Below are 57,671 nucleotides of genomic sequence, written 5' to 3'. Positions count from 1 at the left end.
CGAACGTGCTAAATTAATCAACGCATGTTAGCTGTTGATCTGCCATTGCGCAAGCAGCCGATTAGATGAAGACATCCATTGCGGAACGCGGATACTGAGTGTTGGCGAAAGATAATTATCGCAGAGCAGTGTTTAGCCTGCATCAATTAAAGCGATGAATCTCTCAGAACTATCAATCAAAAGACAGCGCGTGCTAAATTCTGGGCCACACAAAAAGACACTGTATGTCATGATAGTGTATTAAACGGAAGTACTGAGTTTATCCAAATTTTTGCAGGAGATACTGATGGGAATAGAAATTAATTTTGAGGGAAAAGTCGCACTGATTACCGGTGCATCCAGCGGTTTAGGTGCTCGCTTTGCGAAAGTGCTGGCAAAAGCTGGCGCACAGGTCGTGCTTGCCTCCCGCCGCGTTGACAGACTGAAAGAATTACGCGCAGAAATTGAAGCTGATGGCGGTGCAGCCCACGTCGTCGCGCTGGATGTGACAGACTATGCGAGCATCAAATCAGCGATCGCCCATGCTGAAACGGAAGCCGGCCCTATCGATATTCTGATCAACAACTCAGGTGTATCAACGACGCAACGTCTGGTCGACGTTACCCCTGATGATTACAATTATGTGATGGATACCAATCAACGGGGTTCATTTTTTGTGGCGCAGGAAACTGCAAAACGGATGATCACCAGATACAAAGGCGACCAACGAAAACAACACCGCATTATCAACATCGCCTCAGTCGCGGGTCTGCGCGTGTTGCCACAAATTGGCATCTACTGCATGAGTAAAGCTGCAGTCGTACACATGACGAAGGCAATGGCAGTTGAATGGGGCAAATACGGCATCAACGTGAATGCAATTTGCCCCGGATATATTTCGACAGAAATCAATCAGGAATATTTCGACACTGAACAAGGACAGAAACTGATAGAAATGCTGCCACGCAAGCGCGTCGGCACACCTGAAGATCTTGATGGCCTGTTGTTATTGTTGGCAGCAGAAGAGTCCCGCTTCCTGAATGGTGCAATCGTAACGGCAGATGACGGAATGAGTGTGCAGTAACTGATTTCATTGATCTCGTGTGAGTAAGGTTAACAACCCTAACTCATACGAGTCAGAAAATTAGCCACCAATTCCGCAATAGTAAAAATTTTTTTCCTATACTACTTAAGCCTCAAGTACCTAAACGGATCAACAGATTTTCTGTCAGCAAAACCGCGGGATATCCCTTTATTATCATCTGTATTCTGACATGGCCGAACACGCCGCGTCGCCCTACGCAGATATTGCCCCATCGAGCGAAAAACGGGTTAACGCATAATTCTCAGCAACTTATGCACGAGCTCGCTTGATGTTGCGGCAGAAAATTTCTTCATCAGCTTCGCTCTATGCATTTCAACTGTTCTTGGGCTGAGTGATATCTGCCTGGCGATCAATTTACTGGTCTTTCCCTCAACAAGCAAGGCAGCGATCTCCCTTTCTCTCGGCGTGAGTTCAGCACTCACTGGGCGCTTTGCACTCAGGTCTTCAAATGTCCAGATACCGGCCGCATGCGGCTCATTTTTCCGCAACCCGCGTCCGGTTACGTGACACCAGAATAATTCCTGATTCGCTCTCTTCATAATGCGCTCATCAGAATAGGAACCCTTTGCATTCATGATAGGCGTGATGCGAGCACCAGTACGCTCGAATTCATCAGGGCTTGGATAGAGTATCTGGAAAGATTGCCCGATCAGATCGCTTTTTTTATAGTGAAACATCTGTGCAAGATCATCATTGCAGGCATAAATAATACGGTTTTGAGAGACACACATTCCTATCGGTGCTTGTTGGAAAATAACTTCAAAATCAATAGTGTGCATCTCTATCATATGGTTGTTCTTGTGCAGATGGATAAGGTAAATTTATTCAGGTAGTTTTACGGTATTGCGGAGTATAGCTCAGCATCTTATCCTGAGCCCTATTCTGAAAAAAGTAATACGCCAGCAACCGATATTCGTGTTGTTGCGAGAAAAACAGGCAAGTATTTCCCGAAATATCTATGAGGAGACAACGATGAATAAGGAATATCCGGACGCAAAGGCCGCCTTGGCCAATGTAGTCAAAAATGGGCAGACAATCGCGGTTGGTGGTTTTGGTTTATGTGGAATACCGGAAGCTTTGATTGCCGCGTTGCGTGATTCTGGTGTCAAAGAATTGACGGCCATTTCTAATAATGCCGGCGTCGATGGTTTTGGGCTCGGCCAATTATTGACAACACGTCAGATTAAAAAAATGGTTTCTTCCTATGTTGGTGAAAATAAAGAATTCGAACGTCAGTATCTGGCTGGCGAATTAGAATTGGAATTCACTCCACAAGGAACACTGGCAGAAAAACTTCGCGCCGGCGGTGCTGGCATTCCGGCATTTTTTACGAAAACAGGTGTCGGTACTATCGTTGCAGAAGGTAAGGAAATTCGTGAATTTGATGGTCAGAAATATGTTATGGAAAGAGCCTTGGTTGCCGATGTCTCGCTGGTAAAAGCGTGGAAAGCAGATAAGGCGGGAAATTTGGTCTATCGGAAAACGGCACGTAATTTCAATCCCAATGTGGCGATGGCAGGGAAAGTCACTATTGCAGAAGTGGAAGTGCTGGTAGAAACAGGTGATCTCGATCCGGATGAAATTCATACTCCGGGTATTTTCGTGCATCGCATCGTCGTCAATACGCAACCCGAAAAACGTATTGAGCAACGCACTGTGCGCCCCACTAAATAAGATACCAGGAGAATTAATATGGCATGGAATCGCGATGAAATGGCTGCACGCGCAGCATTAGAATTGCAAGACGGATTTTACGTTAATCTCGGAATTGGTCTGCCAACGCTAGTGGCAAACCATGTGCCTGCTGGCATGGAAGTCTGGTTACAATCTGAAAATGGGCTGCTGGGGATTGGTCCCTTTCCGACCGAAGATGAAGTTGACCCTGATTTAATTAATGCAGGAAAACAGACAGTAACTACCCTGCCCGGCTCTTCCATTTTCAGCTCGGCCGATTCTTTCGCAATGATACGTGGTGGAAAAATCAATCTTGCCATTTTAGGGGCAATGCAAGTCAGCGAAAATGGTGATCTCGCGAATTGGATGATACCAGGCAAGATGGTTAAGGGCATGGGTGGCGCAATGGATCTGGTCGCAGGCGTAGGACGTGTGGTGGTTCTGATGGAGCATGTTGCGAAAGACAATGCGCACAAGCTTCTTAAATCCTGCAACCTGCCGTTAACCGGGGTTGGTGTCGTCAACCGTATTATTACCGATCTGGGTGTGATTGATGTTACTCAGGAAGGCTTTAAGTTAATTGAGCTCGCTCATGACGTCAGCGTGGAAGAAGTTGTCGCGAAAACTGAAGCAAAAATTGATATCAGCGCATTTCAATAGATCATTCACGCTTTGAATTAAAAAGGCCGACGTAATTTACGCCGGCCTTTTTATATTGATCCAACGACGATCAACTTACCATTGATCTGACAGTATCTTTTCCAGCCAAAATGAACCTATCACGGTTTTTACATCCGTAATCTTGCCAGCTCTTACCCAATCTGACATCTCTGTTGCAGTGGCTGTAAATGTTTCTAAAAATTCTTCTTCATCTAAAGAAGCCGGACCGGCTGTTAAACCACGGGCAACGTAAATCTCCAGCCTTTCGTCGGAATAGGCGATGGCATTATGAATCGTGCAGAGATGGCGCCAATCGGTTGCCGTATAACCAGTCTCTTCGCGCAACTCTCTTTGAGCGCAAATCAAAGGGTCTTCACCGGCATCAATTTTCCCTGCAGGGAATTCAATAAAAACTCGATTCAGCGGATAACGAAATTGGCGTTCAAGCAGAATTTTGTTATCGTCAAATATCGGAATAATGACGACAGCCCCCGGATGGCGTATAAACTCTCTGGTTGCGACATGGCCATTTGGCAAAGATACATTATCCTTTTGAACCTGCAGAAAATCACCCTCGTAGACCAGGCTGCCGCTGATCTTTTCCTCAAGTAAGTGCGCGTCGCCAGAAAAACGATCAGTCACGACGCCGCCTTAGGTAACGAAAGACAAATCCGGGAAAAGCTAAAACCAGAAATAAAAAAGCGGTGATAGCAAAAAATTCCCATCCTTGCGGAAAGCGATTGCCGCTTGAACTCTCAAAGAATGCGCCAGTAGCACCAATCACAAAATACAAGACGATCAGTTCAAGCAAACGCAACCAAAATGGTTTGATAAAAGAAAAACGCCGTAACGCAAAAACTGCGAAACAGCGTTCATTAAAAAAAGGCAGGTTGGCAGCGATAACTGCCAACACGACGATCAACCAGACGGAAGTCAAACTAGTCAAAAGAGATGAACCTTATGACGCTAAGGTTTTTACAACCGCGTTCAAACATGCCGTCATCAAACCACCAGGGACGATACCGAGAATTAAAACGGCTAATCCATTCATGCTCAAGACCACGCGAACGTCAACACTAGGAGTAATCAAAGCGTTGTCTGAGGCTTCATCAAAGTACATCAGTTTAACAACGCGAAGATAATAAAACGCGCCAATCAAAGAGAACAACACAGCCACTAAGGACAACCATACCTGTCCGGTTGCGATCACCGACTGTAACACTGACAACTTGGCATAAAAGCCCATCAACGGAGGAATGCCTGCCAGAGAAAACATCAACAGCAACATGACCAATGCAAACCAAGGCGAGCGTTTGTTCAGACCTTTCAGATCGTCAAGATTTTCAGCTTCAAAACCAGAACGAGCCAGCAACATAATGACGCCGAAAGTACCTAACGTGGTTAACACATACGTGATGCTATAAAACATCGCGGCACTGTACGCATCGGCGGCAAGAGCAGTGTTACCGTGAGCAACGCCAGACAACAGACCCAACAACAAAAAGCCCATATGAGAAATAGTCGAGTATGCAAGCATACGCTTCAGATTAGTCTGAGCAATAGCAGTAAGATTACCGATTGCCATCGACAGTACCGCCAACACAACCAGCATTTGTTGCCAGTCTACCGCCTGAGAGAACAAGCCTTCAACTAATAACCTGAATGTCATCGCAAAGGCGGCTAATTTCGGAGCGCCACCCAATAACAATGTCACTGCTGTAGGAGCCCCCTGATATACATCGGGTACCCACATGTGGAAAGGAACAACGCCTAACTTGAATGCCAAGCCCGCCACCAGAAATACAATACCAAACACCAGAATAGTTTTATTTGCAGTTGGAGAGCTCGCTACCTTGGCAACTTCCGCTAATTCCAAAGAGCCGGTGGCACCGTACAACATAGAAATACCGTAGAGCATGAACCCGGATGCCAGCGCACCAAGAATAAAGTATTTCATTGATGCTTCGGTTGACGGTGTATGTTCACGGCGCAAGGCAACCAGTGCATACAAAGACAAAGACATCAATTCCAGACCAAGATAGATAATCAGGAAATTATTCCCTGAAATCATGATCATCTGCCCTAACAGAGAAAACAATGCCAAGACATAAAATTCACCACCCGACTTGCCATTGGTCATCCCGCGATCTGTCACGTATTGACGTGAATAGATGAAAGTCATGCCCACCGCAACATAAGAGCAAAGCTTGAGCAGGGTCGACATCGGATCTGAGACAAACATGTTGTTGCTGACATAAGTTGACCCGTCAGTATTCGAAGTCGCGATCGTCAGCGCACCACAAACAAACAAAGCAAGTATGCTCATGACGTAAGTCAGGTTACGTTTGCTATCAGGCAAAAACATGTCAACCAGCAAAATAGTACAGATTGCCAGCAGCAAAAATATTTCAGGATAAAGTGGTGTGAAGTTCATATTATTCAGTTCTACTAGCATTAATCTGCTGTCACACAATTAGCGCAACGAAAATTGTCGACGGGCTTACTTGTCTATATCTTCAATCAGAGCGGTAACTTTGACGTCGCCACATGCTTTAAAAGATCAGTCACGGAAACTTGCATCGCGTCGGTAAAAGGTGCTGGATACAATCCCATTACAATCACAGCGATTGCTAAAACGCCCAACATAAAAAATTCACGTGCATTGATATCACTCAGATGAGCAACATGCTCATTCGTGATTTTGCCGAAAACAACCCGCTTGACCATCCACAAAGAATACGCTGCACCGAAAATCAATGCTGTTGCGGCGAGCATGCCAATCCAGAAATTAAACTGTACTGCGCCGAGAATCACCATGAACTCACCGACAAAGCCTGACGTTGCTGGCAAACCGCAGTTGGCCATTGAAAACAACACAAACAATGCTGCAAATTTAGGCATCTTATTCACTACACCACCGTAGTCTACGATCTGACGTGAATGCACACGGTCGTACAAAACGCCGATACACAGGAACATCGCGCCAGAGATAAAGCCATGAGAAATCATTTGTACAATCGCACCCTGTACAGACATGTCGTTAAACATGAAAAACCCGAGTGTAACAAAACCCATATGCGCAATAGATGAATACGCGACCAGCTTTTTCATATCAGCCTGCACCAGTGCGACCAGACCAATATAAATCACCGCAACCAGAGACAAAGTAATCATGAAACCAGCCATATAGTGGCTTGCGTCCGGTGCAATAGGTAAAGAGAAACGCAGGAAACCGTAAGCACCCAGCTTCAACATGATCGCGGCCAGAACAACTGAACCACCGGTAGGCGCTTCAACGTGAGCATCGGGCAACCACGTATGCACTGGCCACATCGGTACCTTAACAGCAAATGCCATCAAGAATGCGCAGAAAATAGCGATCTGTGTTGACATCGGAAGCGGCAGTTTGTGCCAGACCAGGATATCAAACGAGTGACCCGCCTGAATGTACAGATAAATGATGGCAAGCAAAGTCAGTAAAGAGCCAAGCAAGGTGTACAGGAAAAATTTGAATGCCGCGTAAACCCTGTTTGGACCACCCCAGATACCGACGATGATATACATCGGTATCAAAGTCGCTTCAAAGAAAACATAAAACAACATGCCGTCCAAAGCGCAGAAAACACCAATCATCAGGCCGGACAGAATCAGGAAAGCACCCATGTACTGAGCCACCTGTTTCTCAACAACTTCCCAGGCTGCAATAACGACAATCACGGTAATAAACGCTGTCAGTGGCACCAGCCATAGAGAAATACCATCAATACCAAGTGAGTAAAAAATGTTGAATTTTTCTATCCAGGAAAATTTCTCAACAAATTGCATCCCATGCGCTGAATTATCAAAATTGGTGATCAGCGGCAAGGTTACGAGAAAACTCGTTAAAGAACCAAGCAGAGACACACCGCGAACTAAACCACGGTTATGATCACGGCCAAAAGCCAGAACAAAAATACCAAATGCGATTGGACACCAGATCGCCAGGCTGAGTAAGGAGGAAGTTGACTGCATCATGATTATATTTTTTTAGCCGAGGTCACTTATTTAGCAAAAGGGAATGGCATGAAATACACGAGGAATGCCAACACGCCCAAAATCATTACAAAAGCATAGTGATAGATGTAGCCGCTCTGGAATAAGCGAACAAGCTTTGAGAACCATCCCACCAGCTTCGCACTACCATTCACGACCAATCCATCAATTAAGCCTTTATCGCCAACATTCCACAGTCCCTGACCGAGCAAACGTGCGCCACCGGCAAAAACGATTTCATTAAACCTGTCCATGTAGTATTTGTTGTCGAGCAAAGTGTAGACGGCACTTGCATTTTTCTTGATTGCCGCAGGTATCGACGGCTTGACCATATAGAAGAAATAGGAAACAGCCACACCCGCAAATGCTAACCAGAACGGAGCTGACGTCAGTGCATGTCTTGCCATCGCAATGGGGCCGTGAAACTCGTGTTTTAACTCTTCCATCGCATGGTGAGCTTCATTGACGAAAATAACGTCCTTAAAGAAACTACCGAACAGCATAGGTTCAATCGCGATGAAACCGACTAATACAGACGGAATCGCTAACATCACCAGCGGAAACCAGACAACGAATGGAGACTCATGTGGTTTTTGGCCTGGTGCCAACCCGTGATGATGTTCATCCGCTGCATGGTGCGCATCATGGTGATCATGCGCATGTCCAAAATTTTCTTTTCCGTGGAACACCAGAAAGTACATACGGAAAGAATAAAACGCTGTGACAAATACACCTGCTAAGACAGCAAACTGAGCAAAGCCAGAGCCAGCAATATGAGAGGCCTGAACCGCTTCGATAATACTGTCTTTGGAGTAAAAACCTGAGAAGAATGGAGTACCAATCAACGCTAAAGAACCTAACAATGAAGTGATCCAGGTGATAGGCATGTATTTACGAAGTCCGCCCATGTTCCGGATATCCTGATCATGGTGCATACCAATGATGACCGAGCCTGCCGCAAGGAACAGCAGTGCTTTAAAGAACGCATGGGTCATCAGGTGAAACACAGCAACCGAGTATGCTGAAGCGCCCAGTGCAACCGTCATATAGCCGAGCTGAGACAGTGTGGAATAAGCAACCACACGTTTAATGTCATTCTGGATAATACCAAGGAAACCCATGAACAACGCCGTTATCGAGCCGATCACCAAGATGAACGACAAAGCAGTATCAGACAATTCGAATAACGGAGACATGCGCGATACCATAAAGATACCGGCAGTAACCATGGTCGCCGCATGAATCAGCGCAGAAATCGGGGTTGGGCCTTCCATCGAATCTGGTAACCAGACGTGCAGCGGAAATTGTGCAGATTTACCCATAGCACCGATAAACAGGCAGATACAGGCAACCGTAATCAACATCCAGTCAGTTCCTGGGAAAATCAGTTTAGCCAGTTCCTCTTTCTTCGCGAACACTTCTGTGTAGTTCATGGAACCCGCATAAGCGAGCAACAGACCGATACCGAGGATAAACCCGAAGTCACCTACACGATTAACCAAAAAAGCCTTCATATTGGCGTAAATTGCAGTCGGTTTGGTGTACCAGAAACCGATCAGCAAATAAGACACCAGACCCACAGCTTCCCAACCGAAAAACAATTGCAGGAAGTTGTTGCTCATCACCAGCATCAGCATGGAGAACGTGAACAGCGAGATATATGAGAAAAAGCGGTTGTAACCTTCATCTTCAGCCATGTAGCCGACCGTGTAAATATGCACCATCAGTGATACAAAGGTCACTACACACATCATCATCGCGGTCAGATTATCGACCAGAAAACCAACCTCCAGTTTTAAACCGGCAACCTGCATCCATTGATACAAAGTAGCATTGTAAACTGGCGCGCCATTCATCAAAGCATTAAGCGTCATGCATGAAATAATGAATGCAACTAGCACACCGAGTATGGTCGCGGTGTGTGAAACTTTACGCCCTACGACGTTACCAAAAAATTTGGTGCCCAGTAAACCGGCAATGGCAGATCCTGCCAATGGAGCCAGAGGTACTGCCAATAGTAGTTGTGGGTTAAGTTGCCCCGCCATGATGACCCTTTTTTAGCTTATTACTTTTTTAAATCGCCAGCGAATGATGGGGAGCAGCGCGCAGCATTTCCCCACGAAACATTATCCTTTGAGTGCGTCCAAATCTTCGACGTTTATCGTGTCCAGATTACGGAACAAGACAACGAGAATAGCAAGCCCAATCGCAGATTCTGCAGCAGCAACTGTCAGAATGAAAAATACAAAAATTTGCCCGGCCGCATCACCCAGATAGTGAGAGAACGCGATGAAATTCATATTCACCGCCAGCAAATTCAATTCAATTGCCATGAGCAAAACGATAATATTTTTTCGATTCAGAAAAATGCCGACAATAGAAATTGCAAACAGAATCGCGCCAAGTATCAGATAGTGTGTCAGTGTCAAAGCCATATCAGCCCTCTTGCTTTTCTGTCGATGAAGTTAAAGTACGTTCAGATTCCGCTTTCATTTTCACGATGCGAACGCGATCAGCACTTTTCACTTTGACAGCTTTTGCCGGATCAAAATATTTACTGTCTTTGCGACGACGTAAAGTCAATGCAACAGCTGCAACAATCGCGAGTAACAAAATTGCAGCGGCAATTTCAAACGCCAATGTGTAGCGAGTAAAAATTTCCATACCGAGATTTTTCGTATTACCTATCGTATCCGCAGCAGCTGGAACATGATTATCCGGACGTAAAAAACCACGCCATAACACTGCAGACATCTCAAGAACAATCACGACACCAACAGTCGCAGCCAATGGTAAATGTCCCCAGAATCCTGCTCGTAATTTATCGATATCGATATCCAGCATCATCACAACGAACAAAAACAACACCATGACTGCACCGACGTACACCAACACCAAAACGATGGCAAGAAACTCCGCCTTCAACAATAACCATATTGCGGCTGCGGAGAAAAACGACAGCACTAAGAACAACGCGGCATGCACAGGATTACGTGCGGTAATCACCTGTGTCGCAGCGAGCACAAGGATCGCTGCGAAAACATAAAATAATGCGGTAGTAAATTCCATATTGAAACCGTTCTAATTAGCGATATGCAGCGTCAGCAGCACGAGCAGCTGCAATTTGTGGTTCATAGCGATCACCGACTGCCAATAACATCTCTTTAGTGAAATAAAGATCGCCGCGCTTCTCACCGTGATATTCAAATACATGCGTTTCAACGATGGAATCAACCGGGCAGGATTCTTCACAGAAACCGCAGAAAATGCATTTGGTCAGATCGATGTCATATCGTGTCGTGCGACGACTACCGTCTTCACGCTGATCCGATTCAATCGTAATCGCCATCGCTGGGCAAACCGCTTCACATAATTTACAAGCAATGCAACGCTCTTCACCATTGGGATAGCGACGCAGCGCATGCAAACCGCGGAAACGTGGCGATTGCGGCGTTTTTTCTTCTGGGAATTGGACAGTAATCTTGCGGGCGAACATATAGCGACCAGTCAATGCCAGTCCCTTTATCAGTTCGCGCAGCATCAGGCTGCCAAAAAAATCTTTGATTGCTTCCATCTTTTCAGCCTCTTACTTCCAAATATTCCATGACGTTTGTATCCATGCTGCGACAAACACCAGATACACCAGAGTTAAAGGGATAAATACTTTCCAACCCAAGCGCATGATCTGATCGTAACGATATCTAGGGAAAGATGCACGAGCCCAGATAAACATGGAAACCACTACAAATGTTTTCAGACCCAGCCAAATCCAACCTGGTACCCAGTTGAATACGATGGAATTCAGAGGAGCATCCCAGCCACCCAGGAACATCAGGGAAGCCATTGTCGAAATCAGGATCATATTGGCGTATTCCGCCAGATAGAACATAGCGAAAGACATACCCGAGTATTCGACCATATGACCAGCGACGATCTCAGATTCACCTTCAACCACGTCGAATGGATGACGATTTGTTTCTGCAATCCCGGAAATAACATAAACAACAAACATAGGAAGCAAAGGCAACCAGTTCCATGACAGGAAATTCAAGCCCATCGATGCAAAATGACCTTTTGTCTGTGCATTAACGATATCCGATAAATTCAGACTTCCGGAAACCATCAGTACGATGACTAACACGAAACCCATTGCAATTTCGTAGGAGATCATCTGCGCTGACGCACGCATGGCACCCAAAAATGCATATTTAGAATTAGATGCCCAGCCCGCGATGATAATGCCGTACACCTCAACAGAAGTGATTGCCATGATCAGCAACAAGCCAGCATTAACATTGGCCAGTACAACGTCGGGACCAAATGGAATAACAGACCATGCCGCCAACGCCGGCATAATCGTCATAATCGGTGCAAGTATAAAAAGAACTTTATTTGCTTTTGCAGGAACAACAATTTCCTTCAGCAACAACTTCACAGCATCAGCGATAGGCTGCAACAGACCTGCGGGGCCGACTCGGTTAGGGCCCAGACGAATGTGCATCCAGCCTATCATTTTACGCTCCCACAAAGTGAGATAGGCCACCAAGCCCATGATAGGAGCAACAACGCAAACGATCTTAATCAGATTCCAGATCAGAGGCCAGAAATAGCCAAACACGCCCTGACCAAAAGTTTGAACAGTGAGCAGCCAATTCATTATGCACGCTCCACATTAATAGCACCGAACATGCCGTCCAGCTTACTGGTCAATACCGAACCTGCAGCAATCCGAACCACATTTTCAGGTAAAGATCCGTCGATACCCACATTCAACAGAATTGATCCACCTTTAGTGACTTTGACCATGTCACCTGCGGAGACACCGATTTTTTCTGCGTATCCAGTACTGATCCAAGCCTGAGGTGCACGTGCGTCTGCCGTTTTTTGTAACGATTCAGCTCTTCTAACGATCGCATCTGTGCTGTAAATAGCAACATCGGCAACGCGCTCCAAGCCAGCCTCGGAAACAGATTCGAGAGCAGGTTTTAAAGCAGCGATGTTATTCAGTTGCGCGATAACATCATTGCCGCTTAAAACTTCATCGCGAATGGATTCGGATGTTTCGTAATTGAAATTATCCAGACCTAACAAATTTCCCAGAACACGCAATACTTTCCATGCTGGACGGGTATCGCCAAGCGGCTTAACAACGCCATGAAAACTCTGAACACGTCCTTCGCAACTGACGAATGTACCGGCAGTTTCTGTAAATGGCGAGACAGGTAATAAAACATCTGCATATTCAGCGCCGTGCTTAAACGGAGACATGACAACAACCATATCAGCTGCAGCTAAGGCTTTTTCCGCCTGAGCTGGGTTTGCAGTATCTAATGCAGGCTCGGCATGAAGCACGACATACGCTTTCTTACCTTCAGCAAACACAGGCTTAGCATTATTCGCAGGAATTGCATTCGCGAGATAACCACCAACCGTATTCGCAGCCTCAGTCAGATAACCGAAATCGGAACCCGTCTGTTCCGCAATCCATTGAGCAAGAGCGTGCAGACGAGACGCGTCCGGATGATAGGACGCGGTGTTACCTAAAAATACGCCTGCGTTACCAGACAGCAGAGTCGCCGCGATATTCTGAGCCAGTACACCAGCTTCGACAGATTCCAGACCCGCTGGTTTTGCAATTTCTTTTTTAACTGCAATAGCAACTGCTACTTCGGCCAGGAACTGCGTCCATAAAGATGGCGCAAGAACGGCTTTATTCGCAAGCTTAATCAGCAAGTCATCATCAGTCGCATTCAGTACGCTAAGCTTTGTGCCAGATTTGACTGACTGGCGCAGGCGCGCTGCCAACAAAGGATGGTCTTTCCGCAAGAATGAACCGATAACAAAGACATTCTTCAACTGCGCGAACTTGGTAATGGACGTACCCAGCCAAGGTTTAATACTTCCATTCAGAGAAAAATCAGACTGGCGCAAGCGGAAATCAACATTGTCAGAACCAATGCCACGGATTATCCGCTGAAGCAAAAACAATTCTTCCAGAGTCGAATTAGGAGCAGCAACAGCAGCAACAGAATCAGCGCCGTGTTCATGACGAATATTACGCATCGCATGCGCTACGTATTCTAACGCTGTCTGCCAATCAGTCTCTTGCCATTGACCACCTTGCTTGATCATAGGTTTAGTCAGACGTTCAGCACTGTTCACGCCTTCGTAAGAGAAGCGGTCTTTATCAGAAATCCAGCATTCATTGATCTCTTCGTTTTCGAAAGGAACAACGCGCATTACTTTGTTATTTTTTACCTGAACAATCAGATTTGAACCCAAACCATCATGTGCGCTCACAGATTTACGACGAGACAATTCCCAGGTACGCGCGGAGTAACGGAATGGCTTGGAGGTCAATGCGCCCACAGGGCACAGATCAATCATGTTGCCGGACAATTCGGAGTCGACAGTTTTACCAACGAAAGAAGTAATTTCGGAATGCTCACCACGATTGAGCATGCCCAATTCCATCACACCAGCAATTTCCTGACCAAAGCGAACACAGCGTGTGCAGTGAATACAGCGACTCATTTCTTCCATCGACACCAGCGGACCGACATCTTTGTGGAAAACAACGCGTTTTTCTTCTTCATAGCGAGAGGTTGTAGCGCCATAACCAACCGCCAGATCCTGTAACTGACATTCACCACCCTGATCGCAAATCGGGCAATCCAGAGGATGGTTAATCAACAGAAATTCCATCACTGCTTTTTGTGCCTTCACCGCCTTGTCGCTATGGGAGCGCACGATCATGCCAGGCGTGACCGGAGTCGCACAGGCAGGCAGTGGCTTCGGCGCTTTTTCAACCTCAACCAGACACATGCGGCAATTTGCCGCAATAGATAATTTTTTGTGATAACAAAAATGGGGGATATACGTGCCAAGTTTATTGGCAGCGTCCATCACCATACTGCCTTCTTGGACTTCGACTTTTTTGCCGTCTATTTCGATTTCAACCATGGTCTACTCTAAGTGTGCTAACCGAAGCTGGCTTACAGGTAAGTGGGAACCAAGCAATGCTTATGCTCGATATGATATTCAAACTCTGTGCGGAAATTTTTTACGAATGCGCGAACCGGCATCGCTGCTGCATCACCTAACGCACAAATCGTTTTACCCTGAATATTGTCTGCGATGGAATTCAGCATATCCAGATCTTCAGGGCGACCTAATCCATTTTCAATCCGGTGAACAAGGCGATACAACCAGCCAGTGCCTTCGCGGCAAGGCGTACACTGTCCACACGACTCTTCAAAATAAAAATACGACAGACGTTCCAGCGATTTGACCATGCAACGGGTTTCATCCATGACGATGACAGCTCCAGATCCAAGCATAGAACCTGCCTTGGAAATCGAATCATAATCAAGATCCGTATTCATCATCACATCACCAACAATCACAGGAGCGGAAGAACCACCAGGAATGACTGCTTTGATTTTTTTTCCGCCACGCATGCCACCAGCCAACTCAAGCAAAGTAGCAAATGGAGTACCTAATGGAATTTCGTAATTACCAGGTCGTTCAACGTCACCTGAAATAGAGAATATCTTTGTACCACCGTTATTTGGTTTACCAAGAGCGGCATAATTTTCGCCACCCATTGCAAAAATGAACGGTACGGCTGCAAATGTTTCAGTGTTGTTGATGGTTGTCGGTTTTCCGTACAGACCAAAGCTCGCCGGGAACGGAGGTTTGAAGCGCGGCTGGCCTTTTTTGCCTTCCAACGACTCCAACAATGCCGTTTCTTCACCGCAAATATAGGCACCGTAACCGTGGAACGCATGCAATTGAAAACTGAATTCAGAGCCTGCAATATTATTACCAAGCATCCCCGCTGCACGCGCTTCTTCAATCGCTTCTTCGAAACGATCATAGTCCGCAAAAATTTCGCCGTGGATGTAGTTATAACCGACAGTAATACCCATGGCATACGCGCCAATTGCCATACCTTCGATCAGCGCGTGCGGGTTATAACGAATGATATCGCGATCTTTAAATGTGCCAGGTTCACCTTCATCTGTATTACAGACCAGGTACTTCTGACCGGGAAACTGACGTGGCATGAAACTCCATTTCAGACCAGTCGGGAAACCCGCTCCGCCACGACCACGCAAAGACGATGCCTTGAGCTCAGCAATAACCTGCTCAGGTGGAATTTTTTCTGAAAGAATACGCTTCAAGGATGCATAGCCACCACGAGCCACGTAATCTTGTAAGTGCCAGTTTTTACCATCCAGACCCGCGAGAATGAGGGGCTTAATATGGCGATTGTGCAGACTCGTCATTATTTACCTGCCTCTTTCAGTTCATTCACAAGTCCGTCGATTTTTTCGTTCGACATAAAACTGCACATGCGTTTATTGTTGACCAACATGACAGGCGCATCACCACATGCCCCCATGCATTCACCTTCAACTAAGGTAAATTGCCCATCAGCAGTGGTCTCTTTGTAATCAATACCCAGCTTCTGCTTCAGATGGTGCGCTGCGCGCTCCCCACCCGATAAAGCGCAAGGCAAGTTAGTACAAACGGTAATTTTGAATTTACCGACCGGCTTCGTATTGTACATATTGTAGAAAGTAGCCACTTCCTGTACAGCAACGGCAGGCATACCAATATAGTCAGCCAAAGTCTGCATTACATCAGGAGAGATCCAACCAGTTTCGTCCTGCGCAATAGCCAAAGCGGCCATCACAGCGGACTGGCGCTGGTCAGCCGGGAACTTTGCCAGTTCACGATCAATTTTTTTAAATGCCTGCTCTGATAACACCATAGCTAATGCCTCAAATAAACGTCAGATGACGTTTTTATCTGTCAATCTCACCAAAAACAATGTCCTGAGTACCAATAATAGTTACAGCATCGGCAATCATATGTCCCTTCGCCATTTCATCCAGACCTTGCAGGTGCGGGAAGCCTGGAGCGCGAATCTTCAAGCGGTACGGTTTATTAGCACCATCGGACATCAAGTAAATACCAAACTCACCCTTTGGATGCTCAACTGCAGCATAAGCCTCGCCAGCAGGAACATGGAAGCCTTCTGTGAACAGCTTGAAGTGATGAATCAAGTCTTCCATATTTGACTTCATGTCGACGCGATGTGGCGGCGTAACCTTGTGATTAGCTGAAATCACAGGCCCTTGATTATTTCTGAGCCACTCTACGCATTGCTTGATAATGCGGTTAGATTGACGCATCTCTTCTACACGAACGAGATAACGATCATAGCAATCACCATTGACGCCAACAGCAATATCAAAGTCGAGCAAATCATAAACTTCGTATGGTTGTTTCTTACGCAGATCCCATTCGACACCGGAACCACGCAACATCGCACCGGTAAAGCCCATCGCTTTCGCACGCTCGGGCGATACAACACCGACACCGACCAAACGCTGCTTCCAGATACGATTATCCGTCAACAAAGTTTCGTACTCGTCGACGTATTTCGGGAAGCGATTTGTAAAATCTTCGATAAAATCAAGCAAAGAGCCTTGACGGTTTTCGTTAAGAAAACGCATCGATTTTTCGTTTTTCAGCAAAGACGCTTTATGCTTAGGCATTTCGTCAGGCAAATCACGGTAGACACCGCCCGGACGATAGTAAGCTGCATGCATACGCGCACCGGAAACCGCCTCATAGCAATCCATCAGATCTTCGCGTTCGCGGAATGCGTACAACATCACAGCCATTGCACCGACGTCAAGCGCATGCGCGCCTATCCACAGCAAGTGATTCAACAATCGTGTGATTTCATCGAACATCACGCGGATGTATTGCGCACGCAGGGGCACTTCCAAGCCCAGCATTTTCTCAATCGCCATCACATAAGCATGCTCATTCGCCATCATCGAGACGTAATCGAGCCGGTCCATGTACGGAACAGATTGTAAAAATGTTTTTTGTTCTGCCAATTTTTCAGTTGCACGATGCAACAAGCCAATATGAGGATCGGCACGCTGAATAACTTCGCCATCCAACTCCAGCACCAAGCGCAATACACCGTGCGCAGCAGGATGCTGAGGACCAAAGTTGAGTGTGTAATTCTTAATCTCAGCCATTATTTCATCCCGTAATTTTCTTCGCGAATAATACGCGGGGTATTTTCGCGCGGCTCAATAGTCACAGGTTGATAGACAACGCGTTTTTGATCCGCATCGTAACGCATCTCCACATAACCAGACACTGGGAAATCTTTGCGGAATGGGTGACCAATAAAACCATAGTCAGTCAGAATACGACGCAAGTCGTTATGACCGTCAAACAATATGCCATACAAATCAAAGGCTTCACGCTCGTACCAGTTCGCAGCATTCCAGACATCAGTCAAAGAAGATACAAGCGGCATTTCATCATCCGTCGCAAAAACGCGAACCCGAAGACGCCAGTTATTTTTGATCGACAACAAGTGCGTTACGACTGCATACCGGGAACCATCCCAAGCACCATCAGCGTAGGTCGAATAATCAACACCACAAAGGTCAATCAATTCTTCAAAACACGTATCTGAGTGATCGCGCAAATCACGCATCACCTGCAAATATTCAGCTGCCGACACAACAATCGTCAACTCACCGAGAGCATTTTTCAGCTCAAGAATACGCTCACCCAAGACTGTTTTTAATGCCTGCTCGAGTTTTTCTAATTTGATCGTCATAGTTAAAGGCTGCCTCAGCAATCGCGCGATCAGCGCGCGATAGTGTTTGTACGTTTAATTTTGTTTTGCAGCTGAATGACGCCATACAGCAACGCTTCTGCAGTCGGCGGACAACCAGGCACATAAATATCAACTGGAACAATGCGATCACAGCCACGCACAACGGAGTACGAGTAATGATAATAACCGCCACCATTAGCGCAAGAACCCATGGAAATAACCCAGCGAGGCTCCGCCATCTGATCGTAGACTTTCCGCAACGCAGGCGCCATCTTGTTACACAAGGTACCCGCGACGATCATCACATCCGAATGACGTGGAGATGGGCGAAACACAACACCAAAACGATCCAGATCATAACGGGACGCACCAGCATGCATCATTTCAACTGCGCAACAGGCCAAACCAAACGTCATCGGCCACATAGAACCAGTACGCGTCCAGTTAATCAGCTTATCGGCTGTTGTCGTAACAAAGCCTTCGTTCAACACACCTTCAATAGCCATTTTCCATCACTCCCAATCCAGAGCGCCTTTTTTCCAGATGTACCAAAACCCGACAGCAAATTCGAGCACAAAGCCAAGCATAATCAAGAAACCAGTCCATCCCAGATCGCGCATAGCAACGCCCCACGGGAAGAAAAATGCAGTTTCAAGATCAAAGAGAATGAAGAGAATCGCGATCAAATAATATCGCACATCAAATTTCATGCGAGCATCTTCAAATGCCTCGAAGCCACACTCGTATGCTGATGTTTTTTGAGAATCCGGCTTATACGGACCGAGAACCCGCCCCAAAACCTGAGGCAATACACCGACTCCGATACCAACCAGAATAAAGAGAAGAACTGGGAAATAATTTTCGAGGTTCACGTTAGGCTACCTGTATTTGAACGCCATATTGAAGCAAACCATTCTTGAAGAACCTCATCAAAAATAGCCACTTCCTCGACAAAATCAGAAAAGAAAACTGATTTGTTTTTTTGGTGCCGACGACGAGACTCGAACTCGTACAGCTTTCGCCACTACCCCCTCAAGATAGCGTGTCTACCAATTTCACCACGTCGGCATAAGCCCAGCATTCTACCCTGAATGACCTCATTGTTCAACGCACAATCGAGGAAATTCAAGTTTTTTTGCCGGGAAATATCAATTTATTTTGGAATCTGATTCGGCTGCGCAGATGAAGCAGTAGCGGCAGAAGCTGGCGCAGGTGTTTGCACAACTGCAGGCGCTACTTTTGTCACAGGCAGATTATCCATCACACCGCCAGCTGGCTTACGCTCACCACCAAAAACACCCAAAGCCAATGTTGCAGCGAAAAATATTGCGGCTGCTATGCCAGTGGAGCGCGACAAGAAATTAGATGAACCTGTTGCACCAAACAGACTACCGGAAGCACCCGAGCCAAAAGAGGCCCCCATATCCGCGCCTTTACCATGCTGCAGCAAAACGAGCGCAATAATTGCCAATGCAGAGATAACCTGAACGACCACGACCAATGTAAAAAAAGTTTGCATTCAAAACACCTAAAAAAATTAATCTTCAATCTTCAGCAAATACCATCAAGCTGCAGCAGCAATAGCAAGGAAATCAGCAGATTTCAACGCAGCGCCACCGATCAAGCCGCCATCAATATCTGCCATTGCCAGTAAGTCCTTTGCATTTTCGGGCTTCATACTACCACCATAAAGTATTTGCACCGAAGCAGCCGCAGCAACATCTTTCAAAGCAATTTGTTGGCGCAAAAAGGCATGCACATCCTGCGCCATTTGTGGCGTCGCCGTTTTACCGGTACCAATTGCCCACACTGGTTCATAAGCGACAACAAGCTGAGTAATTTGCGCAACATCAACGACATCCAGCACCGCCTGCAATTGCGCAGCAACCACTTCCTCAGTCTGACCGCTCTCACGCTGCTCCAAGGTTTCACCCACACATACAATAGGGATCAAGCTCTCGGACAGCGCACGCGAAGTTTTTCTTGCAACGTCCGCATTCGATTCAGCATGGTATGCGCGCCGCTCAGAATGCCCGACAATCACATATTGACAACCACAATCAACCAACATCGATGCAGCAACCTCGCCGGTAAATGCGCCTTGTGCATGCTCAGAAACATCTTGCGCCCCCCATTTTACAGGGCTCGCCGTCAGCAACTCAGCGCATTGAGTCAGATACGGCGCTGGCGCACATACCAAAACATCACAATCCGAAGATACGGGCAATCCGGCTACGATTTCAGATAACAACGAACGATTGGCCGCAAAGCTGCCGTTCATTTTCCAGTTACCTGCAATTAGTGTACGTCGCATAAGAGATCAGAATATAAATAACCGTCTATTGTATCCCGCTGACAATACCCGGTCAAACAAAGCCAGCGCAAAACAAACACGGACAACATCCCAATCCGACACATATCTGCCCAGCGCGTCTGAGACATGCATTTTTCAATACACTTTCATCGACGTCTACGATATCTCAGAAAAAGAACCCCGACAGACTCACACCAACTGCAGCATAATTTTACCTATGTGGCGACCATCTTCCATCATAGCGTGCGCTTGATCCGCCTGAATCAAAGGAAAGACCTGATGAATAACCGGCCTGATTTTTCCGGACTCAAGTAACGGCCAGACATGTTGCTGCAATTGCGCAGAAATCTGTCTCTTAAACTCAACCGAACGTGGACGCAAGGTTGATCCGGTGATCGTCAGTCGCCGGCGCAAGACCTGCCCAAAATCAACATCTCCACGGTTACCGCCTAACAAAGCAATAATCGCAATCCGACCATCATCTGCGAGACTATCGATCTCCATTGGAATGTAACTTCCGGCAACCATATCAAGAATCACATCCACCCCCTTGCCAGCAGTCAGGGATTTCACAAGCTCCGGGAATTTTTCAGTTTTATAGTTAATAGCCCGCTCTGCCCCTAATCCCTCAGCAGCACGGCATTTTTCATCGGTTCCCGCCGTAGCAAAAACCCGGTGCCCAAGAGCGCTTGCAATCTGAATCGCAGCAACTCCGATTCCTGATGTACCACCCTGCACCAGCAAAGTCTCACCATCACTAAATCTGGCGCGATCAAAGACATTACTCCAGACGGTGAAATAAGTTTCGGGTAATGAGGCTGCCTCTACCATACTCAAACCCTTGGGTACGGGGAGACACTGCGCAGCAGGTGCAACACAATATTCAGCGTACCCACCGCCCTGCACCAGTGCGCAGACGAAATCACCTATCTGAAAATTGGTCGCAGATAAGTCGCCACCAACAATTTCTCCGGCAACCTCCAGCCCAGGCAAATCTGAAGCCCCCTGAGGAACAGGATAGTAGCCAAGCCGCTGCAACACGTCCGGGCGATTCACACCGGCGGCATGCACCTTGATCAAAACCTCGCCAGCCTGCGCTTGCGGAATCTCGCGCTCACACAATTGCAAAACCTCGGGCGCTCCATATTTTGTAATTTCAATTGCACGCATAAAACTCACCGAATAAATAAAGAAATCATTGTAAGCCAATAAAAAAACGCCCGTTTAAACGGGCGTTTTTTTCAACAACTCATTACAATCAGCGCAATTACTGGGCTGCCTGCGGCTCTTGTGACTGAGCCTGCGCATCACCTTCAACAGCAGCTGCTTTCATGGACAACTTGAAGCGACCACGATCATCGGTTTCCAACACTTTAACGCGTACTTGCTGACCTTCTTTGAGATAGTCAGCAACGGCATTGACACGTTCATTAGCGATCTGACTGATGTGCAGCAGGCCATCTTTACCCGGCATGATTTGCACAATCGCACCGAAGTCCAGCAATTTCAACACAGTACCTTCGTAGATTTTGCCCACTTCAACTTCCGCAGTCAGCTCTTCGATACGACGTTTGGCTTCCTGTCCAGCAGCTGCATCAACAGAAGCGATAGTAACGACGCCTTCGTCGCTGATGTCGATCTGCGTACCTGTTTCTTCAGTCAGCGCACGAATCACCGCACCACCTTTACCGATCACGTCACGGATTTTTTCAGGATTGATCTTGATGGTGATCAGGCGTGGAGCAAAATCAGACAACTCGGTATTGCCAACCGGAACGGCCTCTTGCATTTTACCCAGAATATGGACACGGCCTTCTTTCGCTTGCGCCAAAGCGACTTGCATAATTTCTTTAGTAATGCCCTGGATTTTGATATCCATTTGCAATGCAGTGATACCTTCTGCAGTACCGGCAACTTTAAAGTCCATATCGCCGAGGTGATCTTCATCACCCAGAATATCGGTCAGAACAGCGAACTTATTACCTTCTTTGATCAGACCCATGGCGATACCGGCAACATGCGCTTTCATCGGCACACCAGCATCCATCAACGCCAGGCAGCCACCGCAAACAGACGCCATCGACGATGAACCATTGGATTCAGTAATTTCAGAAACCAGACGTACGGAGTAGCTAAAATCTTCCGGATCAGGCAATGCAGCCTGCAACGCACGCTTAGCCAAACGGCCATGACCGATTTCACGGCGCTTAGGCGTGCCAACGCGACCAGTTTCACCAGTAGCAAACGGAGGCATGTTGTAATGCAACATGAAGCGGTCAGAGTATTCGCCCATCAACGCATCGATTTTTTGCTCGTCGCGCGCAGTACCCAAAGTCGCAATCACCAAAGCCTGTGTTTCACCACGGGTGAACAAAGCAGTGCCATGCGTACGTGGCAAAATACCAGTGCGGATAGTGATAGGACGTACGGTGCGCGTGTCGCGACCGTCAATACGTGGCTCACCTTCGAGGATTTGGGAACGAACGATTTTCGCTTCCAGATCAAACAAGATATTGCCAACGTCTGCAGAATCAGGAGCAGCCTCACCTTTAGCGGCAGCTTGTTCAGCGAGCGCGGCAGCAACTGTAGACGTTGCGGCCTTCAATTGTTCAGTACGAGCCTGCTTTTCTTTGGTTTGATATGCAGCACGTAACAGCGGCTCTGCAACAGCAGTTACCGCAGCGATCAGCGGCTCATTTTTTGCTGCAGGCGCCCATTGCACTTCAGGCTTGCCACCGTCGCGTACTAATTCATGGATCGCATCGATAACGGCTTTCATTTGCTCGTGACCGAACACAACCGCACCCAGCATGACTTCTTCAGACAATTGCTGTGCTTCAGACTCCACCATCAATACAGCTTGCTCAGTACCTGCAACAACCAGATCCAGCTTGGAAGATTTCAACTGCGTCGCAGTTGGATTCAATACGTACTGGCCATCGATATAACCAACGCGCGCGGCACCAACAGGGCCACTGAAAGGAATACCTGCAACAGAAATAGCAGCAGAAGCACCGATCATCGCAGCGATATCCGGATCTATCTCAGGATTCACAGACAATACATGCACGATCACCTGAACTTCATTCAGATAACCCTCAGGAAACAAAGGGCGAATCGGGCGATCGATCAAACGTGAAGTTAATGTTTCTTTTTCTGATGGACGACCTTCACGCTTGAAGAAACCGCCAGGAATGCGGCCAGCAGCGTAAGTTTTTTCCATGTAATCCACGGTCAGAGGGAAAAAATCCTGACCAGGTTTTGCATCTTTTTTTGCAACGACAGTTGCCAGCACGACAGTGTCTTCGATCGAGACCATCACTGCGCCAGAGGCCTGACGTGCGATTTCACCGGTCTCCAATGTCACCTGATGTTGACCGTATTGGAAAGTTTTCGTAATTTTGTTAAACACAATGTGTCCTTTCTATTTTGCCGACAGATTTTCAGGCGCTGTCGTTCACCTCACCACGTGCAATCCGTCAGGATTGCCTTTTGCCAGTTTTTTGCTTATTTCTAACAAATTTTGCTAAAAATTTCGCGCAAAACCAAAACACCAGATAAACAAAAAGCCTGCGACAGTCAACTGACGCAGGCTTTTTGCTATAAATTTTTTGCTAAATTCAGCAAGAATTACTTACGCAAGCCGAGTTTTTCGATCAGAGCGCGATAGCGATTCAGGTCTTTACCTTTCAGGTAAGACAACAGGCTTTTACGACGGTTAACCATCATAATCAGACCGCGACGGGAATGGTGATCTTTACCGTGCGCTTTGAAGTGACCGTTCAAATCATTGATACGGGCTGTCAGCAAAGCAACCTGAACTTCTGGAGAACCTGTGTCGTTTTGACCACGGGCGTTGTCCGCTACGATAGCGGCTTTTGCACTTTTTTCGATAGACATAATTTTTCCTTTACATGCGATAACAAGAGTCGTTTGATGACAAAACCATCGTTATCGTGAAATAAACTCCCACCAAAATGACGGGAGCCGAGACTATAGCACACAAATAATCAATGAATCAAACTTGTGGATTCAGCTTTTCTGACTTGGATTCGAGTTTATTCAGCGCTGACAAGTAAGCCTTCGCAGACGCCACGACGATATCAGGATCAGCACCGACGCCATTGACGATACGTCCGGCTTTTTGCAACCGCATCGTCACTTCTCCCTGCGACTGTGTGCCGGTCGTAATTGCGTTGACTGAAAACAGCAGTAATTCAGCACCACTACTCACTTCAGACTCAATCGCATTCACAATCGCGTCCACAGGGCCATTTCCTTTTGCTTCGCAAGTCACTTCTTTTCCAGCGAAAGCAAACACCACTTTTGCTTTTGGTGATTCGCCAGTTTCAGAATGCTGAGCCAGCGAAACAAAATGGTAAGCCTCTTTGTCATTCGCTTGTTCTTCATCCGAAACCAACGCCAAAATATCTTCGTCGAAAATCTCTGATTTGCGATCGGCCAGTTCTTTGAAACGGGTAAAAGCTGCATTGATTTCTGCTTCAGATTCCAGTGTAATGCCCAACTCTTCGAGGCGCTGCTTAAATGCATTCCGGCCAGAGAGCTTACCGAGAACAATTTTATTCGCACTCCAACCCACGTCTTCGGCACGCATGATCTCATAGGTATCGCGCGCTTTCAAAATGCCGTCCTGATGTATGCCGGACGCATGTGCAAACGCGTTCGCGCCAACGACTGCTTTATTCGGCTGCACAGCGAAACCGGTAATTTGCGATACCAGTTTCGACGCCGGAACGATCTGCGTCGTATCGATTCCCAGATCGAGATTAAAGTAATCTTTACGCGTACGCACCGCCATCACGATCTCTTCAAGTGCGGTATTACCTGCGCGCTCGCCAAGTCCGTTAATCGTACATTCTACCTGGCGCGCGCCACCGATCATGACACCTGCCAGTGAATTCGCCACTGCCATCCCCAGATCGTTATGACAATGTACGGACCAGATTGCTTTGTCGGAATTTGGAATGCGCTCACGCAAAGTCTTCAACATATTGCCGTACAACTCAGGTACACCATAACCGACAGTGTCGGCAAAATTAATTGTGGTGGCGCCTTCTTTAATCACAGCTTCAATTACGCGGCACAAGAAATCCATTTCGGAGCGGCTGCCATCTTCAGGGCTGAATTCGACGTCGTCCGTAAAATTACGCGCAAAACGCACAGCCTGAATCGCTTGTTCCAACACCTGATCCGGACTCATGCGCAATTTTTTCTCCATGTGCAAAGGAGACGTCGCAATAAAGGTATGAATACGCTTGCGCTGAGCAGCAGCCAGGGCTTCCGCAGCACGGGAAATATCGCGGTCATTGGCGCGCGACAAAGAACAGATAATAGAATCTTTGATCGTCGCGGAAATCGCCTTGATCGACTCAAAATCGCCGGGCGACGCGGCCGCAAAACCAGCTTCAATCACATCGACTTTCAAACGTTCCAGTTGTTTTGCAATCCGCAGTTTTTCATCTTTGGTCATCGATGCGCCCGGTGATTGCTCGCCATCGCGCAAAGTAGTGTCAAATATGATGAGTTTGTCTGCCATGATTTTCTCCTGAAAAGAATGTTTGAGATTGAAAATGAATCGATAAAAATGCTGAATATTCTCCGCCCCACCCTTGCAACGCACACAGGGGTAAGAGATTACTCAAATTGTGGGTATGGGGGATTTAGCGCGTTACCGCACTAGCAGAAATGCAAATAGCGATAGCAGACGGGAGGCGTCTGCTAAAGTTTTTAATGTGAGGGATGTGACTGAAAAGTTCATGCATTCGACTATAAGCGCGAACACAGAAAAGTGCAAGAATTTATAGCAGCATCTGTCTAATTTAATTAATCCGAAAAGAAAAAAAGCCACAATGCATTTTGTACATTGCGGCGATTCTGCGTTAAAACAAAATTTTATTTATCGTCGTGCGTTTCGACGCTGGTCTGGATGATGCTGATCGGACGGCCCTTGCGCCAGCGCCACAGCAACACAACGTAACCAGATAAGCCATACAACACAAACAAACCAAATAACACTTTAGGCGGATCACTGACCACCACCACATACACTAATAAAACCAGTAAGGGTGCGATAAAAGGAACGCTCTTTTTAAGGTTCACATCTTTGAAACTGTAAAACGGAACATTCGTCACCATCGTCAAGCCAGCGAATAAGGTGATGCTCCATGCAATCCAACGCAGATCAGCGCCAACAAAATGCAAATCATCCATCAGCAACACAAACCCGGCAACTAAGGCCGCCGCAGCCGGGCTTGGCAAGCCCTGAAAATAACGTTTATCAACGATGCTGATATTCGTATTAAAGCGTGCCAGTCGCAACGCGGCGCCGGCGCAATAAACGAATGCCGCCAGCCAGCCGAGTTTATCCATGCCGCGCAGCGACCATTCATACACGACCAGTGCCGGTGCAGCACCAAAAGAAATCATGTCTGACAGACTGTCGTACTGCGCACCGAATTCACTTTGGGTATTCGTCATCCGCGCAACCCGGCCATCCAGACTATCAAGTACCATCGCAACAAAAATCGCGAGTGCCGCCTGATAAAAACGCTGATCCATCGCCATGACGATGGCGTAAAAACCGCAGAACAGCGCAGCCGTCGTAAATGCATTCGGCAACAGATAAATGCCGCGTCCGCGCGCCGCCGTTTTCACCGGTAAGGCAATACCGTCAGCATCGACTCTTTGCTGCGTTTTACGCACGCCTTTAGGGAAAAGTTTGAAATTACCTTTGGGTTTGCGTCGATTAAAAGATGGCATGTGAATCTAAAGAAATAAAATAGCCCGAACATGTCGGGCGGAACCTGGCACTTTGCGCTGGAAGTATAACCCTGTTTATCAGTCAGGCAAACCCGCAAGCCTGAGTGTATGGTCTATTTCAGGCGCAGTTTTCCGGTGATTTTTATATTCAGAGAAGTAAATCCCGGCTCAAAGCTGGGTTCCGTTGCCGCCGCATCAGCTCTGGCTGCCTTGAGCATCATCGGCGCAGCTTCAAACGGACGCAACTCGCTACCGGCGTTATCGAAATCAAGAGACTCAATCACAATATCATCAAGCTTCTTCCCCATCGTCGCTGCAATCATTTTGACTTTCTCAGAAAACTGACGATAACCAGCGTCAACCCGCGCGGCTTCGAATTTTTTGATCGCAGCATCAGACAAACCGAAATTCACACCGTTCAGCGCCAACACTTTCTGCCCCGCGGCTGCCGTCGACGACAACTGCGCAATATTGGTCGTCTTCACTTCCAGATACTGACCAGATCGCCAACCTGTAATCTGGCGCTTGACTGGCTGCCCTGCGGCATTCACAGGGGTTTCTGCATAGATGGGATACGAATAATAAGACCGCGTACGCAACTCTGCCTGCGGGTCTTCTTTCCTGATCAGCTCAGTACCGGATTTCATTTTCTGATTGACTCTGGACGCGGCCACGGTTTTGTCTTTGTCCTGCTCTTCGATATAAAAATTGAGCACCGCCTGATCATTATCCGCCTTCACATCTGCCGATCCTGAAACCGTAATAACGGTGCCGGTGAGCGTCTGCGCGGCAACCGGCAATGCCAGCACACAAGCCGCAGTAAAACCAAGTAGTTTTTTCATGATCATTCTCCAGAAATGTTGATATTGTTGATTCAGACAAGTCTTCTTGATTCAAGTTGCAAAGATACCTTGTTTTCAGTGTTCTCACCCATCCAATATTCCTGCAATGACTCCAACAGGATTGTGTTTCAAAGCTAAATCGGCTTCTCCCCTCATTTTCAGCCCTAAAAATACTCCCCCCAGTATATTTAAAGCCCCTTTATTTTATTAGGACATATAGGTGAAAATTAAACATACTCCCCTGTTTTATTCAATTTACCGACAAAAAACAGATATTTTGAGACGAAAAAAAAGTCGTCCCAGTGGACGACTTTTAGCCTTCGAGCCGCGTGCGCCTGCCAGCGCACGCTGGATGATGCCCGGCGATCTTGAAGAGTTAGTTCTTCGATTGATCAACCAGTTTGTTTTTCGCAATCCGAGTGCACTTGAAGGCGTAAAAAAAGTCGTCCCAGTGGACGACTTTTAGCTTTCGAGCTGCGTGCGCCTGCCAGCGCACGCTGGATGATGCCCGGCGATCTTGAAGATTAGTTCTTCGATTGATCAACCAGTTTGTTTTTAGCAATCCAAGGCATCATCGCACGCAATTTTGCGCCGACTTCTTCGATCTGATGTTCTGCAGTCAGACGACGGCGGGAAATCAAGGTAGGCGCGCCTGCTTTGTTTTCCAGGATGAAGCTCTTCGCGTATTCACCAGTCTGAATATCTTTCAGGCATTGGCGCATCGCATTTTTTGTGTCCTCAGTCACAACGCGTGGGCCTGTCACGTATTCGCCGTATTCTGCATTATTCGAGATCGAGTAATTCATGTTAGCGATACCGCCTTCATAGATCAGATCAACGATCAGTTTCAGTTCATGCAGACATTCGAAGTACGCCATTTCAGGTGCATAACCAGCTTCCACCAGCGTCTCGAAACCCGCTTTGATCAGTTCAACCGCACCACCACACAACACGGCCTGTTCACCGAATAAGTCTGTTTCTGTTTCTTCGCGGAAGTTGGTTTCGATGATGCCGGCACGGCCGCCGCCATTCGCCATTGCGTAAGACAAAGCGATGTCACGGGCAGAGCCGGATTTATCCTGATACACAGCGATCAGGTGCGGTACACCGCCACCTTGAGAATACGTACCGCGTACGGTGTGGCCAGGTGCTTTCGGAGCGATCATGATGACGTCCAGATCAGCGCGTGGCACCACTTGTCCGTAGTGAACGTTAAAGCCGTGTGCAAACGCGAGTACCGCGCCTTGCTTGGCGTAAGGTGCAACGTTTTCGTTGTAGACCTGAGCGATATTTTCATCCGGCAGCAAAATCATGATGACGTCAGCGGCTTTCACTGCTTCGTTGACTTCTGCCACTTTCAGGCCAGCGCCTTCAGCTTTAGACCATGATGCGCCGCCTTTACGCAAAGCAACCGTCACGTTACAACCGGAGTCGTTCAGGTTTTGTGCGTGTGCATGACCTTGTGAACCATAGCCGATGATGGCAACGTTTTTACCTTTGATCAGGGACAGATCACAATCTTTATCGTAGAAAACTTTCATTTTTTATCCTATTTAATTTGAATGATTTTTATATGCCAGAGGCAGATGAATACTTGCTTATACTTTGCTTATACTTTGAGGATGCGTTCGCCGCGTCCTATACCTGAGCCACCCGTTCTGACTGTCTCCAGAATTGACGCACGGTCAATGGAATCAATGAATGCATCCAATTTACCTTTATTGCCCGTCAATTCTATGGTGTAGGTTTTTTCGGTCACGTCAATGATGCGGCCGCGGAAAATATCCGCTGTACGCTTCATTTCTTCGCGCTCTTTGCCTACGGCTCTGACCTTGATCAGCATCAGCTCGCGTTCGATGTGCGCGCCTTCAGTCAGATCAACCACTTTCACCACTTCAATCAGACGATTCAGGTGTTTCGTGATTTGCTCGATGATGTCGTCAGAACCACTGGTCACAATGGTCATGCGGGACAAGGTCGGGTCTTCGGTCGGCGCAACCGTCAGCGTTTCAATGTTGTAACCACGGGCAGAAAACAATCCGACCACGCGGGACAAGGCACCGGCTTCATTTTCCAAAAGGATGGAGATAATGTGTCTCATATCACAGATCCTCCGAGCCAAGCAGCATTTCAGTCAGGCCCTGACCCGCCTTCACCATAGGCCAGACATTTTCAGTCTGATCGGTAATGAAGTTCATGAATACCAGTCTGTCTTTCATTGCGAACGCCTCACGTACTGCACCATCCACGTCTGCGGGATTTTCAATTTTCATGCCGACGTGGCCATAAGCTTCCACCAGTTTGGTGAAGTCCGGCAGTGAATCCATATACGACTCGGAATAGCGTGAACCGTAATCAATTTGCTGCCACTGTCTGACCATGCCGAGGAAGCGGTTGTTCAACAGAATGATCTTAGGTGTCAGGTGATATTGCTTGCAGGTCGCCAATTCCTGAATACACATTTGTATCGAGGCTTCGCCGGTAATGCAGGCAACGGTCGCATCCGGATTTGCCATCTGTACGCCCATCGCGTATGGCAAACCAACACCCATCGTCCCCAGACCACCGGAATTAATCCAGCGGCGCGGCTTATCGAAACGATAGTATTGCGCGGCCCACATCTGATGCTGGCCCACGTCGGAAGTCACAAAGGCGTCGCCATTGGTTACTTCCCATACTTTCTCAACCACTGATTGCGGCTTGATGAGTTCAGAAGACGGTGTGTATTTCAGGCATTCGCGACCACGCCATTCGTTGATCTGCTTCCACCATGCGGCCAGCGGCTTAGGATCGGGACGGGTCTCGACGGCGCTTAACTGCGACAACATTTCCTGCAATACGTCTTTGACATTACCGACGATAGGAATATCCACTTTCACGCGCTTGGATATTGAAGAAGGGTCGATGTCAATATGAATAATCTTGCGCGTATTCGACGCAAAATGCTTAGGATTACCAATCACGCGGTCATCGAAACGCGCACCGATCGCAATCAGCACATCGCAGTGCTGCATCGCCATGTTGGCTTCGTAAGTACCATGCATACCGGGCATGCCGACGAATTTCTCGTCGCTGGCGCGGTAAGCTCCGAGACCCATCAGCGTGTTCGTGCAAGGGAATCCCAGCTCGTCCACCAGCTTATTTAATTCAGCAGAAGCATGCGCCAGAATAACGCCGCCACCGGTGTAGATCATCGGACGTTCTGCCTGCAGCAATAACTGAACCGCTTTACGAATCTGACCAGCGTGTCCTTTATCGACAGGCTTATAAGAACGCATTTCAACTTCACGCGGATAGCTGTAAGTGGTTTTGTGCATGCTGATATCCTTAGGAATATCAACCAGCACAGGACCAGGACGTCCGGTTGTTGCGATGAAAAATGCTTTTTTGATCGTCTCTGCCAGATCCCGGACATCTTTGACCAGGAAATTATGTTTCACGCAAGGACGGGTAATACCTACCGTGTCGCACTCCTGAAAAGCATCCTGACCGATAACGGCACTGGACACCTGACCCGAGATGATCACCATAGGAATCGAATCCATGTAAGCAGTTGCCAGACCAGTCACCGCATTGGTAACGCCAGGTCCGGATGTGACCAGAGCCACACCTACTTTATTGGAAGAACGGGAGTAAGCATCAGCAGCATGAATCGCAGCCTGTTCGTGACGAACGAGGATATGCTGAAACTTATCTTGTTTGTAGATTGCGTCGTAGATATAAAGTACTGCGCCGCCCGGATATCCGAAAACGTGCTCAATACCTTCTTCGGCAAGACACTTGACCAGTATCTCTGCGCCTGTAAATTCTGAACTCATTATGTTGTCCTTTCAAGGTCCATAGGAAATTGATCGGATGTTCTTTCCTGGCGAAATCGACATGTAAATCCGGTGAGCTGACATCCCTTTTTGTACCGCGACATTTTCTTTTACACCCCCGTTGGGCGTGGTACCGGAAAATGCTTAAGGCACTCGTTCAATCAGTGTTAAGGCTTTACAACGACAAATTTCTCACGCTTGTGGCATGGGTTAGAACAAACAGCTTCATTAAAGCGCACTTGCGGGCAATAACATTGTGGGTTATTCCAGCCAAGTATTTGATACCCCGAGATTTTGAGGTGGACTCATACGGTAATGCGTTGCAGCATTTTGGTCAAGCAGAATTATTCTTTTCTCTTTTTATCAACGACTTATTTCATCCCGAAAAATTCACCGCATGACAAAACTTGGGACACGTAAGGCTATTTTTGCTAGGATATGCGCAATTTTAAAAGCAAGCTACTTTTTAGCGGGTAACCGTTATTGATAAGTAAATGCACGATCACCATATGAATATCGCCAACAATGGCTACTGATAAAGAATTATCGAATTTCCTGGAGAATGTGGAAAGGCGTGCGTTCAAGCATGCCGTCTATACAGTCAGGAACGAGGAATCAGCACTGGACATCGTCCAGGAAGCAATGATTAAACTCTCTGAAAAGTATGGCGACAAGCCTGCAAATGAATTGCCTATGCTGTTTCAGAGAATATTGCAAAACACCATTCTGGATTTTTTCCGGCGTGAGAAAGTGCGGAATACCTGGGTCAGCCTGTTTTCCAGCTTTACGCCCGGCAATAATCAGGAGGATGATAACTTTGACTTGCTCGAAAGTTATGCTGCTGAAGAAGGAACTGAAGCAGCAGAATCGACTGCAGATAAGTTAGAACGCGAACAGGTTCTGAATATTATTGATGATGAAATAAAAAAGCTGCCTGCACGTCAACGGGAAGCGTTCCTCATGCGTTACTGGGAAGACATGGATGTCGCAGAGACAGCCGCAGCAATGGGCTGCTCAGAAGGCAGCGTCAAAACGCATTGCTCTCGTGCAACCCACGCACTGGCCGCCAACCTCAAGGCTAAAGGAATACAGTTATGAACTACTCAAAAGAATCGCGGGATCTTGATTTTGCCTACAAGGTCAAACGTGCTCTGAACGAATCGGCAGAAAACATCCCATCTCCGGCACTGGAGAGACTGGCACAAGCCCGTAAGCTTGCTCTTGCCCGTAAGAAGCAGGAAGCCCCTGTCAGCGTACTCGCAATCAAAAACGTCTTCGCTGGAGTAAATGGTTTTGCGTCTCAAGGTATGGGCTCGTGGTTTGGCAAAGTGAGTTTATTGCTTCCTATGCTGGCGCTGGTTGCCGGATTGTTTGGTATTTACGAATATGAACAGCAACAAAACATCAGTGAATTAGCTGATATTGATGCCGCAGTCCTCGTTGACGAATTACCTCCCGCAGCTTATGTCGATACAGGCTTCAGCGCTTATCTGAATAAAGCGGAGGAGTAAACGTGGCGTTTTCCAATTTACGTCATTACGCATTTTTCCTGCTTTTCAGTGCTGGTTTGCCATTTGCTCTGGCTGGCGGCATTAATGCCGTGCCTGCTTCCAAACCGGCAGCCACACCTGCAATTACTGCACCTGCCACAGTGGTAAGGCCACTGTGGTCGGAACTGAGTGTGATGCAAAAACAGGCATTGGCACCACTGGCTGGTGAATGGGATAAGTTTCCCGAAGGCCGTAAGAAAAAATGGCTGGAAATAGTCACACGCTACGCAAAAATGAAGCCAGAGGAACAAGTTCGCGTGCAGGAAAGAATGCGCGAATGGATTAAGCTCACACCAGAACAACGCATGGCTGCGCGTGAAAACTTCGCGAAAAGCTCGCTGGTGAAACCTGAACAAAAATCAGCGCAGTGGCAACAATATCAACAGCTCAGCGCCGAAGAAAAGCAACGTCTCGCGCAGGAACATGCCAAGAAAAAAAGCGTGACCAATTTATCACCAGATCTGGTGAAAAATCCGCAAATACTGGCACCGATCAAGCTGGGCCCTAAACCAGCGGCAAAACCAGCGCTAGCAGCGCCGATCGCACCAGTTCCTGCACCACAGCCAACAGCATCAGCCGCAGCGTTAGCGGTCACACCGGCACCCGCTTCTGGCAGTCTGCCTGCCGTCAGCGAACCTGCCATCGCTCCAGCCGTAGGCTCTGCATCCCAAGCCGTATCGAAATAATCTGTGAATAGCGTTTTAGCCACACCCACCTTACGTCGCCGTTTAATTTGCATGGTCTATGAAGCCTTGCTCTTATTCGGCATCGTCTTTGTTGCCGGTTTTTTGTTTGATGTCATCACGCAAAGCAAGCACGCACTGACCTTGCGACATCTACGGCAAGTATGGCTGTTTATTGTCATCGGTATTTATTTTGTATTTTGCTGGACCCGCAGCGGACAAACGCTTGCGATGCAAACCTGGCGTATCCGTGTGGCAGATACCGACGGCAAAAAACTTCCACTGGTGAAGGCAATCGTCCGCTATTGCCTTACCTGGATGTGGTTTATTCCAGCAATGGCCATCAATTATCAGCTCGGACTTAAAGAGTGGCCGATGGTAATCGTGCTCGGTATCGGCATCGCAGGCTGGGCGATGACATCCCGCCTCGACGAACATGGTCAATTTTTACACGATAAGCTCGCTAAAACACGCTTATTTCACGTTTCTTCTGAGAACGAGAAAATTGCCACAATGTAGCGAGAGGTTTTGCTGTTGAACAGAACGATGTTATTCTAATGAAATAATTTTTCGAGAAGAATCACATGCAACACAAAGCTCCTCGCCGCACCCGGGAACGCATCCTCGAACTTTCCCTCCGCTTGTTTAATGAATTTGGTGAGCCAAACATCACAACAACGGTGATTGCCGAAGAAATGAATATTTCGCCCGGCAATCTGTATTACCATTTCCGCAATAAAGACGATATCGTCAACTCCATTTTTACCCAGTTTGAAGCGGAAATTAATAAAAAGCTCGCCTTCCCGCAGGGCAGAAAAGCCAATATTCAGGATATCTGGACTTATTTACACCTGACTTTTGAACTGGTCTGGCGTTATCGCTTTTTCTATCGCGATCTGAGTGATTTACTGTCGCGCAACCGTAAGCTGGAACTCAATTTCAAAGAAATCCTGTCGCATAAAATCAAAGTCGCCACCGATCTCTGCCACGACTTACGCGCCGACGGCGAATTTGAAGCAACCGATATGGATATAGATGCACTCGCAACCAATATGGTTGTCGTCGCCACTTACTGGCTGTCGTATGAATATGTACGCAATCCGCGTAAATATTCAGAGCTGCAAACCATGTCGGAATCACTGGCGCGCGGCTGCTATCAGGTCATCGTGCTGATCAGCCCGTATTTACGCGGCGAAACCAAACAAGTGTTTGAAAAAATGTCGCAGAACTATCTGCAAAAAATGAATCACTCATGAAAGCAATCTGCGTTTATTGCGGCTCAGCATCAGGAATCCTACCTGCCTACGCAGCCGGTGCCAGACAACTGGCAGCAAATCTGGTCAAACAACAATTGGGGCTGGTCTATGGTGGCGGCAACGTCGGCCTGATGGGCATCATTGCCGACGAAGTCATGCGACTTGGCGGAAACGTCACCGGCATTATCCCTAAAGCCCTGATGGATAAAGAAGTTGGTCATCGCGGCCTGAGCGAGCTGCATATCGTCAAAAATATGCATGAACGCAAAGCCATGATGGCGGAATTATCCGATGGTTTTATCGCTATGCCAGGCGGTATAGGCACACTCGAAGAACTATTCGAGGTCATGACCTGGGCACAACTGGGTTTCCATGACAAACCGATAGGCTTACTGAATGTCGAAGGCTTCTACGACGGTCTGTTACAGTTTCTGAAGAATACACAGCAACAAGGTTTCTTGCGCCCGGCGCATCTGGAACTACTGTATTCCAGTAGTAATCCGGCAGAGTTATTACAGCACTTCGCGACCTATCAACCTGTGCACATACGTAAATGGGTAGATAAGCCAGACCTGTAATCTGCCATTGCTCTGCCGCAGACACGTCGCTGGGAAACGTCTGTGGCTGCGAATACTTTTCCTTCCATATCCGGACGAATGCGGTTTTCCCGGAAATACAGAGTAAAATGCCGCTTCATCCGTTCTTTATGTGTTTATTTCAAAGCTATGAAATTCTCCAAGCAATTCTCCCTGTACGAATCTGAAGCAACCAGCTTTCTCAAAAGTTTAAAAACTGCGAATCCTAAGCTGGAACAAAGCCAACGTGACGGTCGCGCACTGTTGTGGGATAAAGCACCAGTTGATCTGGAAACGCAAAAAAATAATCTGGAATCGCGCGTACCACAACAAGCTTACGTCTATCAAAACAAAGGCTGATCCTGTCAGAGCGCCCTGCTTGTGACTACTCCTGAACTTCCCTCGACAGAGTTACCTCTGGTCGGTGCCGTTGACAGCACGCCCGATGTCGTTGACGGCATGGCGTTTGCGCGACTGTACGGCGAACCGCTGTTCAAGCTGCCGAATGATTTATACATTCCGCCCGATGCGCTGGAAGTTTTTCTGGAAGCGTTCGAAGGGCCGCTGGATTTATTGCTGTATCTGATCCGCAAACAGAATTTTAATATTCTCGACATTCCGATGGCGCAAGTAACCTTGCAATATCTGAAGTATGTCGATCAGATCCGCGAACACAATCTGGAGCTTGCCGCAGAATACCTGCTGATGGCCGCCATGCTGATTGAAATTAAATCCCGCATGTTGCTGCCATCCACCAAGAGCAATGCCGAAGATGAGGCTGAAGATCCGCGTGCGGAATTGGTGCGACGCCTGCTCGAATATGAGCAAATGAAACTGGCCGCTTACGATTTAAATGCAATACCGCAGCTAGGCCGTGATTTTTTACATGCGCAGGTGTTCGTCGAGCAAAACACGGTACTGCACTGGCCGCATGTCGAAGTCGCTGATATACAAGCAGCCTGGGCCGACATCATGAAGCGGGCAACGCTGGTGGCCCATCACAAAATCAGCCGCGAGGAATTATCGGTACGCGAACACATGTCCGCTATTTTACGTAAGCTGCAATCGACTAAATTTGTCGAATTTTCCGAACTGTTCGACCCATCCCGCGGCGCACCGGTACTGGTTGTGAATTTTGTTGCCCTGCTCGAACTGGCAAAAGAAACACTGATAGAAATTACCCAGGCCGAAGCCTTCGCGCCCATCTACGTCAGACTCGCCTATTCGCCAGTCTGAGTATTGTTGATAACCGAAACATCACACATTCATCATGAAAATCATTTCATCCATTGAAGAATTACGCGACCATCTGAGCGGTCAGTTACGCACGGCATTTGTGCCCACCATGGGCAATCTGCATGAAGGTCATCTGTCGCTGATGCGACTGGCGAAAAAACATGGCGACCCGGTAGTCGCCTCGATTTTCGTCAATCGTCTGCAATTCGGACCGAACGAAGATTTCGACAAATATCCACGCACTTTCCAGGCTGACGTAGAAAAACTGGAAAAAGAAGGCGTGTATATTTTGTTCGCGCCGACAGAAAAAGATTTGTATCCGGAACCGCAGGAATTCCGCGTTCGTCCACCAGACGATCTCGGCAATATTCTCGAAGGCGAATTCCGCCCCGGCTTTTTCACCGGCGTGACCACGGTAGTGTTGAAATTATTCTCTTGCGTACAACCACGCGTTGCCGTGTTCGGTAAAAAAGATTATCAACAGCTGATGATCGTCAGAAATATGAGCAAGCAATTTGCCCTGCCAACCGAAATTATCGCAGCCGATACTTTCCGTGCCGATGACGGTCTCGCTTTATCGTCGCGTAATATGTATCTGTCGGCCGAAGAGCGGGCTGAAGCACCGGCGCTGTATCAGGCGTTGAATCAGGTTGCAGAAGAAGTCCGCGGCGGTCATCTGGATATGTTTGAACTCGAACGTAAAGCTATGGCCAGCCTCGCAAATCGCCACTGGAAACCGGATTATATTGCGATTCGCAAACGCGCCGATCTGCAACCGCCGTCTGCTGGCGATATTGCGCAAGGCGCACCGCTGGTGGTGCTGGCCGCTGCAAAACTCGGCAATACCCGTCTGATCGACAATCTGGAAATCTGATGACATCACTGCGCATGCTGATTAGCAGCGTCTGCCTGCTGCCTGCACTGCTAGTCAGCGCTGGCAGTCTGGCGGCGGTCAGTGTCAAAGACGATGCGCAGCGTACGATTACGCTCGACAAACCGGCGCAAAGAATCATTAGTCTGGCGCCGCATGCGACCGAATTATTATTTGAAGCTGGCGCCGCAAAAAGCATCGTTGCCGTCAGCGATTACAGTGATTTTCCGGCAGCCGCAAAGGCATTACCATCGGTCGGCAACGTCTTTGCTTTAGATCTGGAAAAATTGCTGGCCTTAAAACCTGATCTTGTTGTCGTCTGGGGCACAGGTAGCGGTAAATTGCTGGTCAACAAATTACGCGACAATCACATCACCGTTTTTGAAAGCGAACCACGCGATTATGAGATGGTAGCCACCTCGCTTGAACGACTGGCGATACTGGCTGGCACGCCTGCCGCAGGCAAAGCGGCGGCCGACAAATTCCGTTCCCGCCTGTCGCTGCTGCAGCAACAATATCAGAGCGCACGCGACAAACCGGTCAGTGTTTTCTATCAGGTCAATCGCAAGCCGCTGATGACGCTCAATGATACGCACATGGTCTCGGCAGCGATACGCTTATGCGGCGGCAAAAACGTCTTTGGTGCGCTGAAAGAAATCAGCCCCACCGTTTCTGTGGAAGCTTTGCTGGCAGCGAACCCGGATGCCATCATCACCGGTGGCAGCAACACCGACAGCCTGAATGAGTGGCGGCAGTTTTCTGTGCTGACTGCGGCAAAGAAAAATCATTTGTACGCGGTGAATGGCGACTGGCTGAACCGCGCCGGGCCGCGCATACTCGATGGCACCGAAGCACTCTGCAAACACATTGCCGCAGCCAGAGAAAAGTAAAACAGGCGCTTGTGATCATGAGCGCTCTCGCCGCTGCTCAGTACAACAAAAAGTTACCCCTCAAGCATGATTCTGTCTTTACGAGGATAATTCATGCGTCAGCCGCAGTGCGGCGTTTTTCTGGATATGATACATGCGTAAAGGCATCTTCCTCGCAGGCTCGGCTTATATCGTCTGGGGCCTGTTTCCACTGTATTTCAAAGCACTGCACAGCATTCCCGCCTTAGAAATTCTGATCCACCGCATGTTATGGTCGCTGCTGTTTTTAGGTGCGGTACTCGCCTGGCGCCAGCAATGGTCGTGGCTGAGCGCGGCTTTTCGTCAGCCAAAAGTGATTGCCGGTTTTACGCTCAGCGCCCTGCTCTTATCGAGCAACTGGTTTATCTATATCTGGGCGGTCAACGACGGTCATGTGGTGGATGCAAGTCTGGGTTATTTCATTACGCCACTGGTGAATATTCTGATTGGCTCGGCGGTGCTGCGGGAAAGGCTGCGTCCCGGTCAATGGCTGGCCGTCGCCTTTGCCGCACTCGGCGTGGCCTGGCTGACCTGGCAGACCGGTCATCTGCCCTGGGTCGCTCTGGCGCTGGCGATCACCTTCGGCACTTACGGTTTATTGCGTAAAACCTCAGCGCTGGGCGCACTGGAAGGCTTATCGCTGGAAACGATACTGCTGTTCCCATTCGCTTTTGCTTATCTCGCGTGGCTGACTTTACACGGGCAAAACGCGTTTATGACGCAAGACAGTCACATGCAGATACTGATCGCGCTCAGCGGCCCGATCACGGCGATTCCACTGTTACTGTTTGCCGCCGGTGCGCGGCGGATTCCGATGACGACACTCGGTCTGCTGCAATATATCGCGCCTAGTGTGCAATTATTGCTCGGCATCTGGGTGTTTCATGAGGCATTTGATCAACATAAACTGCTTGGCTTCATGGCGATCTGGGCAGCGCTGCTGGTGTATTCGATGGAAGGCATGTGGATCAGCTTCGCAGCCAAAAAACAGGGAGTATGAGCCTGTTTGCATCAAATCTCAGCGTATTTACTGGGGTTTAAAATATACTCCCCCCAGTATATTTGAGGCAAAAAAGCACACCTGGTGTGCTTTTTTTGATGGCGCAAAACGATTCATGTTAAAGTAGCGCCTTCGCTAGGGGTCCTGGGAATTTTGTTTCCGGGTGAGAGAGTCCCTTATACCTGATCTGGATAATGCCAGCGAAGGGAAGCGCAAAGTTCATGCCTCTGCCACGTCCTTTTGTGTACTCCCGCGCTGTACTTCATCGCAACCGAGAGTACAACATGAAAAACCCATCTGCACATCATCTTCATCCACGCCGTTTATCACTGATCGCGCTTGCTGTCGCACAGGCATTTGCATGGAACACGGCGCGCGCGCAATCGACTGAAAAAGAATTACCGGAAGTCGTCGTCAGCGGCAACCGCCTCAGCGATGCCAAAGCCGAACGCACCAAAGCCGCCGGTTTTCTGGATACCGCGCTGATCGAGACGCCGTTTTCTGTCACCGCATGGACAACGCTGCAAATGCAGGATTTGCGCATACGCCAGACCACTGATGCGATGAAATTCGATGCCAGTGTGAATGATGCCTACAACGCCATCGGCTATGCCGAGCAATTCTCGATTCGCGGTTTTGCAATGGATAATTCCAGCAGCTATCGCAAAGATGGTTTTGCGATTCCGGGCGATGCCTCGATTCCGCTGGAAAATAAAGAACGCGTTGAAATCCTCAAAGGTATTTCCGGATTTCAGTCCGGCTTTGCCACGCCGGGCGGCATACTGAATTATGTGACCAAGCGCCCGACTGCTTCCGCGCTGCGCAGCATCACCACGGAAATCTCTGAACGCGGCACCTTGTATGGCAGTGCCGATCTGGGCGGCATGAGCGCCGACCGCCAATTCGGTTATCGCATCAATGCCGCTGGCGAACGCCTGCGCTCGTATGTCAAAGGGGCGAATGGTGAGCGCCAGTTTATTTCCGGCGCATTCGACTGGCATTTGTCGTCGCAGGCTTTGCTGCAACTCGATCTCGATTACCAGCACAAATCACAGCTCTCAGTACCCGGCTTTCAGCTCACGAATGGCACCGATCTGCCACGCAATATCAGCGCCGATATGATGCTGAATCAACAGCCGTGGGCGAAACCGGTCGATACCCGCAACACCAATGTGGGTCTGCGTTTTGAATACAAAATTAACGCGGACTGGAACGCCAGCTTTGCCGCCAATCAGCATGAATTCAAACGCGACGATTACACCGCTTTTCCGTATGGCTGCAGTTCTGCCAATCTGGCTCCGGGCTATTGCGCGAATGGTGATTACGATATGTATGACTATCGCAGCCTGAATGAATCGAAATCGATGACCGGCACGCAGGCGCTGCTCAGTGGTAAATTTAATACCGGCGTATTTGCTCATACATTCGCAGCGGGTTTATCGACTTCGCGCCGTAAAGATTATTTTGGCGATTACATTTACGACTTCGCTGGCACCAGCAATCTGTATAACCCGGTCGCCGTTGCACCCTCGCCAAATCAGCCGGGCGCCGCCAGCTTGCGTCGTACCGATAAAGAATGGTCAGTATTCGCGCAAGACATCATCAGCCTCAGCGACAGCTGGAAACTGCACGCTGGCGTGCGTCACCTGCACATAACACGCAGCCAGCTCGATAACCCCGGTTACGACCGCAATGCCTGGGTGTCGAATGCAGCGCTGGTGTATCAGCCTGTGCAATCCATGTCTTTCTACGGTTCGTTTGCGCAAGGGCTGGAGCATGGCGGCATCGCGCCTTTCGGCACCAGCAATCAGAATGTGATGCTGAATCCGGCACGTTCGAAACAACTGGAATTCGGTATCAAAACCGAGCTGAGCCGTGATCTGAGCCTGACCGCGGCCGTCTTCCGCATTCAGAAACCGCTCGAATACACCAATAGCGCGAATGCCTACGTACAAAACGGCGAAGCACAACATACCGGGCTGGAGCTCTCGGCACAGGGTAAGTTGAGTTCGCAACTGTACCTCGGCGCCAGCATCACCGCACTCCAAGCGAAACAGCAAGACACAGGGAATGCCGCACTGGATGGCAAGCGCGTGTTGAACGTGCCTGAGCTGAAATCCAGCATCTATGCCGACTACGCCGTGGCGCAAGTGAAAGGGTTGAATCTGAACGCGAGCTGGCAATATTCCGGCAATAAAGCCTATTCGCCGGATAACGCGGTGATCGTGCCCGGCTATCAGGTGGTGAATCTGGGGGCACGTTATGTGACCAGCTTAGGCGGTACCGCAACGACCTTGCGCTTCAACATCGACAATGCATTCGATAAATTCTACTGGCGCGATGTCACGCAATCCCTCGGCGGCTACTTGCTACCCGGCGCCTCACGGATTTACAAACTGTCCGCACAGTTTGATTTCTGATGTCACGACAAGCTGACCTGCGCTGAAACAGCGCAGTCATCTCCATAAAAAACGACGATACGCGATGGCGATCGTCGTTTTTTATTGTCGCTTCATTATCAGCTTCACTTCCGGATTCCATTCGGGACTCATCGGCATTCAGTCTGTCGGCAGATCACAGCAAGCACAATCCATCAAAATATACTGGGGGGAGTATTTTTTAACACCCAATAGATTCAATGAGATTTAAGCAAAAACTCAACATACTCCCCTGTTTTTACTAAAAACAAGAAGCCAGAACACGTCTTTTACAAATCAAACGCAGGGCAGAAGTCTGAATGGTGAGACTTCTCAATCAAAAAAAGACGTGTTTCAACACACCTTGCTGACAGATAAAGCAAAAGATCGGAATTAACTGAATTTTGTTGTTATTGGCGCAATGTTGATATAAATCAACTTTTTTATATTAACATATTGTCTGATATAGAATTGATCGCTTTGATTGCCTAAATCGGTTTGGATAAAGTTACCCGATCTTTATCTGCCAGCGTCCGACCGGGCTGAATTAATCTGAATCAGCCAGTGACTGCAAACCGTGAACAATGAGGTGTTTTTTACCCCTGCCTCAGATCACAGAAAATATGCCGCATTTGTATCCCCCCTTAAGAAAAAATTTTCTTTAACAAGACAGGAAGAGACATGAAACTCAGCTTTCGTAGCAAACTTTATTTACCACTCATCATTAGTTGGCTTTGCCTGCTCGGTATCAGCACGGTGAATGTATTGCAAAATAAAGCGCACCGTTTTGAAGAACGGCAGATCGCCTTGCGATTTGCGACGGACGTCGGCATGTCAACAGTAAAAGAATACGCGGCGCTGGTCAGTTCTGGCGCCATGCCACTCGAAGAAGCGCAAAAACAAGCGCTGACGCGCCTAAAAGCCATGCGCTACGGCAAGGATGGTTACTACACGGTGATTAATTCTCATCCGACTGTGGTGATGCATCCGATCAAAGCAGAACTCGTCGGTAAAGATGCGAGCGACTTCAAGGATGCCAACGGACAGTATTTCTATCGTAATGTCTCAACCATTGCCAAAGGTGCCGGTGAAGGCTGGATAGAGTATGTATGGCCTAAACCTGGCAATGCAGACCAGAAACAGGTATTTCCTAAAGGCGCCTACGTTTTGACCTATAAGCCGTGGGACTGGACCTTCATCACCGGCTTATACCTTGATGATCTGACGGATGCATTCGTCAAAGATCTGTGGAATTCCATCTTTTTGCTCGCAGGTATCGGCATCGTATTAAGTGCAATCATCGTCATCGTGGCACGTAATATTGAGCGCGCCATCGGCGGCGAACCGGAATATGCGGCCGACATCGCTAAAGGTATTGCCGCAGGCGATCTGACGATTGATGTCCACACCCGTGAAAATGATCAGGACAGCCTGCTGTTCGCGATGAAGAGCATGCGCCAGAGTCTCGCCAAAGTCGTTGGCGAGGTACGCCAGAGTACCGATATGATCGCAACTGCCTCCAGCGAAATTGCCTCAGGCAATCTGGATTTATCTGCGCGCACCGAAGAACAGGCAGGCTCGCTTGAAGAAACAGCGGCTTCCATGGAAGAGCTGACGTCGACCGTTAAGCAAAACGCAGAAAATGCACGCCAGGCAAATCAGTTGGTCTTGTCCACCGCCGACGTGGCTGCGAAAGGTTCCGTGGCGGGCACGACGGTCGTCAACACCATGGAAGCCATTAACAGCTCATCCAAGAAAATTGTCGACATCATCAGCGTGATTGACGGCATCGCTTTCCAGACCAATATTCTTGCGCTGAACGCGGCAGTGGAAGCAGCGCGCGCCGGTGAACAGGGGCGCGGATTTGCCGTGGTCGCATCAGAAGTCCGCAATCTGGCGCAACGCTCTGCTGCTGCCGCAAAAGAAATCAAAACACTGATTGATGATTCGGTTGAAAAGGTAGGACTGGGTTCGCAACAGGTAGGTGAAGCGGGTCTCGCGTTGCAGGAAATTGTCACTGGCGTCAATCGCATCACCGATGTGATGAGCGAAATCACGGCGGCCAGCCATGAACAGCAGTCTGGCATAGAACAAGTGAATCAGGCCATCATCCAGATGGATCAGGTCACGCAACAAAACGCCGCGTTAGTAGAGCAAGCTGCGGCGGCTTCCGCTGCGATGCAAGACCAGGCCAGAAATCTGGCAAACGTGGTCAGCATGTTTAAGCTGGATACATCGCAAACTATCGTCGGCACATCCTCGCCCACGTTCTCGCACACATCCGCACACACATTACGCGCTGCACCAGCAAAGGCAGCGCCACGGATTGCCAGTCAGCGTCAGGCGCAGCCGCTGAAAAAAATTGCGAGCACAACAAAACGGGCAGCAACAAAAGAAAGCGCAGACTGGGAAGAATTTTAAACGTATCGGCACGAGCTTCGCTGGCTAAGGAACTCGTGCTGCCCCATAAATAAGCGCATAAATAAGCGCATAAAAACTTCATAAAAACAGTTCATAAAAAAAAGCTCGCATATTGCGAGCTTTTTTTATGAATCTGCGTTCTCTGGTTTCAGACGTTTGCCCGCACCAGAAAATCCATGCCAACCTCACGCCAGCATTCGGTTTCTTTTTGCAACCAGTACGCCACCGTCGGATGCAGAGAAACCCAATCGCGGCGCATGTCGAGTTCGATATTCTTTTTCATTTTGAGGCGAATATCTTCATAGTCAATTTCCGCGCGCGAGTGCATCAGCATCACCGCCAGACGCAATGCCAACACCGCTTTGGCAAAATCCATTTCCGTCAGACCTTCGCTGATTTTGCGCAAATTACCTTTCTGACTCAGGATCAGCTTGCTCATGATTCTCTGCTCGCTGGTGGTGAATCCCGCCATGTCGGCGTTCTCTATCATGTAAGCACCATGCTTATGGTAACCCGTGTGAGAAACGACCATGCCTACTTCATGCAACATCGCGCTCCAGTACAACAAGCGCAAATAGGTATCGGATGCCGGTTTGAGTTGCTGATAAATCGATTTCACCATCTCTGCAACGCGATTGGCACGTGACATGTCGATATGAAAAAGCTGGGTAATTTTCTGCACCGACACTTCGCGCCGGTCGCGTTTGGTCGCACGTAAATACAAGTCCCACATGACCCCCATGCGCAGACCCGCTTCAACCGGCAACAAGACTTCAATATTAAATTCCGCCATTAGCCCGATCAGAATGGCCAGCCCGCCGATCACCATGGCGACGCGCTCGGGTTTGATACCAGTCAATTCAAGTTCGCTGAGTTGTCCGCTGCGGATGCAGTATTGTTTCAGTGCATTCAGACTTTTTAAGGTCAGCTTGCCATCGCCCAGACCATTGTTGACGATCGCATCGGCAATCGCCCGCATCGTGCCAGACGAACCGTAAGCCTTGCGCCAGTGCTGCGGCTGATACGGTGGCGCGGCATCTTCAAACATCGATCGAGCGGACAAAATAGCCGCTTCAAAAGCCGCTTCCGTCAGGCGCCCGTCCGGGAAAAAACTGGCGCTATGCTTGACGGTGCCTATGCTGAACGATTCCACCTTGATGATCTCGTGCCCGCGCCCGAGTATCACTTCCGTCGAGCCACCACCAATATCCATCACCAGCCGACGCTCATCCGGCACAGGTATAGCATTCGATACGCCCATGTAGATCAGGCGGCCCTCTTCTTCACCGGAAATCACATCAATCGGATGACCGATCGCCGCTTCGGCACGCGGCAAAATCGCAGCAGAATTTTTAGCGATGCGTATCGTATTCGTCGCAACAACACGGACACTGTCGATCGGGTAAGCATTCAGAATTTCACGGAAGCGCGCCAGACAATCAACGGCATTCTGTATCGCCTGCGGTGTCAGATTACCATCGGCATCAAGCCCTGCCGCCAGCCGGATAGGTTCACGCGCGCTTTTCACGACACGAATCGCGTCACCTTCATGGCGCGCGATGTGCAAACGAAAACTGTTGGAACCAAGGTCAACGGCAGCCAGCATGTTTTCTATCCTTTACTATCAATACCATGAGAGAGATACAGCACGTCAGAGTGAAAATGATATTAATCATTTTTTGTGACCTGCAAGTGACGCCAGATTTACGGTGTGACAAAAAAACGTCGCTGCATAGATTCCAGCCCCGTCGTCTTCAGCACTTCCGCCAGTCGCTCGGCCGGACGTTTCGCAGGCAAACCTTTGTATTCGGCAATGATTAATTCATTTTTCATCGAATGCTCCCATCCTACCAGCTCGGTCACCCGGACCTGATAGCCATGTGCCTCCAACTGCAGACAACGCAACACATTGGTAATCTGACTGCCAAACTCGCGCGTATGTATGGGATGACGCCACATTTCAGATAAGGGATTATTACGCACAGCATCGCCCTTATTTTTGCGCAATTCAGCGGCAATTTCGGCCTGGCAACAAGGGACCAGCACCATAAATCTCGCCTTCTTTTTCAGGGCAAACTGTATCGCATCATCTGTTGCAGTATCACACGCATGCAATGCGGTGACGATGTCAATCCGGTCTGGCAACTGATCTGAGGTAATCGAATCTGCCACGGATAAAGTCAGGAAAGACATGCCCGGAAAATTCAGGCGCCGGGCAAGTTCTGTCGATCGCTGCACCAGTTCATCGCGGGTTTCAATCCCGTAGATATGCGCTTTGCTTTGCGATTGCCCGACTTTAAAAAAGAGATCATACAAAATAAAACCGAGATAGGACTTCCCTGCCCCATGATCAACCAGACTGATATCCGCATGGTCTTTTTGCAGACTTTCCAGTAAAGGCTCAATGAATTGATATAAGTGATAAACCTGCTTGAGTTTGCGGCGACTATCCTGATTCAGTTTGCCATCGCGCGTGAGGATGTGCAGCTCTTTGAGTAACTCCAGCGACTGACCGGGACGAATTTCATGCTTTTCGTTGTTATCGGTAGCATCCTGCCCGCGTTGCCCGTCTGATTTGTTTTGTTTGCTTTTTTTGACTTCAGGCTTTTTCATGATGGACTGTCCGCTAAGCTAATCAGGAATGATAATTCCAATTCACAGGCGATGGGAGAACAATACAAAAGTTTGCATTGTGCCGGTCTCGGTTTCTCTCATCATGATTGGAAAAACAAAAAAGGACTCAGGCATACACCTGAGTCCTTTTGTTTTGGTAGGCCGTGCGGGATTCGAACCTGCGACCAACGGATTAAAAGTCCGCTGCTCTACCAGCTGAGCTAACGACCCAAAACTTGCTAAAAAAATTAAAGACTTACATGACATAAGTCTTTTTTGTATTCGTGGTAGGCCGTGCGGGATTCGAACCTGCGACCAACGGATTAAAAGTCCGCTGCTCTACCAGCTGAGCTAACGACCCGAAAGACCGAAATTATATGGTGTTTTCAGGCCACTGTCAATGGCATGAACAGGATTAAATCCTTGTCAGACTTACTTCGCCGATGTCATACGGTTCTTCGCTGCATGCGCCGCTTCGCTTTCCGGATATTGCGCAATCAGGCTTTCCAGCGTCTTTTTAGCCGCGTTTTTATCTTTCATCTCGGTCTGGCAACCCGCAATATTGAGCAATGCATCGGGGGCCTTAGGGTGATCCGGATACACTTTCACCAGTTGTTGCATAGCCACAATCGTGTTCTTACAGTCACGTTGCGCATAATAGGAATTACCCATCCAGTACTGCGCAGAACCAGCAAAGGCCGACTGTGGATACGCCACCAGAAAACTGTTGAACGACGCTACGGAATTTTTATAATCACCGGCCTTAAATAAACTAAGCGCATTGTCGTAAGCGCGCTGTTCATTTGGCTCTACCGTTGCCTCTTTGCCGTCGACCGTCAGGCGCTTAGGCTCAATCTTACGCAGGCGATTATCGAGATCGACATAAAAATCCTGCTGCCGACGCTGGGTATTGGCGATGTCATTCGCTAACACTTCCACCTGTCCGCGCAATTTAGCGATCTCGGCACGCAGTTGCTCATTTTCATTCGCCAGATCCAGCGCTGTACCTTTGTCCGCTTTGGTATCGAGTTTATTATCCAGACGAAGATTTACGGCATCTACTTTAGAGCGTAAATCCAGAATCGCTTTACGCGCTTCATCGTCATCAAAAATTCCTGCCGATGCCAGCGAAGGAATCAAGGCAGTAGAAAAAGCCGCTGACAAAGCAGCAATGGCAAAAGAACGACGAATAGAAGTCAATTTCATAGCAATCAAAAATAGAATGAAAGACGCCGGATATCCTGAGTGAGGAATCCGGCGTCAAATAAGCTCAAAAGACCGCCAAGGGCACTTTTAAACTACGCTGCTATTACTGATAAACGATATCAGCACGGCGGTTTTCTGCCCAAGCTGCTTCATCGTGGCCTTCTGCTTTTGGTTTTTCTTTACCCAAAGACACTGCCTCGATTTGCGCTTCAGAAACACCCAACAGGCTCATCGATTTACGAACAGCTTCAGCACGTTTCTGACCCAGAGCCAGATTGTATTCGCTGCCGCCGCGTTCATCCGTATTACCCTGGATCAGGATTTTACGGCCTTTGTTTGTGCTCAGATATTTGGAGTGCGCTTCAACGACAGATTTGTAATCATCTTTAACGACATAGCTATCGAAGTCGAAATAAACGCTACGTTTCGCCAAAACACCTTTTGGATCGTTCAAAGGATCAACAGAACCTGTGTCAACTGTTTTAACCGCATTTGGGTCAGCCGGAGTCTGAGTTGTTGCAACTGGTTTTTCTTCAATTTTTGCTTTGTCTTCGAGTGGTACTTTAGAAGCACAAGCAGTCATCAGAACAACGCTGGAAACCAGCATAGCCAGAGTTTTGGATTGGGATGTGAAGCGCATTTTCTCTCCTGATTAAAAAAAAGTGATTACAACTTATTTCATGAAAGGACCCCAGGTGGGCTCCCGAATATCTCCGGCTTGCACCGTCAATTTTTGTTTAACTTTACCATCGACAGAAACCACTGCCAAAGTGCCACGACGTCCCGATTCGGTTGCGTACATGATGTAGCGACCATTTGGCGAAAAGCTTGGGGATTCGTCTTTACTTGTGTCTGACAGTCTTTGTTCCTGACCACTGACTAAATCAAGCGCATACAACTGAAACTTACCTTCACGACGCGAGATATAAGCTAAAGTGCGACCATCCGGTGAAATCCGCGGCGTTATATTATAACTCCCGCTGAAAGTCACACGCTTAGCTTCGCCACCATTACTGTTCATGCGATAGATTTGCGGGCCGCCACTGCGGTCACTCAGGAAGTAAATTGACTGGCCATCGGCCGAAAACTGCGGTTCAGTGTCGATACCGCTACTGTTGGTCAGGCGTTGCAGTCCAGAACCGTCGGCATTGACGGAATAAATCTGCGTCAACCCATCACGTGACAGTGCGATCGCTAACTTTGAGCCATCCGGCGACCAGGCTGGTGCCGAATTGCTGCCTTTGTAATTCGCAATCACTCTGCGTTCACCCGTCATCAGATTCTGTACCCAGATCACAGGTTTTTTGGCTTCAAACGATACATAGGCAACCTTGGTGCCATCCGCCGACCATGATGGCGAAATAATCGGTTCATTTGAACGCAAAGCCACACGGACACCTTCGCCGTCAGCATCAGCAACTTCGAGACGATACTCGCGTCCGGCCTTGGTCACGTAAGCGATGCGCGTCGAGAATGCACCACGCACTCCAGTCAGTTTTTCATAAATATCGTCCGCAATCCTGTGCGCCGTTTTGCGTGTGTTTTCAGGTGTTGCCGCAACAGAAAAGCCCGACAAAGAGGCCGATTTCATCGTATCAAGCAACTTGTAGCGAACATCAAAGCGACCATCGGCGAGACGCTGCACACTGCCGACCACCAGCGCTTCGGCACCGCGCTTTTTCCACTCATCAAAATTAACCGGACTGGTTTCAGTAATGACCGCGCCAGCCTCGATAATTTTGAAATAACCACTGCGGTTCAGATCATCTTTAATGATGGCGGTGATTTGCTGCGGCGTCATCGCCTCATCCGCAAATGCAGCAATCGCCACCGGAATCTGACTCGATCCAACGCCGGCGATTTCAATACGTAACTGTGCACTGGCTGGCGCAATCAACATGCTGCCAGTTGCCGAAGCGAGTACGACACGAACAATAATTTTTTTCAAAAAAGACATCATTACCTATCACTCTTCCTTCATTTTGTAAGCAAAATCCAGGGTTCCAGGCACCTGACCATTTTTATCTTTAGGAAAGGGAGCAGATTTCTCTATACCTTTCGCTACCGCATCGTCAAACGCCAGGTTACCGGACGACTTCAGTTTTTTAATCGCACCACGCAGAGAGCCATCGGGAATCAGCTCAATTCTATACTCAACTGTCGGATTACCAGCAACTGCGTCAACACCGCTGTAAATGGTATTTGAGCGAACCTTAGCGGCAATTTTTGCCATGTAGCTTGGATCACCACGGTTATTTCCGGTTGATTTCGCGGCGGTACCCGTTCCACCGCTACCGGTGGCACCAGCTTGTGCTGACAAACGCTGCATATTTTCTTTAAACAGCTTGTCGCTGGCTGCTTTGTCTTTAGCCTGTTGCGCTTTTTGATCCGCTAAATTTTGTTTCTCTGCTTTTTCTTTGTCGCGTTCTTTTTCTTTGTCTTTTTCTTTCTGACGCTCTTTTTCCTGTTCGCGCTCTTTTTCGCGTAATTTTTCACGCTCTTTATCTTTTTTCGCCTGCAATTCCTGCTCCGCTTGACGCTTTTCCTCAGCAAGTGCACGCTGATGTTCTTCCGCTTTTTTCTTTTCTGCGAGCAGGCGTTTCTTTTCTTGCTGCAAAGCGATCTCAGGATCTTCCTTTGGCAAGTCGTTCTTTACAACAGGAGGCGGTGGGGGAATGTCTTTTAATTTGACAGGTTCTGGCTCTGGAGGTGGTGCCGGAGGAATTTCAACCGCAACCGGTGCGGCTTCGCGCGTCGTCATGTCCCAGACTTCAGCTTCAACGGCTGTTGACTCTTTATTTTGCCAACTCACACCAATCCACAAAAAACCTAACAATAAAACATGGACGAGCGCCGCCAGAACGACCGGACGCCAGTTACCTGCCTGAGATTGGTGAAGGTTGCCTGGATAAGCTGAAATAGAAACTTGATTCATAACCTTTTATGATTCGCCTGCAACGGATTAGTTCCGATAAGCCTGAAATTTTGGTGGCGAAAGATTAATTTGATACAGCACATAGCGAAATTATAAACCCCTCCATGAAATTCGCCGTATTTTTTGCAAAATTCAGTACTTTTCAAAGAAAATCCAGGTATACGGTGACATGGCCATATAAAAAAGCGAAGCATATTGCTCCGCTTTTCTTATTTTCACCGATAAAACCTGTTATTCCTGATGATAACGGGTCACGCGCTCCACTTCGTTTTTAGAGCCGAGGAAAACAGCAACACGCTGATGCAAAGCTGTCGGCTGAACATCAAGCATCCGCTGTTTGCCGTCAGTCGATGCGCCACCAGCTTGTTCAACGATAAATGACATAGGATTCGCTTCGTACATCAGACGTAACTTACCTGGTTTTTCTGTATCGCGTTTATCGGCCGGATACATGAAAATACCGCCGCGACACAAGATGCGATGCACATCGGTCACCATAGAAGCGATCCAGCGCATATTGAAATCTTTTTCACGCGGGCCAGTCACACCAGCCAGCATTTCATCGACATAGCGCGTGACTGGCGGATACCAGTGCCGTGAATTCGACGCATTAATTGCAAATTCCTTGGTGTCCTCAGGAATCCGCATATTCCTTTGGGTCAGCACCCAGGAACCCATTTCACGATCCAGCGTGAAGCAATTTACCCCGTTACCAGTGGTCAGCACCAGCACAGTCTGCGGGCCATAGACCGCATATCCGGCGGCGACCTGCTTGCTACCCGGTTGCAGAAAATCCTGCTCGGTTGGCGCAGCCATCCCTTCCGGTGCTTTCAGAACTGAAAAAATCGTACCGATAGAAACATTCACGTCGATATTGCTGGAACCATCCAGCGGATCGAACAACAACATGTATTCGCCCATAGGATAACGATTCGGAATCGGGTGTATGGTTTCCATTTCTTCGGATGCCATTGCGGCCAGATGACCACCCCATTCATTTGCTTCGAGCAAAATCTCGTTCGACAAAATATCCAGTTTCTTTTGTACTTCACCTTGAATATTCTCACTACCGGCGCTGCCCAAAACCTCTCCGAGCGCACCTTTTCCAACTGCATGACTGATGGTTTTGCAGGCACGGGCGACGACTTCAATCAGTAAGCGCAACTCTGCAGGAATAGAATTATTCAGACGCTGCTCTTCAACCAGATACTGGGTCAGACTGACACGTTTCATGATGTTCCTTATGTTAAAAACTCAAATTCAATAATCAAATGACTAATCAAATATGCGGGTGCTGGCTGCTTTTCGGCCCACGCCCCGCAGATTACCTATGTGTCTGCAAACGAAAAAAACTTATGCGGCCAGCGCTTTGCTGACGACTTCAGCGACATCCTTGGATAATTTTTTCGTCGCCGCTACTTTTTGCAAGGCTAATTTCATATGTGCTTGCAAACCGACCGGATATTTTTTCCATCGGTCGAGGCTACGTGCAAGGCGGGCAGCCACCTGTGGGTTAATTTTATTCAGCGCAATCACCAATTCAGCCCACAACGCATAGCCACTGCCATCAGCCGCATGGAAACGCGATGGGTTGGCGTTGCAGAAGTTAAATACCAAGCTACGCGCGCGATTCGGATTCGTTAAGGTGAAAGCCGGATGCTGCATTAACTCTCTTACTTTTTCCACATCGGTTGTATGTGCTGTTGCCTGCAACATGAACCACTTGTCGATCACCAGATCTTCTTTTTTGAAATCTTTGAAGAAGCGGCGCAGCGCTTTCTCTGATTTTTTCTGCTGCTTTTCCGTGCCATTGAAGTTTGTCAGTGCCGCCAATGCTGCCAGCCGGTCTGTCATGTTTGCGGCTTCTTTAAACTGCAGATGCGCGAGATCGAAAGTGCTTTCATCTGCCCATTCGAGTAAGTATGAAAGAGCCAGATTTTTCAGACTACGTTTTGCCATCGATGCCGCATCGGGACGGTATTTCCCCGGTGTCTGGTGAGTTTCATAGGCATGCAGCAAATCTGCTTTCAAATGACGAGTGATCGTCGCGCGCACAAACTGACGGGCGGTATGTATCGCTTGCGGGTCAACCACATCAAATGCTTCTGCAATCATCGCTTCGGATGGTAATGTCAGCATGAGCTCGCGGAACGCAGGATCAAGGGACTCGTCGTTCAGTGTGTTACGCAATGCATTGATGAACCAGTCATCCAGCGAGAGTTCTTCGCCTGTCTGCAACACTTTCGTCAATTTAACCAGACGGCGGGTGGCAAGGCGCTGCCCTGCTTCCCAGCGGTTAAATGGATCACTGTCATTAGCAAATAACAATCCCAGTTCTTCATCGGTGTAATCAATATCCAGAACAACTGGCGCCGAGAAATTACGCAACAAAGATGGCACAGGCTCGCTGGCGACTTTATTAAACCTGAAGGTTTGCGATGCGGCAGTCAGTTCAATGACCAGATTCGTTGCCCCCGCCTGCGCAGGGTAGTCATCGCAATACAAGGGGATATCTTTTCCCTCAGCATCAAGCAAACCCATCGCAACAGGGATATGAAACGGTAATTTTTTTTCCTGACCCGGAGTGGCCGGGCAAGACTGCGTCAGCTTGATATCGTAAGTTTGTGCTTCAGCATCATAAGCCGTCACCACGCTGACACGTGGCGTACCGGCCTGACTATACCAACGCTCGAACTGCGTCAGATCACGCCCGCTCGAATCCGCCATCGCAGCGCGGAAATCATCACACTCAACCGCCTGGCCATCGTGGCGCTCAAAGTACAGATCCATTCCTTTACGGAAGCCATCATGCCCGAGCAAGGTGTAGTACATACGAACAACTTCGGCACCTTTTTCGTAAATCGTCACCGTATAAAAATTATTGATTTCAACGAAGGAATCTGGGCGCACCGGATGCGCCATAGGGCCGGCATCTTCGGAGAACTGCACCTGCCGTAGCACACGCACATCTTCGATACGTTTAACCGCGCGCCCCGTCGTCGTACCAACCAGATCGGCTGAGAATTCCTGATCACGGAACACAGTCAGACCTTCTTTCAAAGACAACTGGAACCAGTCGCGGCAAGTCACCCGGTTACCGGTCCAGTTGTGGAAATATTCATGTCCGACCACGGATTCGATACCGGCATAATCAATGTCGGTAGCAATGCTGGAATTCGCCAATACATATTTTGTATTGAAAATATTCAGACCCTTGTTTTCCATCGCCCCCATATTGAAATCACCAGTGGCGACGATCATGAAGCGGTCGAGATCGAGTTCCAGCCCAAAACGTTCTTCGTCCCAGCGTATGCTCTTTTTCAGCGAGTCCATCGCATGCTGGGTTTTATCAAGATTACCTTCTTCCACCCAGACTTGCAGTAATGCTTTGCGTCCCGATTTCAGCTTGAATTTTTCTTCCTGACAGACCAGCGTTCCAGCAACCAAAGCAAACAGATAAGAAGGTTTTTTAAACGGATCTTCCCACTTGGCAAAATGACGCCCATCATCAAGATCGCCTTCGTCAATCAGATTGCCATTACTCAGTAATACTGGAAATTTCTTTTTATCGGCGCGCAGCATGACCGTATATTTCGCCATGACATCAGGGCGATCAGGAAACCAGGTAATTTTACGAAAACCTTCAGCTTCACACTGGGTGATGAGATTTCCTTTGGAGGCATATAAACCAGATAGCGAAGTATTTTTCGAAGGCTGTATCTGGGTCGTGATTTCCAGCGTCACTTCATCGGGTGCATTCGAAATGCGCAGCGTCTCACCATCAATCTGATAGTCGGCTTTCTTCAGTTTTACCCCATTCAAGCGCAATTGCACTAATTTCAGGGACTCGCCGGACAGCACCAGATCTTTTTCCGTACTGGCGTGATTGCGTCGCATGACCATGCGATTGGCAACCAGCGTAGATTTGAGATCCAGATCAAAACCCATTTCTACAGTATCAACCCAGTAACCCGGGGCGACGTATTCTTGACGAAGTATGGCTTGAGGAGTGATGACGGTATCGTTACGCATGGCCTTGGAATCTCGCGAAAATAGTATAAATCAAAGTCTTATGAACTTTGTGAGACCATCATTTTACCAAGACAAAAAGCACAACACCTTAAACCAGAGAAAGATAGCGCAATAAATACAGAACGAGATCTGCTTATTGCCTGTCGTGAACGCACCAATTTATTGAAAACCATGAATCGGAATTGCCGTTATCATCAGCCCGAGCAAGGCGTTTTCATATACAAATCAATACAAAAATTTCTGCAACGAGGCGGAATGATCGCTATCATGAATCTATCTTAAGATTTGGAGCAAAGCTATGAAAAGTTTCTTATCCTGGACCATCTTCTTCATCAGTACATTGCTGACAGGGTGTGCCAGCACGTTCACCAGCCAGGTCAGTGTATTTCACGAATGGCCGGGAAATAAACAAGCGACGTCGTATATCGTCGAAAGATCGCCATCCCAAGAAAACAATCCAGAATACAAATTGTATGAAGAGGAACTCAGGCAACAATTAGGTCTGCACGGTTTTCAGGAAGTTACAGCGGGAATGACACCAGCGTTAAAAATCGGCATGCAGTACGGAACGAGTCTGGGTGAAATTCAGGTGTCTGCGCCATGGGCTCCGGCAATGTATGACCCATTCTGGCAAATGCATTTCAGTCGCGGCTATCGTTTTTCACCTTACTCACCGTATTATTTCGGCAGCCCCTACTACATGAGCAGAAACCTCGATTTCAGTGTCCGGCGTTACTATCTGCATCAACTGGAAATCAACATCAGCGACTTCCAGAGCGGAAAAAAACTGGCCGACATTAAAGTCAGCACAGAACAACTGAGTCAGCAGATCACTGAACAGATGCCTTATCTGATAGAGAGTGCCCTGCAGGGGTTCCCGGGTATTAATGGCAGTACCAGAACGATAGAACTGCCATTAAAAAAATAAGCACATCAGCTTAATTCGGTGGGTCGCGCAAAGCCTCAACCAGTGCGCGATCCACGATTGATTCAGCAGAAACAATCGTGGCATCACCATTTCTCAACTGCGCCAGCAATTCTTCGCGAGATATAGAAAACGAATCGTGTCCCTGACGATTTGTAAAAATGTAGCGGGTCCGTTTCGGACTTACCCATGCCAGTTTGAAGCGGTTTGTGACGCCTGCAGTGGTTGTGAAATCAAACCAGACGCCGCGCTCCAATCCCTCGACCATCTGTCCCCACTCGTCCGATTCCTGTTCATTCTGATCAACGAAATGACGGTTCAGTCTTTTCTCGCTCGCACGTTGTGCAATATTGACGGCGATTTCCAGTTGACGGCGTGGTGACAACTCTAAGGGAGCCCGGGCAATCGCAGCATGGCGCTCGGCCAATTTGGAAAAAAACAAAACCCGGTCCGGCTCATCCCATTTGATCGCATTTAACCAGGCGTTCAGCAAAGTCAGCATTGCGGGAAGCTTACTGACCAACTCTTTGCGTTCTTCGGACGTATTTTTCGGTTTCAGACTCCAGATCAGATCATCCATCGTCCGCAACGCATTTTCGAGTGCGTTTGGCTTTTCTTCTTTGACATTGTGTGCAATGGTCAGAATACGTATCCACTGCTTACGCAAAAATTCTTCGACAAATCCGGCAACTTCTCCAGTGTCGGTGCGGATCGCAACATCATTTTCAGCAAACTCGCGCGCCAGACGCATTTTTTCCTGCTTCAGCGCTTGTTCTACCGGCTCCGAAATTGCCTGTTCAGTCTGTGCTTCTTCACTTTTAAGAAATGCCTCCAGATCTGCAACCACATCAGAGAACAATTCGATCTGCTGATCAAAATCCTGCTGAACCCGATCAACGATGCCTTCTATCATCTGATACAAAGGATCTTCACTGGTTGCATCATTCCCCAACAGCACACTGGATTTTGCGAGGGTATCAATCAATACCCGTGCAGGGTGATTTTCTTTAAAAAAGAAATCTTTATCGAGTAAAGCAACCTTCAGCGTCGGTATCTGCAGTTGTCCGATCAGGCTTTTAATTTCTTCCGGAATACTGTCGTCACTGAACACATAATCAAAGATTCTTGCCAGCAGTTCTATCGTATTCTGATCAATATGGGTTAATTCGCCCGCAG

At 48.2% G+C, this 57,671-nt stretch carries 55 protein-coding genes, 3 tRNA genes and 1 riboswitch (1 of these 59 only partly in view); of the genes, 18 read left to right on the top strand and 40 right to left on the bottom strand.

Annotated features, from left to right (window positions below):
* Positions 1–286: 286 nt before the first annotated feature.
* Positions 287–1,063 (top strand): SDR family oxidoreductase, encoded by a 777-nt coding sequence (locus tag KDM87_RS12565; protein WP_212679404.1) that lies wholly within the window; start codon positions 287–289, stop codon positions 1,061–1,063.
* A 248-nt stretch (positions 1,064–1,311) separates the two neighbouring features.
* Here the strand turns inward: KDM87_RS12565 and KDM87_RS12560 are convergent, their stop codons facing one another.
* Positions 1,312–1,863, bottom strand: a complete 552-nt coding sequence (locus KDM87_RS12560) for a LuxR C-terminal-related transcriptional regulator (protein ID WP_408058733.1) — start codon at positions 1,861–1,863, stop codon at positions 1,312–1,314.
* 193 nt (positions 1,864–2,056) lie between these two features.
* On the opposite strand from KDM87_RS12560, the gene KDM87_RS12555 reads away from it, so the two are divergent.
* A complete protein-coding gene (locus KDM87_RS12555) occupies positions 2,057–2,758 on the top strand; it encodes a CoA transferase subunit A (RefSeq protein WP_212679402.1) in 702 nt (233 codons plus the stop codon).
* A gap of 18 nt (positions 2,759–2,776) precedes the next feature.
* The gene (locus tag KDM87_RS12550; RefSeq protein WP_212679401.1) at positions 2,777–3,418 is read left to right on the top strand and encodes a CoA transferase subunit B; all 642 of its coding nucleotides are present in this window, start codon (positions 2,777–2,779) and stop codon (positions 3,416–3,418) included.
* Between the two features lie 75 nt (positions 3,419–3,493).
* Here KDM87_RS12550 and KDM87_RS12545 read toward each other — a convergent pair whose 3' ends face one another.
* The 25 genes from KDM87_RS12545 to KDM87_RS12425 all read right to left on the bottom strand — a co-directional run bounded on the left by KDM87_RS12545 (position 3,494) and on the right by KDM87_RS12425 (position 28,049).
* On the bottom strand, positions 3,494–4,060 hold the full coding sequence (locus KDM87_RS12545; protein WP_212679400.1) for an NUDIX domain-containing protein: 567 nt from the start codon (positions 4,058–4,060) through the stop codon (positions 3,494–3,496).
* Positions 4,053–4,364 carry a DUF2818 family protein gene (locus KDM87_RS12540; RefSeq protein WP_212679399.1) on the bottom strand — a complete coding sequence of 104 codons (312 nt, stop codon included), beginning with the start codon at positions 4,362–4,364 and terminating at the stop codon, positions 4,053–4,055. Before KDM87_RS12540 ends, KDM87_RS12545 begins: the two co-directional genes overlap by 8 nt.
* A gap of 12 nt (positions 4,365–4,376) precedes the next feature.
* The gene (gene nuoN / locus KDM87_RS12535) at positions 4,377–5,852 is read right to left on the bottom strand and encodes an NADH-quinone oxidoreductase subunit NuoN (RefSeq protein WP_408058732.1); all 1,476 of its coding nucleotides are present in this window, start codon (positions 5,850–5,852) and stop codon (positions 4,377–4,379) included.
* Between the two features lie 86 nt (positions 5,853–5,938).
* Positions 5,939–7,432, bottom strand: a complete 1,494-nt coding sequence (locus tag KDM87_RS12530) for an NADH-quinone oxidoreductase subunit M (RefSeq protein WP_212679398.1) — start codon at positions 7,430–7,432, stop codon at positions 5,939–5,941.
* A gap of 26 nt (positions 7,433–7,458) precedes the next feature.
* Complete coding sequence (nuoL, locus tag KDM87_RS12525) at positions 7,459–9,495, bottom strand: NADH-quinone oxidoreductase subunit L (protein ID WP_212679397.1); 2,037 nt, start codon at positions 9,493–9,495, stop codon at positions 7,459–7,461.
* A gap of 81 nt (positions 9,496–9,576) precedes the next feature.
* Positions 9,577–9,885 (bottom strand): NADH-quinone oxidoreductase subunit NuoK, encoded by a 309-nt coding sequence (gene nuoK, locus KDM87_RS12520; RefSeq protein ID WP_186885129.1) that lies wholly within the window; start codon positions 9,883–9,885, stop codon positions 9,577–9,579.
* A 1-nt stretch (position 9,886) separates the two neighbouring features.
* A complete protein-coding gene (locus KDM87_RS12515) occupies positions 9,887–10,519 on the bottom strand; it encodes an NADH-quinone oxidoreductase subunit J (protein ID WP_212679396.1) in 633 nt (210 codons plus the stop codon).
* Positions 10,520–10,535: 16 nt separating this feature from the next.
* Positions 10,536–11,024, bottom strand: a complete 489-nt coding sequence (nuoI, locus tag KDM87_RS12510) for an NADH-quinone oxidoreductase subunit NuoI (RefSeq protein ID WP_186885127.1) — start codon at positions 11,022–11,024, stop codon at positions 10,536–10,538.
* Positions 11,025–11,036: 12 nt separating this feature from the next.
* A complete protein-coding gene (nuoH, locus tag KDM87_RS12505) occupies positions 11,037–12,107 on the bottom strand; it encodes an NADH-quinone oxidoreductase subunit NuoH (RefSeq protein WP_212679395.1) in 1,071 nt (356 codons plus the stop codon).
* A complete protein-coding gene (nuoG, locus tag KDM87_RS12500; protein WP_212679394.1) occupies positions 12,107–14,413 on the bottom strand; it encodes an NADH-quinone oxidoreductase subunit NuoG in 2,307 nt (768 codons plus the stop codon). Before nuoG ends, nuoH begins: the two co-directional genes overlap by 1 nt.
* A gap of 32 nt (positions 14,414–14,445) precedes the next feature.
* Positions 14,446–15,741: an NADH-quinone oxidoreductase subunit NuoF gene (gene nuoF / locus KDM87_RS12495; RefSeq protein ID WP_186885124.1), complete on the bottom strand. Its 1,296-nt coding sequence runs from the start codon at positions 15,739–15,741 to the stop codon at positions 14,446–14,448.
* Positions 15,741–16,229 carry an NADH-quinone oxidoreductase subunit NuoE gene (gene nuoE, locus KDM87_RS12490; RefSeq protein WP_212679393.1) on the bottom strand — a complete coding sequence of 163 codons (489 nt, stop codon included), beginning with the start codon at positions 16,227–16,229 and terminating at the stop codon, positions 15,741–15,743. Before nuoE ends, nuoF begins: the two co-directional genes overlap by 1 nt.
* A 34-nt stretch (positions 16,230–16,263) precedes the next feature.
* Positions 16,264–17,517 carry an NADH-quinone oxidoreductase subunit D gene (locus KDM87_RS12485; RefSeq protein WP_212679392.1) on the bottom strand — a complete coding sequence of 418 codons (1,254 nt, stop codon included), beginning with the start codon at positions 17,515–17,517 and terminating at the stop codon, positions 16,264–16,266.
* Positions 17,517–18,113: an NADH-quinone oxidoreductase subunit C gene (locus KDM87_RS12480; RefSeq protein WP_212679391.1), complete on the bottom strand. Its 597-nt coding sequence runs from the start codon at positions 18,111–18,113 to the stop codon at positions 17,517–17,519. The genes KDM87_RS12485 and KDM87_RS12480 overlap by 1 nt, the downstream gene beginning before the upstream one ends.
* A gap of 29 nt (positions 18,114–18,142) precedes the next feature.
* Complete coding sequence (locus KDM87_RS12475) at positions 18,143–18,619, bottom strand: NuoB/complex I 20 kDa subunit family protein (protein WP_186885120.1); 477 nt, start codon at positions 18,617–18,619, stop codon at positions 18,143–18,145.
* Positions 18,620–18,625: 6 nt separating this feature from the next.
* Positions 18,626–18,985 (bottom strand): NADH-quinone oxidoreductase subunit A, encoded by a 360-nt coding sequence (locus KDM87_RS12470; RefSeq protein ID WP_212679390.1) that lies wholly within the window; start codon positions 18,983–18,985, stop codon positions 18,626–18,628.
* Positions 18,986–19,096: 111 nt separating this feature from the next.
* Positions 19,097–19,181: transfer RNA gene (locus KDM87_RS12465), tRNA-Leu, on the bottom strand.
* Positions 19,182–19,266: 85 nt separating this feature from the next.
* Entirely contained in the window at positions 19,267–19,632 is a 366-nt protein-coding gene (gene secG / locus KDM87_RS12460; RefSeq protein WP_212679389.1) for a preprotein translocase subunit SecG, read from the bottom strand.
* 45 nt (positions 19,633–19,677) lie between these two features.
* Complete coding sequence (tpiA, locus tag KDM87_RS12455) at positions 19,678–20,427, bottom strand: triose-phosphate isomerase (protein WP_212679388.1); 750 nt, start codon at positions 20,425–20,427, stop codon at positions 19,678–19,680.
* Between the two features lie 189 nt (positions 20,428–20,616).
* The gene (locus tag KDM87_RS12450; protein ID WP_212679387.1) at positions 20,617–21,597 is read right to left on the bottom strand and encodes an NAD(P)H-quinone oxidoreductase; all 981 of its coding nucleotides are present in this window, start codon (positions 21,595–21,597) and stop codon (positions 20,617–20,619) included.
* 97 nt (positions 21,598–21,694) lie between these two features.
* Positions 21,695–23,839: a polyribonucleotide nucleotidyltransferase gene (gene pnp / locus KDM87_RS12445; protein WP_212679386.1), complete on the bottom strand. Its 2,145-nt coding sequence runs from the start codon at positions 23,837–23,839 to the stop codon at positions 21,695–21,697.
* Between the two features lie 218 nt (positions 23,840–24,057).
* Entirely contained in the window at positions 24,058–24,327 is a 270-nt protein-coding gene (rpsO, locus tag KDM87_RS12440; RefSeq protein WP_186885114.1) for a 30S ribosomal protein S15, read from the bottom strand.
* A gap of 118 nt (positions 24,328–24,445) precedes the next feature.
* Positions 24,446–25,984, bottom strand: a complete 1,539-nt coding sequence (locus KDM87_RS12435) for a 2-isopropylmalate synthase (RefSeq protein ID WP_212679385.1) — start codon at positions 25,982–25,984, stop codon at positions 24,446–24,448.
* 356 nt (positions 25,985–26,340) lie between these two features.
* A complete protein-coding gene (pssA, locus tag KDM87_RS12430) occupies positions 26,341–27,207 on the bottom strand; it encodes a CDP-diacylglycerol--serine O-phosphatidyltransferase (RefSeq protein WP_212679384.1) in 867 nt (288 codons plus the stop codon).
* Positions 27,208–27,320: 113 nt separating this feature from the next.
* Positions 27,321–28,049, bottom strand: coding sequence for an SIMPL domain-containing protein (locus KDM87_RS12425; protein WP_230407754.1), 729 nt, complete (start codon positions 28,047–28,049; stop codon positions 27,321–27,323).
* Between the two features lie 220 nt (positions 28,050–28,269).
* Here KDM87_RS12425 and KDM87_RS12420 point away from each other — a divergent pair, with 220 nt between their 5' ends.
* A complete protein-coding gene (locus tag KDM87_RS12420) occupies positions 28,270–28,515 on the top strand; it encodes a hypothetical protein (protein WP_212679382.1) in 246 nt (81 codons plus the stop codon).
* Positions 28,516–28,573: 58 nt separating this feature from the next.
* Here the strand turns inward: KDM87_RS12420 and ilvC are convergent, their stop codons facing one another.
* From ilvC to KDM87_RS12405, 3 genes are all read right to left on the bottom strand, one after another.
* Positions 28,574–29,590 (bottom strand): ketol-acid reductoisomerase, encoded by a 1,017-nt coding sequence (ilvC, locus tag KDM87_RS12415; RefSeq protein WP_186897929.1) that lies wholly within the window; start codon positions 29,588–29,590, stop codon positions 28,574–28,576.
* Between the two features lie 68 nt (positions 29,591–29,658).
* Positions 29,659–30,150 carry an acetolactate synthase small subunit gene (ilvN, locus tag KDM87_RS12410; protein WP_186885109.1) on the bottom strand — a complete coding sequence of 164 codons (492 nt, stop codon included), beginning with the start codon at positions 30,148–30,150 and terminating at the stop codon, positions 29,659–29,661.
* Between the two features lies 1 nt (position 30,151).
* The gene (locus KDM87_RS12405) at positions 30,152–31,867 is read right to left on the bottom strand and encodes an acetolactate synthase 3 catalytic subunit (protein ID WP_212679381.1); all 1,716 of its coding nucleotides are present in this window, start codon (positions 31,865–31,867) and stop codon (positions 30,152–30,154) included.
* A gap of 525 nt (positions 31,868–32,392) precedes the next feature.
* On the opposite strand from KDM87_RS12405, the gene KDM87_RS12400 reads away from it, so the two are divergent.
* The 13 genes from KDM87_RS12400 (at position 32,393) to KDM87_RS17955 (ending at position 44,784) form a co-directional block, all read left to right on the top strand.
* Positions 32,393–32,965 (top strand): RNA polymerase sigma factor, encoded by a 573-nt coding sequence (locus KDM87_RS12400; RefSeq protein ID WP_212679380.1) that lies wholly within the window; start codon positions 32,393–32,395, stop codon positions 32,963–32,965.
* A complete protein-coding gene (locus KDM87_RS12395) occupies positions 32,962–33,378 on the top strand; it encodes a DUF3619 family protein (RefSeq protein WP_212679379.1) in 417 nt (138 codons plus the stop codon). The genes KDM87_RS12400 and KDM87_RS12395 overlap by 4 nt, the downstream gene beginning before the upstream one ends.
* Before the next feature lie 2 nt (positions 33,379–33,380).
* Complete coding sequence (locus KDM87_RS12390) at positions 33,381–34,103, top strand: DUF3106 domain-containing protein (protein ID WP_329604932.1); 723 nt, start codon at positions 33,381–33,383, stop codon at positions 34,101–34,103.
* Between the two features lie 3 nt (positions 34,104–34,106).
* Positions 34,107–34,619, top strand: a complete 513-nt coding sequence (locus KDM87_RS12385; RefSeq protein ID WP_329604931.1) for an RDD family protein — start codon at positions 34,107–34,109, stop codon at positions 34,617–34,619.
* Between the two features lie 65 nt (positions 34,620–34,684).
* A complete protein-coding gene (locus tag KDM87_RS12380; protein WP_186885105.1) occupies positions 34,685–35,356 on the top strand; it encodes a TetR/AcrR family transcriptional regulator in 672 nt (223 codons plus the stop codon).
* Positions 35,353–35,934 (top strand): LOG family protein, encoded by a 582-nt coding sequence (locus tag KDM87_RS12375; RefSeq protein WP_212679378.1) that lies wholly within the window; start codon positions 35,353–35,355, stop codon positions 35,932–35,934. The genes KDM87_RS12380 and KDM87_RS12375 overlap by 4 nt, the downstream gene beginning before the upstream one ends.
* 147 nt (positions 35,935–36,081) lie before the next feature.
* Positions 36,082–36,291 (top strand): DUF3460 family protein, encoded by a 210-nt coding sequence (locus KDM87_RS12370; protein WP_212679377.1) that lies wholly within the window; start codon positions 36,082–36,084, stop codon positions 36,289–36,291.
* Between the two features lie 21 nt (positions 36,292–36,312).
* The gene (locus KDM87_RS12365; RefSeq protein ID WP_329604930.1) at positions 36,313–37,167 is read left to right on the top strand and encodes a segregation and condensation protein A; all 855 of its coding nucleotides are present in this window, start codon (positions 36,313–36,315) and stop codon (positions 37,165–37,167) included.
* 34 nt (positions 37,168–37,201) lie between these two features.
* Positions 37,202–38,041, top strand: a complete 840-nt coding sequence (gene panC / locus KDM87_RS12360) for a pantoate--beta-alanine ligase (RefSeq protein WP_212679376.1) — start codon at positions 37,202–37,204, stop codon at positions 38,039–38,041.
* Positions 38,041–38,928 carry a cobalamin-binding protein gene (locus KDM87_RS12355; RefSeq protein ID WP_230407753.1) on the top strand — a complete coding sequence of 296 codons (888 nt, stop codon included), beginning with the start codon at positions 38,041–38,043 and terminating at the stop codon, positions 38,926–38,928. The genes panC and KDM87_RS12355 overlap by 1 nt, the downstream gene beginning before the upstream one ends.
* A gap of 133 nt (positions 38,929–39,061) precedes the next feature.
* Positions 39,062–39,946: an EamA family transporter RarD gene (rarD, locus tag KDM87_RS12350; protein ID WP_212679375.1), complete on the top strand. Its 885-nt coding sequence runs from the start codon at positions 39,062–39,064 to the stop codon at positions 39,944–39,946.
* A gap of 127 nt (positions 39,947–40,073) precedes the next feature.
* A riboswitch (TPP riboswitch) is annotated at positions 40,074–40,172 on the top strand.
* A 58-nt stretch (positions 40,173–40,230) separates the two neighbouring features.
* Positions 40,231–42,366, top strand: coding sequence for a TonB-dependent siderophore receptor (locus tag KDM87_RS12345; RefSeq protein ID WP_212679374.1), 2,136 nt, complete (start codon positions 40,231–40,233; stop codon positions 42,364–42,366).
* 678 nt (positions 42,367–43,044) lie between these two features.
* Entirely contained in the window at positions 43,045–44,784 is a 1,740-nt protein-coding gene (locus KDM87_RS17955) for a methyl-accepting chemotaxis protein (protein ID WP_212679373.1), read from the top strand.
* Positions 44,785–44,932: 148 nt separating this feature from the next.
* Here the strand turns inward: KDM87_RS17955 and KDM87_RS12335 are convergent, their stop codons facing one another.
* The 10 genes from KDM87_RS12335 to pepN all read right to left on the bottom strand — a co-directional run bounded on the left by KDM87_RS12335 (position 44,933) and on the right by pepN (position 55,570).
* Entirely contained in the window at positions 44,933–46,390 is a 1,458-nt protein-coding gene (locus KDM87_RS12335; protein WP_212679372.1) for a Ppx/GppA phosphatase family protein, read from the bottom strand.
* Positions 46,391–46,488: 98 nt separating this feature from the next.
* Positions 46,489–47,397 (bottom strand): class I SAM-dependent methyltransferase, encoded by a 909-nt coding sequence (locus KDM87_RS12330; protein ID WP_212679371.1) that lies wholly within the window; start codon positions 47,395–47,397, stop codon positions 46,489–46,491.
* Positions 47,398–47,552: 155 nt separating this feature from the next.
* A tRNA-Lys gene (locus KDM87_RS12325) sits at positions 47,553–47,628 on the bottom strand.
* Positions 47,629–47,682: 54 nt separating this feature from the next.
* Positions 47,683–47,758: transfer RNA gene (locus tag KDM87_RS12320), tRNA-Lys, on the bottom strand.
* Positions 47,759–47,829: 71 nt separating this feature from the next.
* On the bottom strand, positions 47,830–48,603 hold the full coding sequence (gene ybgF / locus KDM87_RS12315) for a tol-pal system protein YbgF (protein WP_212679370.1): 774 nt from the start codon (positions 48,601–48,603) through the stop codon (positions 47,830–47,832).
* A gap of 103 nt (positions 48,604–48,706) precedes the next feature.
* Entirely contained in the window at positions 48,707–49,243 is a 537-nt protein-coding gene (pal, locus tag KDM87_RS12310) for a peptidoglycan-associated lipoprotein Pal (protein ID WP_186885095.1), read from the bottom strand.
* Positions 49,244–49,276: 33 nt separating this feature from the next.
* A complete protein-coding gene (gene tolB / locus KDM87_RS12305) occupies positions 49,277–50,503 on the bottom strand; it encodes a Tol-Pal system beta propeller repeat protein TolB (protein WP_230407772.1) in 1,227 nt (408 codons plus the stop codon).
* Between the two features lie 66 nt (positions 50,504–50,569).
* Entirely contained in the window at positions 50,570–51,538 is a 969-nt protein-coding gene (gene tolA / locus KDM87_RS12300; RefSeq protein WP_212679369.1) for a cell envelope integrity protein TolA, read from the bottom strand.
* Positions 51,539–51,769: 231 nt separating this feature from the next.
* Positions 51,770–52,771, bottom strand: a complete 1,002-nt coding sequence (locus KDM87_RS12295; RefSeq protein ID WP_212679368.1) for a class 1 fructose-bisphosphatase — start codon at positions 52,769–52,771, stop codon at positions 51,770–51,772.
* A gap of 120 nt (positions 52,772–52,891) precedes the next feature.
* Positions 52,892–55,570, bottom strand: coding sequence for an aminopeptidase N (gene pepN / locus KDM87_RS12290; protein WP_212679367.1), 2,679 nt, complete (start codon positions 55,568–55,570; stop codon positions 52,892–52,894).
* Positions 55,571–55,868: 298 nt separating this feature from the next.
* Between pepN and KDM87_RS12285 the strand changes: the two genes are divergently transcribed.
* On the top strand, positions 55,869–56,498 hold the full coding sequence (locus KDM87_RS12285; RefSeq protein WP_212679366.1) for a DUF4136 domain-containing protein: 630 nt from the start codon (positions 55,869–55,871) through the stop codon (positions 56,496–56,498).
* Between the two features lie 10 nt (positions 56,499–56,508).
* Here the strand turns inward: KDM87_RS12285 and KDM87_RS12280 are convergent, their stop codons facing one another.
* A protein-coding gene (locus tag KDM87_RS12280; protein ID WP_212679365.1) for a DUF1631 family protein crosses the window boundary here: on the bottom strand, positions 56,509–57,671 show its 3' portion. The gene runs 1,009 nt beyond the window's last position; only the last 1,163 of its 2,172 coding nucleotides appear in the window; its start codon lies beyond the right edge, outside the window; it ends in the stop codon at positions 56,509–56,511.

This window comes from Cognatundibacterium rivi, assembly GCF_018139565.1.
Classification (GTDB): Bacteria; Pseudomonadota; Gammaproteobacteria; order Burkholderiales; family Burkholderiaceae_D; genus Undibacterium; species Undibacterium rivi.
This window is presented reverse-complemented; position numbering and strand designations above follow the sequence as displayed.

Excerpts from the sequence above, each read along its gene's own strand:
- KDM87_RS12395 (WP_212679379.1), top strand. The coding sequence starts at position 32,962 with ATGAACTACTCAAAAGAATCGCGGGATCTTGATTTTGCCTACAAGGTC.
- KDM87_RS12450 (WP_212679387.1), bottom strand. The coding sequence starts at position 21,597 with ATGCGTGCAATTGAAATTACAAAATATGGAGCGCCCGAGGTTTTGCAA.
- rpsO (WP_186885114.1), bottom strand. The coding sequence starts at position 24,327 with ATGTCTATCGAAAAAAGTGCAAAAGCCGCTATCGTAGCGGACAACGCC.
- KDM87_RS12285 (WP_212679366.1), top strand. The coding sequence starts at position 55,869 with ATGAAAAGTTTCTTATCCTGGACCATCTTCTTCATCAGTACATTGCTG.
- KDM87_RS12435 (WP_212679385.1), bottom strand. The coding sequence starts at position 25,984 with ATGGCAGACAAACTCATCATATTTGACACTACTTTGCGCGATGGCGAG.
- KDM87_RS12565 (WP_212679404.1), top strand. The coding sequence starts at position 287 with ATGGGAATAGAAATTAATTTTGAGGGAAAAGTCGCACTGATTACCGGT.
- nuoE (WP_212679393.1), bottom strand. The coding sequence starts at position 16,229 with ATGGTGTTATCAGAGCAGGCATTTAAAAAAATTGATCGTGAACTGGCA.
- KDM87_RS12485 (WP_212679392.1), bottom strand. The coding sequence starts at position 17,517 with ATGGCTGAGATTAAGAATTACACACTCAACTTTGGTCCTCAGCATCCT.
- nuoF (WP_186885124.1), bottom strand. The coding sequence starts at position 15,741 with ATGACGAGTCTGCACAATCGCCATATTAAGCCCCTCATTCTCGCGGGT.
- tolA (WP_212679369.1), bottom strand. The coding sequence starts at position 51,538 with ATGAATCAAGTTTCTATTTCAGCTTATCCAGGCAACCTTCACCAATCT.
- KDM87_RS17955 (WP_212679373.1), top strand. The coding sequence starts at position 43,045 with ATGAAACTCAGCTTTCGTAGCAAACTTTATTTACCACTCATCATTAGT.
- KDM87_RS12335 (WP_212679372.1), bottom strand. The coding sequence starts at position 46,390 with ATGCTGGCTGCCGTTGACCTTGGTTCCAACAGTTTTCGTTTGCACATC.
- KDM87_RS12550 (WP_212679401.1), top strand. The coding sequence starts at position 2,777 with ATGGCATGGAATCGCGATGAAATGGCTGCACGCGCAGCATTAGAATTG.
- tpiA (WP_212679388.1), bottom strand. The coding sequence starts at position 20,427 with ATGCGACGTACACTAATTGCAGGTAACTGGAAAATGAACGGCAGCTTT.
- ilvC (WP_186897929.1), bottom strand. The coding sequence starts at position 29,590 with ATGAAAGTTTTCTACGATAAAGATTGTGATCTGTCCCTGATCAAAGGT.
- KDM87_RS12555 (WP_212679402.1), top strand. The coding sequence starts at position 2,057 with ATGAATAAGGAATATCCGGACGCAAAGGCCGCCTTGGCCAATGTAGTC.
- KDM87_RS12375 (WP_212679378.1), top strand. The coding sequence starts at position 35,353 with ATGAAAGCAATCTGCGTTTATTGCGGCTCAGCATCAGGAATCCTACCT.
- KDM87_RS12330 (WP_212679371.1), bottom strand. The coding sequence starts at position 47,397 with ATGAAAAAGCCTGAAGTCAAAAAAAGCAAACAAAACAAATCAGACGGG.
- KDM87_RS12370 (WP_212679377.1), top strand. The coding sequence starts at position 36,082 with ATGAAATTCTCCAAGCAATTCTCCCTGTACGAATCTGAAGCAACCAGC.
- nuoK (WP_186885129.1), bottom strand. The coding sequence starts at position 9,885 with ATGGCTTTGACACTGACACACTATCTGATACTTGGCGCGATTCTGTTT.
- tolB (WP_230407772.1), bottom strand. The coding sequence starts at position 50,503 with ATGTTGATTGCGCCAGCCAGTGCACAGTTACGTATTGAAATCGCCGGC.
- secG (WP_212679389.1), bottom strand. The coding sequence starts at position 19,632 with ATGCAAACTTTTTTTACATTGGTCGTGGTCGTTCAGGTTATCTCTGCA.
- ilvN (WP_186885109.1), bottom strand. The coding sequence starts at position 30,150 with ATGAGACACATTATCTCCATCCTTTTGGAAAATGAAGCCGGTGCCTTG.
- KDM87_RS12345 (WP_212679374.1), top strand. The coding sequence starts at position 40,231 with ATGAAAAACCCATCTGCACATCATCTTCATCCACGCCGTTTATCACTG.
- pal (WP_186885095.1), bottom strand. The coding sequence starts at position 49,243 with ATGCGCTTCACATCCCAATCCAAAACTCTGGCTATGCTGGTTTCCAGC.
- KDM87_RS12475 (WP_186885120.1), bottom strand. The coding sequence starts at position 18,619 with ATGGCTATTGAAGGTGTGTTGAACGAAGGCTTTGTTACGACAACAGCC.
- KDM87_RS12530 (WP_212679398.1), bottom strand. The coding sequence starts at position 7,432 with ATGATGCAGTCAACTTCCTCCTTACTCAGCCTGGCGATCTGGTGTCCA.
- KDM87_RS12295 (WP_212679368.1), bottom strand. The coding sequence starts at position 52,771 with ATGAAACGTGTCAGTCTGACCCAGTATCTGGTTGAAGAGCAGCGTCTG.
- KDM87_RS12400 (WP_212679380.1), top strand. The coding sequence starts at position 32,393 with ATGGCTACTGATAAAGAATTATCGAATTTCCTGGAGAATGTGGAAAGG.
- KDM87_RS12380 (WP_186885105.1), top strand. The coding sequence starts at position 34,685 with ATGCAACACAAAGCTCCTCGCCGCACCCGGGAACGCATCCTCGAACTT.
- KDM87_RS12405 (WP_212679381.1), bottom strand. The coding sequence starts at position 31,867 with ATGAGTTCAGAATTTACAGGCGCAGAGATACTGGTCAAGTGTCTTGCC.
- nuoG (WP_212679394.1), bottom strand. The coding sequence starts at position 14,413 with ATGGTTGAAATCGAAATAGACGGCAAAAAAGTCGAAGTCCAAGAAGGC.
- KDM87_RS12515 (WP_212679396.1), bottom strand. The coding sequence starts at position 10,519 with ATGGAATTTACTACCGCATTATTTTATGTTTTCGCAGCGATCCTTGTG.
- pssA (WP_212679384.1), bottom strand. The coding sequence starts at position 27,207 with ATGCCATCTTTTAATCGACGCAAACCCAAAGGTAATTTCAAACTTTTC.
- KDM87_RS12355 (WP_230407753.1), top strand. The coding sequence starts at position 38,041 with ATGACATCACTGCGCATGCTGATTAGCAGCGTCTGCCTGCTGCCTGCA.
- ybgF (WP_212679370.1), bottom strand. The coding sequence starts at position 48,603 with ATGAAATTGACTTCTATTCGTCGTTCTTTTGCCATTGCTGCTTTGTCA.
- KDM87_RS12425 (WP_230407754.1), bottom strand. The coding sequence starts at position 28,049 with ATGAAAAAACTACTTGGTTTTACTGCGGCTTGTGTGCTGGCATTGCCG.
- panC (WP_212679376.1), top strand. The coding sequence starts at position 37,202 with ATGAAAATCATTTCATCCATTGAAGAATTACGCGACCATCTGAGCGGT.
- pepN (WP_212679367.1), bottom strand. The coding sequence starts at position 55,570 with ATGCGTAACGATACCGTCATCACTCCTCAAGCCATACTTCGTCAAGAA.
- nuoN (WP_408058732.1), bottom strand. The coding sequence starts at position 5,852 with ATGAACTTCACACCACTTTATCCTGAAATATTTTTGCTGCTGGCAATC.
- KDM87_RS12480 (WP_212679391.1), bottom strand. The coding sequence starts at position 18,113 with ATGACGATCAAATTAGAAAAACTCGAGCAGGCATTAAAAACAGTCTTG.
- nuoL (WP_212679397.1), bottom strand. The coding sequence starts at position 9,495 with ATGGCGGGGCAACTTAACCCACAACTACTATTGGCAGTACCTCTGGCT.
- KDM87_RS12560 (WP_408058733.1), bottom strand. The coding sequence starts at position 1,863 with ATGCACACTATTGATTTTGAAGTTATTTTCCAACAAGCACCGATAGGA.
- nuoI (WP_186885127.1), bottom strand. The coding sequence starts at position 11,024 with ATGGAAGCAATCAAAGATTTTTTTGGCAGCCTGATGCTGCGCGAACTG.
- nuoH (WP_212679395.1), bottom strand. The coding sequence starts at position 12,107 with ATGAATTGGCTGCTCACTGTTCAAACTTTTGGTCAGGGCGTGTTTGGC.
- rarD (WP_212679375.1), top strand. The coding sequence starts at position 39,062 with ATGCGTAAAGGCATCTTCCTCGCAGGCTCGGCTTATATCGTCTGGGGC.